Genomic DNA, 56,915 nt, shown 5'->3' on the forward strand with positions numbered 1-56,915 from the left:
TATATAAATTACTATAATAACAGACGTATTAAGCAAAAATTGGCCGGCATGAGTCCAGTTCAATACCGTATCCATACCTGCCAATTAGCTGCATAATATAAAACTCTAACTTTCGGGGGTCACATCACAGCCTGTCCCTTCTAAGTAAGTTATTAATCTAATATCGGAATGAGCCCTACATCTTCTAACACATTGCGGGCATGTGAATAAATGCCATCGTATAAGTTGCTGTATCCTAATACGACACCTTTTAAAGAGTTGCGGTAATAAACCGTACCGCCGCTGTCCCCGGAGATAACATCCATGCCGCTTGTTCCTCTGAAGTTATAGTGGTAAATACCATTGGAGTAGAAGTCAACACGTTTACTTTGTAATGTACCGCATGTTGTACCTGTTGAAGCTCCGGATTTACATACCATTTGTCCAATTGATTCTCCTGACCATGTTTCAAGGGAAGTTAATAGATAAACACTCCCATATACCCGGCTGCTTACATCTCTACGATTTGCAATATAAACACCTGTGGCATCGACTTCACCGCCAAGTTGATGGTATGAATTAGAAATATAACCCATATAAGAGCCGCCCTGATAGAAAGAGTCGCCAGAATTACCGCAGTGTGCCGCTGTTACAGCATAGTGTTTTCCCGTATTATTTCGTGCTAAATAAGCCATGGAACATTGTCCTTTTGGTCCAGAAATACTCAATCCGCCCTGTAGAGGATCATGATAGCTGGAACGAGACGCAAGCTCAACTTTTCCCCCTTCAATAAATGAAAGATTCTCGACTTCAGCTGTTTGCTTAATGCTTTTCTTTGCTTCTTCATTTAAGCTTGTCACACTGACGATCACGCTTTGGTTTTCAAAATCTGTAGAAACCGATGTAATTTCAATTCCTTGTTTTAAAAGTTGGTTATGTTTAGTTGAAATTTTATCTGCAATTTTATTTAGATCTTTTTCTGAATATGTGACATTATAAAATTCAATGCCGTTTGGATAAGGGTATTCTTGTTTAATGTCTGCTATCAATTTTGCAACTTGTTGATCATTTAACGGTTTTTTTACACCAACCATTACTTTACCATTTTCCTGCTGGTCTATGTAAATGCCGCCAAACCCAATTTTGTCTAGGTTTTTATCTAACTTTTCTTTTATTTTGGGTAGATGTTTTTCTTGGATATTGCCGCGGCGTTCTATTTCTTGCTCTTCAGCTTCTGTTAAAACAACGCCGTATTTCTCAACCGCTGATTCATTTTGTACTTCTGAAAGTACTTTTTGTACATGTTCAGGTTGATGGTTTAAACCAAATTCTTTTCTAAACTGAACATTTTCCATGCTTTTAATAAACGTTTTAGCATCATGTTTTTCTTTAGTTGATTCTTTCGGTGCTGCCGTACTGTGCTGTTCAAAAAGAAATAAACTGCATAATGTAACAGCAATGGCTAACAGACCGGCTATTTTAATAAATTTCACCAAATCATCCTTTCTTATCATTTATTATTCCATATTTATGGTAGCATACTAGCTTGCTAGAAAGAATACATTGTTGTACAAAAAACATATAAAGTTTTCATGGGTTTTTTATATGTCTCTAATACTCGTATACATAGTGAGAGGCGGCACGGTGTCCACAAAGCATAAAAGACCAAGCAGTTTTTTCACTTCAGCATATAGTAAACAGGTGATTTAGGAGTGGAGCATAATGAAGAAGTTTTTCTTTACCCATTTAAGAGGTGAAAACGAAGTACCACCTGTAAACTCAACTGCTTTTGGTAATGCAAAATTTATTTCGAACAGCAAGAAAACAAAAATAAAGTTTCGACTGGAAGTAAATAATATGAAAGATTTTATTCAAGCGCATATTCATTTTGGTGAAAAAGGAGAAAATGGACCAATTCTTGTTTTTTTATTTCGTGCGGATGCTGTATCACTTCCTGGTGAGGAGAGAATGATAGCTTGTAAAGGTGTGATAACAGGAATTCTTACAAACGATGATATGATTGACAATGAGAAAGGTGTGGATCGGATTTCAGATTTAATTAAGCTGATGAAAACAGGGAAAGCTTATGTAAATGTTCATACGGAAAAAATCTCGGTGGTGAGATTAGAGGACAAATTAAAAGAGTTTTTTCGTTTGAATAGGATCATTAAAGTGAGATAAGGTGACTCATTAGGAGTTATTCCCTTTGAGTCAATCCTTATTTTAACAGGAGGAATTAGAGATTTTGAAAACCGTTTACACAACCGATTTTTTTGTTGTCTTTATAAAAGACTCTTGGTACGCGATTTGAAATCATGCAGGGGATTTCATAATTGATTGTGTCAAGCTGTTTAGCAAGGTCATCAATGGAAATGCGTTCATTTTGTTGAGAACCTATGAGCGTAACTTTTGTACCGATATTCATTTTTTTTGGAAGACGAATCATCATCTGATCCATACATATTCTCCCCACGATAGGAACTCGTTCTCCTTCAACAATTACTTCTCCTTGAGCGCCAATTTTTCTCAGCCAGCCATCCGCATAACCAATTGGAATTGTGCCAATCCATTCCGTTTCTGAGGCTTCATATGCTGCACCGTAGCTTATCGTGTCTCCTTTTTGTACCTGCTTCACATGTGTTAAACAGCTGTGAAGTGAAAAAGCTTCATGAAGTTGAAATGGTGGAGCGAGTTCTGGTGATGGTTGAAGACCGTACATAGAAATACCAAGACGAATAAACTGATAGCTTTTTTCTGGAAGTTGAATGGCTGCTGCACTGTTGCTTGTATGAATAATATGTGGGGTGCTGTCTAATTCTTTAAGCAGCTGAAGTACTTGTTGAAAGCGATCATGTTGTCTGTAAAAAAGTGAACTGTTTGGTTCGTCAGCGGTAGCAAAGTGGGTGAATACACCTTCAAGAGTTAGCCACTTTGAATGTTTTATCTCTTTAACAATTTCTTTTAATTCTGTAAAAGTAGTGGTGCCTAGTCGTCCCATCCCTGTGTCAACTTTTAAATGCAGTTTAACGGGCATAGAAATATGTTCTTTTGTTTCATCCAGCCACTCTAATTGAAAAATGGTTAACTCAATGTTGTATTCTGCGGCAATCTGAACATCTTTAGGATGAACCCAGCCAAGTACATGAATTGGGACTGTAAATCCAGCTTTCCTTAATAAAAGCGCTTCATCAAGAAGAGCAACAGCTAAGCGTGCTGCACCAGCCTCAAGTGCTGCTTTTGCAGTTTGAAGGGCTCCGTGTCCATATGCATTTGCTTTTACAATAGCAATAATGCCTGTTTCATTTGGCAAATGGTTTTGAAATGCGTTGATATTTGCTTTGATTGCGTCAAGATTAATTTCTGCCCATGTATCACGGTAAAAATGATGATCCACGATGATTTCCCCCTTTTTGTGAAAATTGCTGGTATTATTTTAAAGCTTATAGAGTGCACTTGAGAATTTGCTGTCAAAATCACTACGGTTTTGGCAATTAAGTTGAAGATATATAATATATATCCGCTTCATTAAACGTTTTTATAGGTGTGGAAAATAGGATAAGATAAATACAAGGTTAATAAAGTAGGTTTATTTTACCACAATCATGAAAGTTGCCGAAGTGGTAAGGGAACAAAGCATCATCTTTTAGAACAGATAATTTTCTGATCCATGAATATCACAAAAAGGAGAATGATGGATGAAGAAAACTTTACCTATTGTTGTAATTGGCGGAGGGATGAGTGGGGTTATGGCGGCAGCTAAAATAGAAGAGAAAGGTCTGCCTGTAATCATCCTTGAGCAAAACAGCACGATTGGCGGACGGATGGCAACGAATTGTATGGAGGGAGAAAAAGCAGACTACGGTGCACAGTTCTTTACCATTCGCACATTACAATTTCAAAAAGTTGTTGATGTTTGGGAAAGGGCTGGATGGGTGAAACATTGGTTTGGAGATCCTTATAAGCGCTATAAAAGTATTGGTGGCATGAAGGAACTGGTGAAAAACCTTGCTGAAGGAATGACAGTGAAGCTAAATACAAAAGTAGTTAGTATACATATGATAGACGAAAAATATTATAATTTAAAGACAGAAACGAATGAGAATATTGAAGCAAGAGCAGTAATTGTAACAGCACCAGCTCCTCAAATAATAACCCTTTTTCATAATAGTCAGCTTCCAATTATGAAAAAGGTAAAAAATGATTTAAAAGCAATTCAATTCGCTCCTAGTATAGTGGCAGTCGTCAAATTGAGTGAATCTACAAGTCTCCTAGATTCTGGTCATCTTGATCATTCGCTGCCGCAGGGGTTAGAGCGAATCGTAGATCATAGTAAAAAGGGTCTTTCTTCCCAAACGATCGTAAGTATTTATGCAGATGGAAAGTGGTCAAAGCAGCATTGGGATATGGATGATCAGCTTCTATTAGACAAGCTGATTGAGAAGTCCAAAAAATGGATTAACTGCAGCACTATAAAAACAACACACTTAAAAAAGTGGCGCTATTCCGAAGCGTTGTCTGTTATTCGAAAACCATTTTTAAATATGGAGCTTTCTGTTCCATTTTTTGCTGCAGGTGATGCTTTTTTACATAAAGAGGATTTGGCAGGCAGAACAAGGATTGAAAGTGCAGTCCTATCAGGAATAGCTTCAGGAGAAGCTGTGATAGAATGTTTGAAAAATAAAGGTTAGAGGGTTTATTGTCAAAAATTATCTGGTTAAAGGGAAAAGCAATGAGAAAAGAGTTGAAAATTTTCTATTAACATGTTTTATTAGAGATAAATAGGGAAATTTATAAGAAAATGTTCCGGTTATATTTGATCATTTTCTTTTTTCTACATTTTCTTCAACCATTCTTCTTCAAAATTGCTTCAAAATGTTCTTATAACCGCGACAAATGGATGATGAAAAATATGTTGAACTATGTTAAGATTTGTTGGGTTAATCACCTGTTTATTTTGTTTACAAAATAAAACAAAACATACACTGAATCTCTCTCAAAAACATAGAAACTTTTCTTCAGTAAGAATAGTTTAATGAATAAGCGATGTGTTGATTTTTATTTTTTGAAAACGGCACTTTAATATTAACTTTTGCAGATAGATAATGTGTAAAAGCATATAAAATAAAAGATAAAATCCTATTGCGAGTAAGGAGTACGATAACATGTGTGGATTTATTGGATGTATACATGATAATCCTCAAGCGCTAAATGATTCGTTAAAGGCGCAGTTTGAACGCATGAATAATATTATTACACATAGAGGACCAGACGATGAAGGCTACTATTATGACGAGCACATTAACTTTGGTTTTCGTCGTTTAAGCATTATTGATCTTGAGAATGGACATCAGCCATTATCTTATGAAAATGAACGTTACTGGATTATTTTTAATGGGGAAGTTTATAATCATGTCGAGATTCGAGAGCAGTTAAAAAATAAAGGTTACAAGTTTGTAACTGAGTGTGATACAGAAGCTATTTTAGCCCTATACAGCGATATAGGTGAAAAAGCAGTAGAAAAACTGCGCGGTATGTTTGGGTTTGTTATTTGGGATAAAGAGAAACAAGAGCTATTTGGCGCGCGTGACCCGTTTGGAATTAAACCGTTCTTTTATCATGAACAGGGCAATCAAACATTTTTTGCTTCGGAAAAGAAAAGTATTTTGCTTTCTTTAGAAAATGATGTGTTACATCATGAGGCGCTTCAGCATTATTTAACCTATCAGTATGTGCCAGAGCCTGAGACAATGTCTGTGGATATTAAAAAGCTTGAGCCCGGTCACTGCTTTAAAAAGAAGATTGGTCAAAAGCTTGAAATTAAAAAATACTGGCAGGCTGAGTTTAAGCCGGTTAACAGTACAGAACAAGAACTTGTGAAAGAAATTCGTGATGTATTGTTTGATTCTGTAAAAATGCACATGCGCAGTGATGTGCCTGTAGGTTCATTCTTATCAGGCGGTATTGATTCATCTGCTATTGTTTCAATTGCGAAAGAGTTTAATCCAAATATTAAAACATTTTCTGTTGGATTTGAACGTGAAGGCTTCTCAGAGGTGGATGTGGCAAAAGAAACGGCAGATAAATTAAATGTAGAGAACATTAATTATCTGATTACTCCTGAAGAATATATGAATGAACTGCCTAAAATTATTTGGCATATGGATGATCCGCTTGCAGATCCCGCTGCTATTCCGTTATACTTTGTAGCTCGAGAAGCAGCGAAGCACGTAACAGTTGTTTTATCTGGTGAAGGTGCGGATGAGCTGTTTGGTGGTTATAATATTTACCATGAGCCAAATTCCCTTAAAATGTTCGAAAATATTCCTAATGTTGGTAAAAAGCTTTTGAAAGCAGTTGCTCAAAATATGCCTCAAGGAATGAAAGGGAAAAGTTTTATTGAGCGCGGCTGTACACCGATGGAAGAACGTTATATTGGTAATGCAAAAATGTTTACAGAGGAAGAAAAACGAAATATTTTAAAAGCATATAAAGAAGGCTTGGATTATGCAAAGCTTACGGCACCGCTTTATACAGCAACGAGCGGTTATGAACCAGTTAACCGGATGCAGTATATTGATATTCACACATGGCTTCGCGGTGATATTTTATTAAAAGCTGATAAAATGACAATGGCTCATTCTTTAGAGCTGCGTGTGCCATTTTTAGATAAAGAGGTATTTCGTGTGGCATCAAAAATTTCACCGTCTATGAAGATTGCAAATGGTACAACAAAGCATATTCTTCGTAAAGCAATAGAAGGAATTGTGCCGGATCATGTTTTAAATCGAAGAAAGCTTGGTTTTCCTGTACCAATTCGTCATTGGCTGAAAAATGAAATGTATGATTGGGCCATTAAACTTATTAATGACAGTCAAACAGATCATCTTCTTCATAAAGGAGAAATCATTAAACTTCTTGATGAACATTGTAAAGGTACAGCAGACAATAGTCGGAAAATCTGGACAGTGCTGATCTTTATGATTTGGCATCAAATTTATATGGAAGATGTATACGACTTTAGCCATAATAAAGAAAAAGAACTTATTCTGCAGTAATATTTTCACCCAAAGGCAATTTGCCTTTGGGTGTTTACCTTTTTTATGAGAATGAAGTATACGTAACCGCTTGTCTTCCCATCTGTTCCCATGCTTTAATAAAAGCTTCTTTAGGCGCCTTTCTATTCTTTTGACCTGTAAGGGGATCATTGAAATAAATATAGTCATGGTCATATCCTGTCACAAGTACCGAATGCTCCTTATAGGTGACACTAAGTGTGCCAGAGGGAGTTTCCCATTTCTCAAAATAAGATGCTGGAAGTTGACGATATTGTGTATTTGTAATAATCCACACAGGTTTTCCTGCTGACAGGTGACTGTATAGAGAGTTGAAATCTTTTCCAGTTAAATCAATGATTTGACCTGGTAAATATTCAATTGCCAACTTTCGGATGGGACCGTGATAAACACCGAGGCCGGGATTATTTTTATTGTACATATCACCGACAAAGCCATCATATGGATTACCGAAGTAGACTTGTCCATTTTGTTTTTTGTATGGTGTGGGGTCTTTTTTTATTTCTTTGGCTAATATCATTTTATCGGTGTTAACACCGGCATGGTTTAACAGCATAGCAAGGCTTGTTACTTCACAGCCTCGAGGCAGTTCGGGAAGCTGGGAAATAATCCGTACATCAAGCTTTACGCTGTCTTTAATAACTCTTTCGTTTACGAATGTTTCTCTAAGCGCGGCTTTTATGGTGTTATTAGCGAATACAGTTTCTGTGTTTTCAAAAATAACAGTGTTCCATAATTTTTCTTTTAAGTCTGAAACGTTTAATTTTGTATAATCACCGTCTTTTACATACAAAATACTACATGAACTAAGTATGAAAAATAACAGAAAATGTGCAAATGAAATTTTTCTGTATTTTCTTTTCATTGATTTTTGCAGTGTCAGCATAAACGTGACACCCATTAAGAAAAAAGAAACAGCTGCAAAAATAATTAACATGTGTTGGTACACCCTTTTATTTTTTAAAAGTTAAAAAAGATACGTTAATCATATCATGGGACTGAAGGAGTGTCCTTCATGATTTTAGTTTTTGTTTCATTTTTTTATCTATCCGTAACAAATAAAGGTCGAGGTTCAGTAAAGTGGCATGTATATCAACGTAATATTTAATTAATAAGCGTTATTAATAGTGAATATAATGAATCAATCATTTTAATAGCTATACTGGTTCTTATAAATATTTCTAAAATCATATACAATTCTAAATTTTTTTAATAAAATAAAAATAAATGAACATTCATACATTTTCCAAGTAGAAGCCGTTTGATTCTTTGTGGAGGTGACCGCTTATGAATTTTGAGTTAACGAGTGAACAGCAGATGATTAAGGATATGGTTAGAGATTTTGCTCAAAATGAAATCGCTCCAAAAGCAGAAGCGTTAGATCGAACCGCTAAATTCCCAATTGATATTTTTGATAAAATGGGTAAATTAGGGATATTAGGAATTCCGTTTCCAGAAAAGTACGGTGGTTCTGGCGGGGATACAATCTCATATGCCATTGCTGTTGAAGAAATAGGAAGAGCATGTGGAGGGACAGGACTTAGCTATGCAGCAACTGTATCTTTAGGTGCAAGTCCATTTTATTATTTTGGTACAGAAAAACAAAAGGAGAACTATTTAATTCCGTTAGCTTCTGGTAAAACATTAGGAGCATTTGGCTTAACAGAACCAAATGCCGGATCAGATGCAGGCGGAACAGAAACGAAAGCTGTTCTCGATGGGGATGAATATGTAATCAATGGAGAAAAATGCTGGATAACCAATGCCTCGTACTCTAATACGGTAATTGTAACCGCTGTCACTGGTAAAGATGTTCGAGGAAAAAATATTATTTCAGCATTAATAGTCCCGACAAATACTCCAGGATTTACGATCAACAGCAATTATGACAAAATGGGTGTTCGTGCTTCTAATACGTGTGAATTAGTTTTAGAAAATGTGCGGGTTCCTAAAGAGAACTTATTAGGTGATCCCCATAAAGGATTTAAGCAGTTTCTTTATACATTGGATGGAGGTCGTATTTCAATTGCGGCGCTTTCAGTAGGGATTGCGCAAGCTGCACTTGATAAAGCGTTACATTATGCGAAAGAGCGGAAGCAGTTCGGTCAATCTATTTCGAAATTTCAAGCGATTCAATTTAAGCTAGCTGATATGGCGATGCATGTAGAACTTGCTCGTAATATCGTTTATAAGGCAGCATGGTTAAAAGAGCAAAAAAGACCGTTCTCAAAAGAAGCTTCAATGGCAAAACTATTTGCTTCAGAAACGGCAACAAATGTAAGTAATCAAGCGATTCAAATTCATGGCGGATACGGTTATATGCGTGAATATGCCGTTGAACGGCATTTACGTGATGCAAAGCTTATGGAAATTGGTGAAGGAACTTCAGAAATTCAACGTCTCGTTATCGCCCGTCAATTAGGGTGTTAACTAATAAAAATCTTCTACTGTTCATACAAACTGAAACCGCAAAACGACTTATTTATCTTTTTGCCTCTCTATTTTTTAAAAAGTATTTTCCATCTCATTTATCCTTTTAGCCTAACCTTCAAGCATTACAAAATTATTTATAAAGTGAAGCCTCACATTCATAAACATTTTTCATTACCTCATTAAATGAAATGATTTATTTAGCGAATAAATTCACAGTAACTTGTTTAATTTGAAGTAATGTTCATTAAAAAAGGAGGTATCTATGTTTAAGAAAATTCTAATTGCCAATCGTGGGGAGATTGCGGTCCGTGTTATTAAAACATGCAGAAAAATGGGTATTAAAACTGTGGCTGTTTATTCGGAAGCAGATGCTGAAGCCCTTCATGTAAAAAACGCGGATGAAGCTTTTTTAATTGGTAAATCACGTGTAAATGAAAGCTATTTAAATATAGATAAGATCATTGAAAAGGCAAAAGAGTCGGGGATAGACGCCATTCATCCTGGCTATGGACTTCTTTCTGAGAATGCTGGTTTTGCCGATCGCTGCGCGAAAGAAGGAATTGTTTTTATTGGACCACCTGCAGACGTTATTGCAAAAATGGGCAGTAAAATTGAAGCCCGAAAAGCGATGAAAGAAGCCGGAATACCGGTTGTGCCAGGCATTACGTATCCTCTCAAAGACGCTCTAGAAGCATCTGAAATAGCGAAACGAATTGGTTACCCTGTTATGTTAAAAGCTTCAAGCGGGGGCGGCGGAATTGGAATGCAGATTGTTTATAATAATGAAGAATTAAAAAAGGCGTACGATGGTAATCAAAAAAGAGCAGTAGATTACTTCGGTGATGGGGCGATATATATTGAGAAATATATCCCGCATTCAAGACATATTGAAGTGCAGGTTTTAGCTGATTCAAAAGGAAATACGGTTTATTTATGGGAACGAGAATGTTCAATTCAACGGCGTCATCAAAAGGTAATTGAGGAAGCTCCTTCTCCATTTTTAGATGAAGAAACGAGAAAAAAGATGGGTGAAGCAGCTGTAAAAGCGGCAAAGAAAATTAACTATCAAAACGTGGGAACAATTGAATTTTTAGTTGATGAAAATAAAAATTTCTATTTTTTAGAAATGAATACAAGGCTGCAGGTCGAACATCCGGTGACAGAAGAAATTACCGGCTTTGATTTAGTTGAACTGCAAATCTACGCTGCCTTAGGTGAAGAATTATCTTTTAGTCAAGTGGACATTCGGAAGTCCGGTCACGCTATTGAAGCAAGAATTTATGCAGAAGATCCCTTTACTTTTTTTCCTTCACCAGGAAAAATTACAAAGCTTAACACCCCTTTCTATAAGTGGACTCGTCATGAGTTAGGAGTATTAGAAGGTTTTAAGGTTACCCCTTTTTATGATCCGATGATTGCAAAGCTTATTGTAAAAGGGGAAAATCGGAACGAAGCAGTTAGCCGTCTTCAAAAAGCGTTGGCAGAATACAATGTGGAAGGTATTAAAACAAATATCGCAATGCTGCAAAAGATCGCAGCTCATGAAGCGTATAAAGGTGGCGACACAACCACGGATTTTATTCGAAAATATATTCAAAATAAAATACAAACAAAATCATTTCCTAAATGAAAAAAGGATGAACAAGATTTGGAGGGGGCGTAATGAGTCAAGTTGTTTCAAATATGGCAGGTAATCTATGGAAGTTATTGGTTGGAGTAGGTGATGAAGTAGCAGAAGGACAGGATGTTGCCATTTTAGAATCAATGAAAATGGAAATACCAATTGCCTCAGAAGTAAGCGGAAAAGTGAAAGCAATTGTAACAGGAGAGGGAGAGTTTGTAAATGAAGGAGATGTGATTTTAGAGATTGAGTAGTGCCCATTGAAAGGAGCTGGTTGCCATCGATTGGCCGCAATCCATCTGTATAAAAGAAGTTGGCCCTCGCGATGGACTTCAAAATGAAAAGAAATATCTATCAACCGAAGATAAAGTTTCATGGATTAATAGTTTGGCTTTAACAGGCCTTACTTATATTGAAATTAGCTCATTTGTAAATCCAAAATGGGTTCCTGCTCTTCACGATGCATTAGAGGTTGCAAAAAAAATTGACCGAAAACCAGGTGTAACGTATGCCGCGCTTGTCCCTAATCAAAAGGGACTTGAAAAAGCACTTCAAGCGAATATCGATGAAACTGCTGTATTTATGTCCGCCAGTGAATCTCATAATAAAAAAAATATTAATAAATCCATTGCTGAAACGTTTCCTATTCTAAAAGAAGTTGTTCATGATACCCTTGCCGCAGGAAAAACAGTGCGCGGCTATCTATCTGCTGTATTTAGCTGCCCATATGAAGGAAAGATTTCTATAGATAAGGTGCTGTTTATCTCAGAAAAAATGCTTGAGATGGGAATAAGTGAGCTGTCGCTTGGAGATACGATCGGTACAGCAAATCCAACTCAAGTAGAAGAAGTGTTAGAAGCGTTTCTAAAGTATTTTCCTAAAGATAAACTTGCCATGCATTTTCATAATACTTACGGAATGGCACTGGCTAATATTTTGATTTCTCTTGAAATGGGAATTACAACTTTTGATGCTTCTTTAGGTGGACTTGGCGGCTGTCCTTATGCCCCGGGGGCTTCGGGAAATATTGCAACAGATGATTTAAATCATATGATGAATGAAATGGGGATTTCAACAGGCATTAATCAAGAAAAGTTACTCGCAGCCTCGTGTTTTATTGAAGAAAAGATTGGGCGAACATTGCCAAGTCACGCTTTAAAAGCAGAAAAAAGTAAAAAACGATTAAGTAAATAAAGAAAGGATGACTATGTTATTGACAAGCAGTTGCTCGTTTCAAAGGGTCATTCTGGTATTGTAGTTTTAACCTTAAACCGTCCTCAGTCTGCTAATGCTTTTTCTACTGCAATGCTTCATGAACTTCATGAAACCTTGTATGAGATCAAGTACGATCGAAACGTAAGATGTGTAATTGTAACAGGGGCAGGTGAAAAAGTATTTTGCGCCGGAGCAGACTTAAAAGAAAGAAGAGAAATGAACGATTATGAAGTAAGGCAAGCTGTATCACTTATTCGCACTGCAATGAATGAAGTCGAGGATCTCCCACAGCCTGTTTTAGCTGCAATAAATGGTGCTGCGCTTGGCGGAGGACTTGAACTTGCATTAGCATGTGATATTCGAATTGCTTCAACGTATGCTAGGTTTGGTTTAACGGAAACATCACTTGGCATTATTCCGGGAGCAGGCGGAACACAGCGTCTGCCAAGATTAATAGGCAAAGGAATGGCAAAAGAATTAGTTTTTTCTGCAAGAAAAATTGAGGCTGATGAAGCTGAAAAAATTGGACTTGTTGAATATATGGTGTCACATAATGAACTTATGAAAAAAACAATGGAACTTGCTGAAAGAATTGTACAAAATGCGCCGCTTGCTCTTAAACAGGCAAAGCTTGCAATTAATAAAGGCGTTGAAGTGGATTTAAATACAGGGCTTTCGATTGAACAATCAGCATATGAAGCTGTCATTCCAACAAAAGACCGACTTGAAGGACTGCGGGCTTTTAAAGAAAAAAGACGTCCTATTTATAAAGGTGAGTGATTGAATTTTCAATAGGGAGTGAGTAACGATGTCACCACAAGAAAAGTCGCCAGCGCAATCACTAAAGGAGCGGGAAGAAAACATTAAACAAGGCGGTGAAAAGAAATATCATCAAAAAAATAACGAGCAAAAAAAGCTATTTGTACGCGACCGGTTAAAACATTTATTGGATGATGATCTTGAAATAGAAGATGGTCTCTTTGCGAATAGCGAAGCACAAGGTCTCCCCGCGGACGGTGTTATAACGGGGATAGGAAAAATGAATGGGCAAACCGTTTGTGTCATGGCAAATGATTCAACAGTAAAAGCCGGTTCTTGGGGAGCGCGAACAGTTGAAAAGATTATTCGGATTCAAGAAAAAGCTGAAACATTGAATATACCACTTCTTTATTTAGTTGATTCAGCCGGGGCGAGAATTACAGATCAAGTTGAAATGTTTCCAGGTCGGCGCGGGGCCGGCAGAATTTTTTATAATCAAGTGAAATTATCTGGGAAAATTCCGCAAATTTGTTTGTTGTTTGGCCCTTCTGCCGCAGGTGGCGCATATATTCCGGCTTTTTGCGATATTGTCATTATGGTGGACGGCAGTGCATCTATGTATTTAGGATCCCCACGTATGGCAGAGATGGTCATTGGTGAAAAAGTTACGTTGGAAGAAATGGGCGGTGCGAAAATGCACTGCACTGTCTCGGGTTGCGGTGATGTATTAGCTCAATCAGAAGAAGAAGCAATTGAAATGGCGCGAAATTATCTTTCTTACTTACCTGCTAACTTTACAAAAAAACCTCCTCTAAGAGAAGTTGTTCAACCAAAACAGTTTGAGAAAACACTGCAAGAAATCATCCCAGATAATCAAAATTCTCCGTTTAATATGATGGATTTAATTGAAAGAATTATTGATCAAGAAACATTTTTTGAGATTAAGAAACGATTTGCTCCTGAAATTATTACAGGTTTTGCCCGGATGAACGGCCATACCCTTGGAATTATCGCAAATCAGCCGCGGATGAAAGGCGGCGTATTATTTCATGATTCAGCTGATAAAGCCGCAAAATTTATTACATTATGTGATGCATTTAATGTACCGCTTTTGTTTCTTGCTGATATTCCAGGATTTATGATTGGCACAAAAGTAGAAAGAGCTGGAATTATTCGGCATGGCGCAAAAATGATTGCTGCGATGTCAGAAGCAACCGTTCCGAAGATTTCTGTTATTGTTCGAAAAGCTTATGGTGCTGGTCTTTATGCAATGGCAGGTCCAGCTTTTGAGCCGGATTGTTGTCTTGCATTACCAACAGCACAAATTGCTGTAATGGGTCCGGAAGCGGCGGTTAATGCGGTTTATGCGAATAAAATTGCTGAGCTTCCCGAAGAAGAAAGATCCGCTTTTATTAAACAAAAACGTGAAGAATATAAAAAAAATATTGATATCTACCGCCTAGCCTCTGAAATGATTATTGACGACATTGTTTCACCAAACGCCCTCCGTGAAGAATTAATCACCCGTTTTTCTGCATATATGTCAAAGTATATGACATTTTCAAATCGAAAACATCCCATTTACCCTGTTTAATCAACTTCATCAAAAATAAGGAGAGGATTGCAGTGAATATCATCGTTATTATGAAACGAACATTTGATACAGAAGAGAAAATTGCTGTTTCTAATGGGAAAATTAGCGAAGATGGTGTGGAATATATTATTAATCCATACGACGAATATGCGGTTGAAGAGGCGATTACTTTGCGAGATAAGCATGGTGGAGAAGTTATTGTCATAACAGTAGGAGAAGAGGAAGCAGAAAAAGAGCTGCGAACCGCTCTTGCAATGGGGGCAGATAAAGCGGTTTTAATTAATATTGAAGATATTGAAGAGAAGGATCAATACACAACGTCTACGGTATTAGCCGCTTATTTAAAAGAAAAAGAATATGACCTTATTTTAGGAGGTAATGTAGCTGTTGACGGCGGATCTGGTCAAGTTGGTCCTAGATTAGCAGAAGAGCTTGGTATTAATCATGTTTCAACCATTACGAAAATTGACATTGACGGCAGTAAGGTTACGATTGAACGCGATGTAGAAGGGGATGTGGAAGTAGTAGAAGCAGGACTTCCGCTTCTTGTGACGGCACAGCAAGGATTAAATGAACCGCGTTATCCATCATTACCCGGAATTATGAAAGCAAAGAAAAAACCGCTGGATGTTCTTGAATTAGAGGATCTTGCTTTAGATGAAGAGGATGTGGAAGCGAAAACAAGGAGAGTGGATCTGTTTCTGCCTCCTGAAAAACAGGGAGGGAAGATTCTAGAAGGTGAGCTTGAGGATCAAGTGAAAGAGCTGTTTACATTATTGCGCTCAGAAGCAAAAGTAATCTAAAGGGGGAAGAAATATGGCGCGAAAAGTATTAGTGTTAACGGAGATGCGTGATGGACAATTACGTCACGTTTCTTTTGAAGCAATTGCTGCTGCAAAAGAAATAGCTTCTGGTGGAGAAGTTGTTTCACTGTTATGCGGTGATAAGGTAAAGGATTATGCTGAAACATTGCTTTATTATGGGGCAGATCGCGCAGTTGTTGTCGAGCACAGAGCCCTTAAAAATTATTCTCCTAGTGCTTACTTGCAGGCAGTTATGGCAGCAGTAGATGCCGAAAAACCAAATGGATTCATTATCGGTCACACTGCAATGGGAAAAGATCTCTCACCAAGACTTGCTTCAAAGTTAAAATCAGGATTAATTTCCGATGCAGTTATTGTGGAAGCGGTAGGAGAAGAAGTATTGTTTACAAGACCAATTTATTCTGGAAAAGCATTTGAGAAGAAAGTCATTAAAGATGGTCTTCTACTGGCAACAATTCGGCCTAACAACATTGAAGCCTTGAAAAGAGATGAAAGCCGTTCAGGAGATATAGTCACACTTGATGTGGATATAAAAGATATACGAACAATTGTAAAGGAAATTGTTCGTAAGTCAGCAGGTGGTGTTGATTTATCTGAAGCAAAAGTGATTGTTGCCGGAGGACGCGGAGTAAAAAGTACAGAAGGCTTTAAACCGTTAGAAGAGCTTGCTGATGTACTTGGCGGTGCGGTGGGAGCTTCGCGAGGTGCTTGTGATGCGGGCTACTGTGATTACTCGCTTCAAATTGGGCAGACAGGAAAAGTTGTAACACCTGACTTATATATTGCCTGCGGTATTTCTGGAGCAATTCAACATCTTGCAGGTATGTCTAACTCAAAAGTAATTGTAGCAATTAATAAAGACCCTGAAGCAAATATTTTTAATGTGGCTGATTACGGAATTGTCGGTGATTTATTTGAAGTTGTTCCGCTTCTAACGCAAGTGTTAAAAGAAGAGCTTGTTAAAGGATAGAGAATTAATGTTAAAAAGGGCTTGAACCCTAGGGTTCAAGCCCTTTTTAAGTTGTCATTCAATAAATATTATTTAACTGTTTTATTAATAAATTCACTTACATCTTCTGTGGTAGATAAACGTTCTTCGCTAAAAACCATTTTTGTTTCAGGATCAAACACAATTGCTCTAAAAGACTCATCATCATTATTGTAATAAAGTTCTACTGCATCCCCGAAATCTTCAGGTGGTCTTAATTTATCAAAGATTTCACTTTTTGATTTCCCACTTTTCACATTTTCAATTTTCTTTAGCATTTCTTTATTCATCACTATGTTCTCCTTTCATCCTATAAAATCGTTATACTAGTTAGCGTGTACAAATTTTGTCATTATAACACTTTAGGAATATTTTAAATAGATTAAAGATTCTTTTATAACCATTTTAATTTTCAATAAATCGTTTAAAATAAAATAACAGGAAGGGGAGAAGGAATAATGACTTTACTAAATGAAACGATAAAAAGAATTGAAAGCTTAGATACAGAAATAATGGAAAAGGCAAGAGAGCGTGTCAACAATTTAATTAAGCCGCCCGGAAGTTTAGGAGAATTAGAAGAACTCCTTATTCAGCTTGCCGGGATAACGAAAGGTCCATTTCCAAAAGTCGATCAAAAAGCTGTGATTGTAATGGCAGCCGATCATGGTGTGTATGAAGAAGGAATTGCCGCATACCCACAAGAGGTAACCGCGGTTCAAACAGCGCTTTTCGCAAAAGGAGTGACAGGTGTGTGTGCCTTTGCTAAACAAGCGGGTGCTGATGTTATTCCAGTTGATATTGGTGTGAAAGAAAATGTACTTGTACCGGGTGTTGTTAATAAAAAAATTAAATATGGTACAAACAATATAACAAAGGGACCGGCAATGACAAAAGAGGAAGCGATTCGAGCGATTGAAGTTGGTATTGAGATTGCCGTTGAGCAAGTGAAAAAAGGAAAAAATCTTCTCGCAACAGGGGAGATGGGAATCGGCAATACAACAGCGAGCGCTGCAGTTGTGTCAGTTATCGCAAATATTGATCCGCTTGAAGTCACTGGTCAAGGTGCAAATTATCCACAGGAAAAGCTTGTACATAAAGCAAATGTGATAAGAAAGGCAGTTGAACTCAATAAACCGAATCGAGAAGATGGCATTGATATCCTTGCCAAGGTGGGAGGTTTAGAGATTGGCGGAATGGCAGGTGTCATGCTTGCTGGTGCTGCCTATCGTGTTCCTGTTGTAGTGGACGGATTCATTTCAACAGCCGCAGCACTTATTGCCTGCAAGATTGAACCAAAAGTAAAACACTTTTTAATTTCTTCACATTTATCAGAAGAAAAGGGGGCAGCAACAGCCGCAGAGCTTCTTGGCTTAAAACCAATGATTCATTTAGGGCTCCGTCTTGGAGAAGGAAGTGGTGCAGTGTTAGCGTTTCATCTTATTGAAGCGGCTTCTTATATGAATAATGAAATGATTACATTTGAAGAGGCTGGGATTCCGATTTAACAAAAAATATAAAATTTTTATAAGAATAAATGGAAATTGTTTATCTTTAACATGAATTTCTTCAAATTTGCACAAAATATTTTTTGTAGAAAGAAGAAATGGAGTTAAGATCATGTTAAAAAAACAATCGGTTGTTGTGATGTTAAGTGTTTCTCTCTTATTAACGGCGATTATGAGTGAATCAGTTGGAGCCAGTAGTGCAGCTGAAAAAAGGTTTCCAATTAGCTTTATGGTAGAAATGCTGCCGTGGGAAGTAGTGGATCAGCTCCTTCCTAGAAAAGCGGTTTTTCAAGTGGTGGATTTAGAAACGGGATTGCAGTTTACAGTACAAAGACGTGCGGGAAGTAAACATGCTGATGTTCAGCCGTTAACTAAAAAAGATACGGATACTATGAAAAAAATTTATAACGGAAAATGGAGCTGGAAACGAAGAGCAATTTTAGTTTTGGCTGACGATCAGTTAATTGCTGCTTCGATGCACGGCATGCCGCACGGAGCAGGAGCACTTCGCAACGGTTTTCCAGGCCATTTTTGTATTCATTTTCTTAACAGTACGACACATGGTTCAAAATACCCTGACTTGTCACATCAAATGATGATCTTAAAAGCGGCAGGAAAGCTTGATGATTATTTACAAACAGTTAGCCCGTATGAATTAATTGATATGTATCTTGCAGCGGTTAATCAATCAGATCCTTATTTCATAAACGCAGTCACCCATCATACTAAAAGTTTGAAGAAAATGTTAGTAAAACTCAAAGATATTGAAGCTGTTAAAAGGGAATCGGATTTTGGAAATGAGGAGCTTTCATATCTTGCCGTTGACATTCCTGTAAAAGTAGAAATCTTTCAGAAAGGAAAGCGAGGCAAAGAAACAAAAGTACTTCATTTTGTCATAAGAAGAGATAGCATTACTGATCCTTGGAAAATTGAATGTGAATCTCTTTTAAAACAAATATAAGTTTGTGAAAAAAAGGGAATAATGAATAGAACCTTCATTGTAAAAAAGGATGAAGGTTCTTTTTTTATGATTCCACTCTGCAAAATAAGCGCATACAATAAAACAGCTAATTTATCTTTAGCGGAGTTTTATATGCAGGTGGGGGTTTATATGAAAAACATACACATAAAAACAATTATTGAAAAAATTAATGGTAAAATTCAGCCGCAGTTAAGCGACTTTATTATAGAGAACGTAACACCATACTGGCGCAATATTAGACAGAATACACTTTTTTTTGACTGCTTTAAATATCCCATCGATTGGTCAATAATGGGACGGACTTGTGTAATTGTGACAGAAGAGGAGCGAATTGTTGAAAAGGCATTATCTAAAGGAATTCCGGTTATTAAAGTAGACAATATTCGTACTGCATACTGGGAATTTGTTCAGTATTATCGGCAGTTATTTACAATTCCGGTTATTGGCGTAACAGGAACTTGTGGAAAGACAACAACAAAAGATATGATTACCCATATTTTAGCAAAACAATATAAAGTACTTTCAACTTATAAAAGCAACAATGCTGACGAAATGAATTTGCCTTATTTGTTGGGAATTAACGATGAAACAGAGGCTGCGGTTCTTGAAATGGGTGTTACTTATCCAGGGGATTTAAAAGAGAATTGCAAGTATTTTAAGCCGCAAATGGGTGTAATTACAAACATTGGTGTTTATCATTTACAAGGATGCCGAACTGTTGAAAATTATATTAAAGCAAAAGCTGAAATCATTGAAGGAGTAAATCCTAGCGGTACGCTTATTGTTAATGGAGATGATGAAACGATTCAAAATCTTGATTTACAGAAGTTCAAAGGAAAGCTTATTTTCTTTGGTACAGGGGAAAAAAATCATTATCGTGCGATTAACATTTCTTATGTAAAAGATGGAATGGATTTTACGCTCATTTATGAAAATAACATGTATCATTTTTTTGTTCCAGGATATGGAAATCATAATGTTTATAATGCCATGGCTGCTGTTGCTGCAGCTCATGAAGCAGGAATTGCAATTAAAGAAGCGGGAAAACGCCTTGAAGACTTCAGACATCTTCCAGAACACTTGCAGTTTAAAGAAGGAGCAAATGGTGTCACAATTATTGATGATACATGGAATTGTGCTCCGCCATCTGTTATAGCCGCATTAGAAGTATTAAAAAGTACTGCAACGTTTAAAAGAACGGTTGCTGTAATTGGAGAAATGCCGCAGCTGTTAGATCTTAGTGATAATGAGTACAAAAAAATCGGGCAAAAAGCTGCTTCATTAAAAATTGATACACTTGTTACAGTTGGAGATAAGGCTAAAATAATTGGCAAATGTGCGGTGGAAAAAGGAATGAATCAAAGCAGGGTCATTGCTTGTCATAATGCTGAACAATTATATAAAACACTAGTTCCTTATTTAAATGAAACATCTGTTATTCTCTTTAAAATAACAAATCGAACGATGAAAAACAAGCTTATCAAACAATGTATAAAAAAATGCTGCAAAAGAAATAAGTAGAAGTACTTTTTCTTATAGATTTTATATGTATATTAAGAAAGTGAAAGCTTTGAAATAAGAATAATGTGAATAAAAATTATATAACTCTTCAGCTTCTCGACAATAGAAGAGACTGAAGAGTTGTTAATAAGTATGGGCTGTTAAATGAATGTTCACTTTGCTTCCTCCTTTTATTGGCCAATCAGTTTCTTTCGTTTTTTCACAAGCTGTTTAAACCAAGCTTTATCTTTTGTATCGAGAGCTAAATCAATAAGTGCGTTAATTTCCTGAACTTGACGAACGATATGGGGAGGAAGTTGATCAATAAAACGATAAATAACCGGAAAACCGGCTTTTCGTCTTTTTACAAATGTTTTTTCTGTAATTGGTTTAGGGTGCCCCCAGCGAATTCCGTTTAATAAAAATTCCTGCCGGTAGTAAAATCGCTGTTCTTTATAGATTTCGCAAATATAGATCACTTTTTTAAAGTGATTTAAATTATGGCGTCCCACTCCAAAACCCCCTTTATTATAATATATGCGGACAAGGGTTAAGTGGTGTATGAAGAGAATAAGAAAAGTGAGATCGGGCGCTTGATTGATCTCACTTTTTCAGGCAGTTAATGTCTTGCTGCTCGTTGTTAGTTAATGGGCATTAAACTGTCAATTTCTTGCATTATCTGTTGTGTGATGGTATTTATTTCAGAAAAGTCCATCGCATCAATATAATAGCTTTCTAATTGGTCATGAAGGTTTTTTGCCTCTGCCAGATAGGCAGTACCCTCCTTCATTTTTTCGGAGTAGCGTTTTTTAATATTATTTAGCGTTTCGGCGTATTTTTCATCTGTCCCCGATGTAATAGTGCGAACATACATATCTACAATTTCATCACTGTTGTGCTCAGGGAAATATTCATGTGGTGCCGTGCTGTCAAAAATAGCAACGCTTAACTCTGGAAGAATAACCATATCAAGGCTGTTAGGATCAAAACCGCAGTGGTATACTTCTGCATTAAAGCCTTTATTTTGGGCCGCTTTAGCAATTTTTTTTAACATTGTTGATTTCCCTGATCCAGGCCGTCCTTTAATAAAGTAGCGTTTTGATAGATGACTTGTTAAATTTTGAATATAATCAACAGGCCCCGTTGGAGTGGCAGCTCCTAAAAAGCGGTGGACAATTGTTGATGTTTTAGTTAGTGTGCGAGCTCCGAAAAATTGTTCAATTAGTTCATTTGTTAATTTATTTGCTTCTTCAAAATTCATATTTTTAATGTAAATTTCTTCCCATTCATCATGAATGGCTAATGCTTCTGAAAAACTGTTATAAGCATTTTGGTAGGAAGAGGAAATTTGTGCGTTTAAGTCGCGGATTACTTCTGTATTTTCGGATAGTTTCGCTGAATTCCAAGCAGTTCCTAAATTAATGTATTGTTCTACAGCACCAGGAGCTTTTGGTTCAATAATATGTGGAGCTGTTCCATCAACGATACCGACTTTAAGAGATGGAATAATGACTCCGTCGATCGAATCGTTATCAGAAGAACAGTGAATCATTTCGATGTTATACCCTTTATTGATCATTTTTGTGCCAATTTTTCTCATTAGAGAAGATTTCCCTGTACCAGGACCGCCTTTTAAAATATAAATACGATTTAGATTTTGCAGGACAGAATCATATAGACTATAAAAACCCTTTGCTGTATTCCCACCTGCAAAAAAATGTTTAATCGTTCCCTTCATCTTGTCACCTCTTTAGAAAATAATCATTCAAAATCAGTGTATGTAAATTTTCTTCCATAGGTGTATGCCTATTATTAAAAACTAGATAAAGAAACGATTGAAAAGCAGACAAAAAGATGTCCTTTCTAAAAAAAAAATGTTGTCTTAATGAAGTGTCTTACCAGATACCGAGACTTTGTAGTGTAATAATAAGCAATCCTAGTATCCATACATAGCCTGCAAATACTTTTAGTGAATGTTTTTTAACATAATGAATCATCCATTTAACAGCGAGATAGCCAAACAGTGCAGAAGAAACAGAAGCAAAAAAGAGAGAAAGAAAAGTAATATGATGATGGGTGTTTTTCACAAGGTCAATTGATTGTAAAGAAACTGCACCAAATATGGCTGGAATGGATAGTAAGAAAGAAAAATAAGCAGCTGTTTCTTTATCAATTTTTCGAATTAAAGCACCAACAATTGTCATACCTGAGCGTGAAATAGCTGGGAAAATAGCAGCTGCTTGAAAAACTCCAATCATAAACGCGTCGCTAACGCGAATATCCTCTAATTTTTTTTCTCCTTTTTTAATCATATCTGCGTACCAGAGAAATGTTCCGGTAATTAAAAACTCCCAGCCGATTGTTACTCCGGTTGTAGAAATTTCTTCAAAATAATCTTTTAAAGATAATCCAATTACAATAGAAGGGATCGTGCCAATAATCAGTAAAAAAGTTAGTTTATTAAATGGATTTTTTAACAATTTTATAAGGATTCCCCGATAAAAAAATAAAAGTGCTAATAATGTGCCAAGATGAAGCATTGTATCTAAAAAAAGCCCAGCTTCTTCAAGACCAAATAAATGTCTACCAATATAGAGGTGTCCTGTGCTGCTAATTGGTAAAAACTCTGTTAAACCTTGAATAAATCCTAGAATAACTGCTTCTAACCAATTCATAAAAAACGCTCCTTCTTTGCAAATTTTCATAGCTAGTACTATACATACAAGATGAGAAGGATGAACATGCCAATATAATTGATTGATAGATAGAATATAATAGGGTAAATAAGTTGAAGAGAGGAAATAGGAATGGAATCATTTATTTATTCATTAGCAGCCTTATTAAAAGAACTTTCTTATGCTGGCATTGTTTTAGCGCTTACGTTTGAGTTTGTTCCGGGTGAAATTATTTTACCTTTAGTAGGTTATTGGGTGTATGAAGGGGAAATGAATTTATGGCTCGCGTGTTTAGCAGGAACAATTGGTGGAGTCACGGGCCCTTTAACACTTTATTTTTTAGGGAAATATTTAGGAAGATCCTTCTTTGTTAAGTATGGAAAATATATCTTTATTAGTGAAGGGCAGTTAAGAAGAGCGGAAATTTTTTTTGAAAAGCATGGTTCAATAGTCGCGTTTACAGCACGCTTTCTTCCCGGAATTCGAACGCTAATTTCAATTCCATGCGGCTTGACAAATATGAACGTTTTGTTGTTTTCGATTTATACTTTTTTAGCAATGGCGCCAATTACGTTTTTTTATATTTATTTGGGTTTTCGTTTAGGGCCGAACTGGAGCGAAGTTGCTGTTATTGCTGATCATTATATGCCCCTTGCTATTGTTGGTATTTTTTTATTACTCCTTATCTATTTATGGATGAAAAAACGAGTCGAGCGTACGAATTATATATCTATTCAGCAATTTCTAAATTTGAAAAAGAAATAAAAGGGGTCAAGCAGTAGATGAAAAGCAGAACGCTGCAATTCACACCACCGCAAACATTAGCATTAGGCTTTTTATGTTTAATTATAGGAGGGGGTCTGGTGCTTAAGATGCCCATCTCTGTTGAAAAAAACATCTCATGGATTGATGCTTTTTTTACTGCTGCTTCAGCTACAACGGTAACGGGGTTAACAGTTGTCGATACACAATCGACATTTACTGTTTTTGGTGAAATTATTATCTTGCTGCTTATTCAAATTGGCGGTATTGGCTTTATGTCAATGGCAATGTTAATTGTAATGATGCTTGGCAAACGAATTGGTTTAAGGCAGCGGCTTTTAGTTCAGGAAGCGTTCAATCAAACATCCATCGGTGGTGTGATTCGTCTCGTAAAAAGAGTATTAGTTGTGACACTTTTTATTGAATTGCTCGGTATTATGATTTTATCAATTAGATGGGTTCCAGAAATGGGTATAAAAACAGGCATTTATTATAGTACCTTTCATGTAATTGCTGCTTATAACAATGCAGGATTTGCGCTTTGGAAAGATAATTTAATGCCATTTGTCGGTGATCCTATTGTAAATATTGTGATTTCAATGCTAATTATAGTGGGGGGTATTGGATTTACTTTACAGCAAGTCGTTTCGCAAACCATCTCTTCATTCAAAAATCATGTTTGTTGGAACGGGGAGCTTAATAGCTGTAGGATTCTTTTTCTTTTATTATCTTGAACATGCTAATTTAAAAACAATTGGTGCGTTATCTGCAGGCGATAAACTATTGGCCTCATTTTTTCAAGTTGTAACGACTCGAACGGCTGGTTTTAATACAGTGGATATTGCCAGTTTAAATGAAGCAACATTATTTGTAATGATGATTATGATGTTTATTGGTGCTGGAAGTGTTTCAACAGGTGGAGGAATTAAAGTAACGACTTTTATTGTTATTTTGTTGGCTGTTTTATCTTTTTTTAGAAGAAATGAATTTGTGACGGTTTTTAAGCGCACAATAAAAAATTCAACGATTAACCGTGCATTTGCCATTGCGATTGCTGGTCAATTCTTAATATTCCTTGCTGTGTTTATATTAATGATTACTGAAAAAGCTTCTTTTATTGAAATATTATTTGAAGTTGTTTCAGCATTTGGAACAGTCGGTCTATCAATGGGAATTACGAACAGTCTGACAACAATTAGAAAATTTGTTATTATAGTTATCATGTTTACAGGGCTTATTGGTCCTTTAACATTAATTTTCACGCTTTCAAATCCAAAGCAGAAGAAAATCCGATATCCTGATGGAGATGTTTTTACAGGTTAAACGGTTAGTAAAAAAATAAATTTGACTTTCATAAGAGGTTTTTGATACTATTTTCTCAAATGACTATAATGATATGTAACGGTGAAGGATTTATAGTAACTAAGAACAGTCTTTTAAAGCGAACCGGGGGTGGTGGAAGCCTGGTAAAGAACCTTAGTGAAACGGCAGTCTTGAGTTACTTTTTTACAAAGTGGATGTGAAGAGTCACATCAACTAGGGTGGAACCGCGGGTAAAAAGCTCTCGTCCCTAGGCGTTTTTTTCGCCTAGGGACGAGAGCTTTTTTTTCAAAAGATAAGAAAGTATAAATTTGGATGTCTAGCTTCAGCGCCTACCCCCTCGAGTCAAATGTTCTTACGACGTAAAGGAAAAAAGCACCTTTTCGTCGTAAGAACATTTGCTTGTCGGGGGTGAGCAAGGCGCTTACGCTTTTCTTATATTCAAAAAACAAACGAAAAGGAGCGAATAACATGAGTGTATCAATGGATCAAGTTGTTGCCCATGCAAAACATAGAGGATTTGTATTTCCTGGTTCTGAAATTTACGGAGGTCTTGCGAATACTTGGGATTACGGACCGCTTGGAACAGAGCTAAAGAACAATATTAAGCAGGCATGGTGGAAAAAGTTTGTGCAGGAATCTCCATATAATGTCGGTCTTGATGCCGCTATTTTAATGAATCCTAAAACATGGGAAGCATCTGGACATATCGGTAACTTTAATGATCCGATGATCGATTGTAAAAATTGTAAAGCAAGACATCGTGCTGACAAATTAATTGAAGAAGCGGCAGCTGAAAATGGTGAAGAAATTATCGTGGATGGTCTTCCGTTTGAAAAAATGCAGGAACTTATTAAAGAGTATAATATTACTTGTCCTGAATGTGAAAGCAAAGACTTCACTGATATTCGTCAATTTAATTTAATGTTTAAAACATTCCAAGGTGTTACAGAATCAAGTACAAATGAAATTTTCCTTCGTCCTGAAACAGCACAAGGGATTTTTGTGAACTTTAAAAATGTACAGCGTACAATGCGTAAGAAAGTACCATTTGGGATTGCACAAATCGGTAAAAGCTTTCGTAATGAAATTACACCTGGTAACTTTACGTTCCGGACACGTGAATTTGAACAAATGGAATTAGAATTTTTCTGTAAACCTGGTGAAGAATTAAAATGGTTTGATTATTGGAAAGAAACAGCAGAGAAGTGGCTTCTTTCATTAGGAATTACAAAAGAAAATATTCGGATGCGTGATCATAATGAAGATGAGCTTTCTCACTACAGCAACGCAACAACAGACTTTGAATATAAATTCCCATTCGGTTGGGGGGAACTTTGGGGCATCGCGTCTCGTACAGACTATGATTTAAAACAGCACATGGAGCATTCTGGTGAAGATTTTCAGTACATGGATCAGCAAACAAATGAACGCTATATTCCATATTGTATTGAACCTTCTTTGGGTGCAGACCGCGTGACACTTGCCTTTTTAATTGATGCATATAAAGAAGAAGAACTTGAAGATGGTACATCCCGTACAGTGATGAAGTTTCACCCAGCGCTTGCGCCGTTTAAAGCCGCTATTTTCCCGCTTTCTAAAAAGCTTTCAGAAGAAGCGCAAGAAGTGTTTGCAGATCTAGCAAAGCATTTTAATGTAGATTATGATGAAGCCGGTTCAATCGGTAAACGTTATCGCCGTCATGATGAAATTGGAACACCTTTCTGTATTACGTATGATTTTGATTCAAAAGAGGACGGCATGGTTACAGTTCGTGACCGTGACACAATGGAACAAAAACGCGTAGCAATTGCAGATTTAAAAGACTTTATTGCAGAGAAAACTCAATTTTAATAAATCATTTAGTACAAAACACCGTGCATGTATTTCTGCACGGTGTTTTAAAATTATATTTTGTTTAGTATGGTTAATTAATCTTTTCTTCTTACTCCTGTTGGAGGAAAGCCAGGTTTGCGCTCCAATTCATATTGAGCATCAAGCTCTTTTGCAATTTCAAGCTCTTCATCGTCTTTGACGATTTGGCTTCGTGGTACTTGTGGAAGTTTTGCTTTATTTTTATCGCGTGCTTTTTGGTTTTGGGCTCTTCCCATTTAGATTGCTCCTTTCAAATAGGTTATAAAAACAACAAATTCTTTAATAGAATGTGAAGTGAAAAGGGAATTATACAAGCTAATTAAAAAAGCATGCTTATACTTTATTGGAATTGTTGTTACAATAACATAGAACAATAAGCAGGAAAGAAGGAATACATATGATTAAATTATTTACAGATAGTGATCTTGACGGCTTAGGCTGTGGCTTAATAGCGAAAATAGCTTTTAAAGATAAGGCAGATGTTTCTTATTGCTCATATCGCAATTTAAATCAACGTGTCACAGGGTTTCTTCATAACCCAGAAAATAATGATGTACGTATTTACATTACAGATCTTTCAGTAAATGAAGAGGTAGAAAAGAAACTTGCAGAACGCTTTAAAAAGGGAAAGCTTGTTCAAATGGTTGACCATCATGTAACAGCTCTTCATTTCAATAATCATGAATGGGGATTTGTGAAGACAGAATATGAGTCAGGTAAGAAAACATCAGCGACCTCTTTATTCTATGAGTTTTTATTAGAAAAAAAATTAATCGAACCGAATAAAGCTTTAGAGGAGTTTATTGAGCTTGTGCGCCAGTATGATACATGGGAATGGGATGAAAATAATAACGTTGCAGCGAAGCGTTTAAATGATTTATTTTTTATTATTGGTATTGAACAGTTTGAAAAAGATATGTTATCACGCATTCAGGAAAATCCACAGTCATTTTCATTAAACGAAACAGAAAACATGATTTTAGATATGGAAGAAAAGAAAATTGAGCGTTATATTAATATGAAAAATCGCCAAATGGTACAGGCATTTATCGATGAGTACTGTGTAGGGATTGTCCATGCTGAAAATTATCATTCTGAGCTTGGCAATGCCCTCGGCAAAAAGAATCCTCATCTTGATTTAATTGCCATTATTAATGCAGGTAATAAAAAGATGGGTTTTCGAACAATCTATGATCATGTCGATGTGTCTGCATTTGCTCAAAAGTTTGGTGGTGGCGGTCATCCGAAAGCTTCAGGTTGTTCGTTAACATCGGAAACGTTTAAAAAGTTTGTGGTTAACGTATTTGATCTTGAACCGAGACGACCTGATGCTGAACAAAATCAATATAATGTAACAGATTCAGAATTTGGTGTCTGGTATGAAAACCGAAAAGGTGAAATTTCACATATTAGAAAGACGGACAATGAGAAATGGGAAATCCTTCATGACGGAAAGGTTCTTAATAAACCATTTTCAACATTTGAAGATGCTGAGCATTTCTTAAAACGTTATTATGTATCATGGCTTCAATATGATCATCAATTTATTGAATACCTTACAAAAACCTACAAAGTAAAAGAAGAAAAATTAAAAAATAAATTCACGGAAGAAATGAAAAGAATTATAAAAAAGTAGAGCAGGGATCCCTGCTCTACTTTTTTATAAGATAAGTATAAGTTTTGTGTCTAGCTCCAGCGCCTATCCCCTCGAGTCAAATAACCTTACGCCGTAAAGGCAAAAGCGCCTTTTCGTCGTAAGAACATTTGCTTGTCGGGGGTGAGCAAGGCGCTTGCGCTTTTCTTATAATTAATCATCCCCATCAATAAGATCAAAGACTCCGCCTAAAATACTTCCTTCACCTTTAGATTGTCCTCCTGCTTGGGGAGCTGCTGCAAATATACGGCTTGCCAGACGACTAAATGGAAGAGATTGTACCCACACACTTCCAGGACCTTGCAATGTAGCAAAAAATAATCCTTCGCCTCCAAACAGCATTGTTTTGACTCCTTTTACCATTTCAATGCTATAATTTACATCTTGGGTCATCGCAACGAGACAGCCTGTATCAAGGCGCAGTACTTCACCAGGCTGAAGGTCTTTACGAATAATCGTACCTCCTGCATGCACAAATGCCATGCCATCGCCTTCAAGTTTTTGCATAATAAAGCCTTCACCGCCAAAGAAACCAGCCCGAAGTTTACGTTGAAACTCTACGCCAACTGTTACACCTTTGGCTGCACAAAGAAACGCATCTTTTTGACAAATGATTTTTCCGTTGAGTTCACTTAAATTAAGTGGAATAATCTTTCCAGGGTATGGAGACGCAAAAGAAACATGACTTTTCCCTTGACCTGTATGAGTAAAGGCGGTCATAAATAAGCTTTCGCCCGTAATAAGTCGTTTTCCAGCACCAAATAATTTTCCCATGACTCCTTTTTGAGCGGAGCCGTCCCCAAAAATGGTTTCCATTTGAATGCCTTCTTCCATCATCATTAAGCTCCCAGCTTCAGCTATGACAGTTTCCTGAGGGTCAAGTTCGATTTCAACAAACTGCATGTCATCGCCGTGAAGTTTATAATCGACTTCATGATTTACCACCTGTCATTCCCCCTAAGGTTAATTATAAGCAGCAGTGTGTCTGCCTGTTATGTAGCGATCATTCTGTTAGTATTAGTATAAAGGAAATAGTTGGATTTTAATAGAGGGTAATCGGGGGATAAAATAAAAAAACAGCCCCTTTCTTGTTTAGAAAGGGGCTGTTTTTTTATTTAACATGTATACAATGTATAGAGAAATTCTTCTGATATCATAAATAAATATTCGTCATAATTAATAAGAGTATAATCTATAGACTGTGTAACCGTAAAGCTTTCGTAGTTTACATAGTGTTCGTTTAGCTGCATGTTCATGATGATTCCTCCTACAAGCTTTTTTCTAGTATAATGGCAAAGGGAAAGAGAATCAATATTATTTTCTGAATAGTGAAACATTTATTATTGGATTTTATGCCAAAATAAGGGGTAATAACGTAAGTTGTTTCAAAACTCTTTTTAAATCTTTGCTTGTTTGTATGTTTTTTTGAAAAACACAAACACTATTTAAAAAGGAGTGATTACATGACAGGTGATTTAATTCGTTTATTAAGTATGTTTTTTGCCCCTATGGGTGGGGAAGAAAACAGCACCTCACAAAGCGAGAACGATTTCGTTGATTCGCAGATGTTTTTATCTGGTCTTCTCATTGGTATTCTAAGTTGTGTTGGCTTATTTATTTATATAAAACAGCGCGGCAGTAGATGGGGAAATATTCTTCGATTTATACTGAAAATTGCAAGATAATAGAAGTCTGCTTTTATAAATTTGAATGTTTCTTTACATAATGATAATGAATGGTTTCATTTAAGCCCTGCTCCAGCGAGAAATGAGGCTGCCAATTAAGAGTGTAAATGGCTCTTCTATTATTTAATCTACTGTCGGTTATATCTCCTTCTTTTTTAGCTTTATAGCTTGTTTTAATGGTTTTATGAGTAAGTTTATGAAGGTGAGCTGTTAATTCATTAATGGTTGTTTTCGTATTGCTGCTTATATTTAGAATACTTTTTTCAACGCTTGAAAGGGCGGCGATATTTGCAGCCGCCACATCTTTTACAAAAATAAAATCTCGACTTTGATTGCCGTCCCCATAAATGGTGAGTGTTTCATCATGCAGAAGTTTATTAATAAAAACTGCAATCACTCCGCCTTCTCCAGCAGTATCCTGCCTCATACCGTATACATTCGCATAACGTAAAATGGTATAAGAAAGGTCATATTGTTCAGAAAAAAGCTTTATATAATCTTCAGCACTTAACTTAGAGAGTCCATAAAAAGATAAAGGGCTTTTCGTATCACCTTCCTCAATTGCTGCTTGCTTTGGTTCTCCATAAACAGCAGCAGAAGAGGCGAAAACAATTTTTTTTACGCCGTATTTGCAGCAGTTTTCAAGTACATTAATCGTACCAAGAATATTAATTTTGCCATCAATTTTTGGATTGCTGACAGAATAAGAAACACTTGTTTGAGCAGCTAGATGAATAACAGCATCGGGTAATTCTACTTTGAAAATTTCCTTGAGGTTTTGATCGCAAATATCTATTTGATAAGCTTTAATAGAAGAATCAGCATACTTAGACTTATTTTTATCAATAATGATTGGTTGATACCCTTTTTGCTGCAAAATATCCACTGTATGTGACCCGATAAATCCTGCTCCTCCAGTAACAAAAACTTTCATAGATTTCCCCCCCCTTGTATTGAAAATTAAGTACATTTTATGAAAGGTGAGAATGGAATATTCTTTACCAAAATGCAATATGATTCAAATAACACTGAAACAAGAAGGGAGTTCATGGATTGGATGAACAGAGAGAGGATGTTGGAGCGCTCGTTATTTCATTAGATTTTGAACTCCATTGGGGACTGCGTGACTTATATAGGGCTGATGATCCTTATATAAAAAGAATTCTTCATGCGAGAGAGGTGATCCCGAAGCTTCTTGATCTATTTGAAAAGCATGAAATTGCGGCCACATGGGCCGTGGTTGGTTTTTTATTCGCTAAATCACGAGCTGAACTTGCTATGTATTCTCCAAAAGAAAGGCCAAATTATATTCATTCACACCTTAATCCTTACCGTGAAATAGTTGGAGACACAGAGTGTGAGGATCCTCTGAACTTTGCTTCAAGCTTAATTAAGCAAATTCAACAGTGAAAGCGACAAGAAATTGCTACCCACACTTTTTCTCACTATTATTGTCTAGAGAAAGGGCAAACTTCTCAATCATTTGTGGCTGATTTAGAAAGTGCTGTTGCTATTGCAAACCAATATGGAATCTCTATCCGTTCTATTGTATTTCCGAGAAATCAATATAACCCTGAATATAAGCACCTACTTTTAGAGAGGGGGATTATCTGCTATCGGGGCAATGAGCAGCATTCAATGTATAGAGTAAATATTGACAACTATAATGCTCCTTATAAGCGAATATTTCGTTTAATAGACAGCTATGTAAATTTAAGTGGACATCACCTTATTTCATGGCAGAATATTATCGAACATTCAGGACTTTGCAATGTCCCATCAAGCCGTTTTTATAGACCGCCTGTCAAAGGACTTTCTTTGTTAAACCATTATCGACAAAAACGAATTATAAAATCTATCTATGCTGCTGCGAAGTCAAAAAAAATTTTTCATTTATGGTGGCATCCGCATAATTTTGGGAGCGATAGTGAAGCAAGGTTAAGTGAACTAGAGGAAATCTTTTACCATTTTAAAAGGTGTAAAAAGGAATATGGGATGAAGTCTATTAATATGATAGAAACAGCTCAATTAGGGCGTTCTAAATGGGAACATTCTAAGCAGACTTCCTTTGTAAAGGAGCGTTAACGCCATATGGATTTTGACCTTTCTGATGTGATAAATATTCTTAAGCAGCGAATTGTACTGCTTCTAAGTATCATTATTCCATCGGTGTTCATTACAGGTTGGATTAGTTTTGCTATACTTCCTCCTCAATATGAAGCGGTTACAACGCTGTTAGTTCAAACACAGAATCCTTCTACCCAAATTAACTACAATGATTTAATTACAAATGAAAAGTTAATTGCTACATATGGAGAAATTATTAAAAGTAAACGGATTGCACGAGAAGTGATTGATAAATTAAATTTAAAAGTAACAGAAGATGAACTGCTAAAAAAAGTAACAGCCTCAGGAGTGAAAGAATCTCTAGTTACAGAGATTAAAGTTAAATATACAAATCAAGCAAAAGCTGCAGCCATTGCAAACGGTTTTGCTGATTCTTTCCAAAAAAATCTCCCTTTAATTATGAAAGTGGAAAATGTATCCATTCTTGATCAAGCGATTGTTAATCAAAATTCTAAACCAGTTAGCCCTAATCCGTATATGAATATGTTTATTGTCTTTCTATTAGCTTTAAATATTAGCATTGTTATTTCAATTTTATTAGAAGTGATTGATAAGACGATTAAAACGGAAGAATCAGTCGAGGAAATGCTTGGACTTCCAGTTTTAGGAACAATTCCAAAAGGACCATCTAAGAAGCTTGAAATTCGACTAAGGGGGTAATGATGATGAAGCGGACGACATTGTATTGTCTTGAAGAACCCCAGTCACCAACTGCTGAAGACGATCCGCGTATTGCAAATATTGGTAAATGGATGCGTAAAGCTCGTTTTGATGAACTTCCCCAGCTATTTAATGTTTTAAAAGGAGAAATGAGTTTAATTGGTCCTAGACCTGAGCGTCCATATTTTGTAGAAAAGTTTAAAAAAACAAATCCAAATTACACGTATCGTTTTATGGTTAAGCCAGGAATGACTGGGCTTGCACAAATTATGGGCAAATACACGTCAACGCCTGAAGATAAGCTGAGGTTTGATTTAATGTATGTACAAAATTATTCGCTGCTGCTTGATATAAAGATTCTATTTCGAACATTCTATATTTTATTTAAGCGTGAAAGTTCCAATGGGGTAAAGAAGAAAGAAAAAATCATAAAACAAGAATAAAGTGTTTAGTCTGAACAGATAACAGTCTGTAAGCATTTTATGTGTTTCTTTCCTGTTTAGAGATGATGTTGAGAAGAAAGTAGGAAAAAAATGAGCAGCTTTTTAAAGTGGATGGTAGGATTAGGGGTTTTATTCATTCTTGCTATCGCTGGATTTTACAAAAGCTTTCATCCAACTGAACATTTTAAGGAGGAGCAGGTCCCTGTACTGGCATCACCACATATGTTATCAGAAACAATAAAATCAAAGAAAATGCCAGTTTTTCTTCAATCAAATTTAAAAGTAAAAAAAGAAAGTTTTAATCTTTTACTGCTCGGTATTGATGCAAGAAACTCGGAAAGATCTCGAACAGATGTCATGATGATTTTAAATATTAATCCAATACAGAAAAAAGTTGTAGTGATTGCCATACCTCGGGATACAAGAGTTTATGTAGAGAATATAGGTTATACAAAAATTAATCATGCCCATATTTTAGGGGAATCGGCAGTATGATGGATCCGCTCTTAAACAAAAAGCTTTATTATTGGCTTGCTGATGAAAAAGAAGTACGCAAAATTAGTGAAGAAATTTTAAATGAATAATTTAAAACATCTTCCTTACATTTTTGGGGATAATATGCCTGAAAAAAAAATGGAGGTGTTTTTTATTATGGGAAAAAGTCGAAGCAATGAGCGAAAAGCGCAAACAAATGAAAGAGCTCGTAAGCAAAAACAGCAGGAAAAAATTCAAGCAGCTTTTAATAATCCTGAAACGGAATTTTCGAGTGAGTTTAGTTTAGCAGAACAAAACCGTAAAAGTGAATTAGAACGCAATAAGTAAAAACTTATAATTAGAACCGCCTATGGCAGCATAAAAGGCGGTTTTTAGATTTTGATATTTTATAAAGGGATGGTGTTCAAGTGGAAAAATATGTTAATAAATGATTAGAAAATAATGTTATTTCAGTTGTTTCATATTTGGTAATTAAGTAGCTGGAAGCTGTTGGTAAACGAATTTTATTTGTTACTAATTCTAGTATTCTTCCTTCCAACACTTCTCGCTTTACGGTAGAGCGAGGCAGAAAAGAGACACCTAATCCTTCTTCAATAAATCGTTTCGTTACATGTACTTGAGAAACAGCCATTGTTCGAATGCGCGGATATTTATTGCGCAGTTCAATAAGTAAGTCATCCCAATATTCGGGGTGATTATCTGTAATAATATTATTTTGATGAATTAATTGTTCAAAATCGAGCGGTACTGCTTGCTCTAAGTCATTTCCATCATGCGGGACTGCTAAAATAACAGGATCATCATACAATTTTTTTACCGAAAGGGAAGGTTTGAAAAGATTCATTCGCGATAATCCAATGTCAGCATCTCCTTTTTGGATGCAGTCTCCAATTTGCTTTGATTCTAGTACGTTTACTGAAACTTGGATGTCAGGGTATTTCTTTATAAATTCACGTATTAATGAAGGCAAAATAGATACAGCTATAAGCGGTGAGACTGCAAGTGTTAAATGCCGTTTATAACCTTGACGCCAACTTTCAATATCGAGAATTCCCTTTTCTAGGTGGATGAGCATTTTCTTTGCATACGGTAAAAAGCGATTCCCTGCAGGAGTTAAAAAGATATTGCGCCCTTTTCTTTCAAAGAGCGACATTCCGATCGCGTTTTCTAAATTTTTAATATGAACGGTTACTGTCGGCTGGGCGAGAAAAAGTTTTTCAGCCGTGCGGTGAAAATTTTCATATTGAGCTGCTGTTACAAACGTTTTTAACCAGCGAATATCCAATACTTTCACTCCAATTGATTATGAATGTTTATTAAAATAACTATTATTATTTATTATTCATAATTAACGATAAGATGTAAACTAATAAGTAAAGAAAAGATTCGAAGGGAGTTTACGTGATGCTAAAGGTAACGGGGCTAGAAGGTGTTGTTGCAGGAGAAACAGAAATTAGCTTAGTGGACGGAGAAAAAGGTCATCTTGTCTACCGAGGTCATTGGGCAAAAGATTTAGCAGTTCATCATACATTTGAGGAAGTTGCTTATTTATTGCTCTATGGTACGATGCCAACAGGTGAAGAACTGTTAAGATTCAAGAAAGCGCTCACAGGAAAAAGGGAGCTTCCTGAACATGCAAAAGCAGTACTTGATGCACTGCCAAACGATATGGAAATGATGAGTGTACTGCGTACAGTCGTATCAGCAATGGGAACTTCTTCATATGGATGGGAACCTACTATTGAACAAGCAATGACAGTTACAGCTGTTATTCCTACCATTATTACATATCGTTATCATCAATTAAATAATAGAGAGCCTGTAAAGCCAAATCTTGAGTATGATCATGTTGCAAACTATCTTTACATGCTTACAGGAAAAGAACCTAGTGAAGCTCATATCAAAGCATTAAGCGCCTATATGATTCTTACGATGGAACATGGAATGAATGCTTCGACATTTTCAGGACGTGTGGTTCTTTCTACACAATCAGATTTAATATCAGCCGTAACAGGTGCAATTGGAGCTATGAAAGGTCCGCTTCATGGTGGAGCTCCTTCAGAAGTTATTGCACTGTTAGACGCCATTAATACAAAAGAAAATGCAGAGCCATGGATTCGTAAAGAGCTTGAAGCAGGTAGACGGTTAATGGGCTTTGGGCATCGCGTTTATAAAACCTATGATCCGCGTTCTGTTGCATTAAAAACAGTGGCTCAAGAATTATCTGGAAAAGATCCATGGTTAGATTTAGCTCTTTATGTAGAAGAAACAGCGATTCGGCTGCTTGATGAGTATAAGCCAGGACGCAAGTTATATTCGAATGTTGAGTTTTATGCTGCTGCTGTACTTCGAGCAGTTGAAATGCCATCAGAGCTTTATACACCGACATTTACAGCAAGCCGTATTATTGGTTGGACAGCGCATATTTTAGAACAATCAAAAAACAATCGTATTTTCCGTCCAAAAGCTGCTTATGTTGGAAAAATACCGAATAAATAATAAGGAAATGGTTCATTCCTAATTAGGATGAACCATTCTTTTTTATTGTTATTTTAAGAAATGGACATTTGAAAATACGAATGAATATGTTATAGTTTAATTGATTGTTCGTATTTAAAAAGTGGGAGGGTCATTATCCATTATGACAGCACAAATTATTAAGGGAAAAGAAGTTGCGCAGGAAATTCGCACCGCATTAAAAGAAGAAGTTTCTGGATTAAAAGAAAATGGACTTGTTCCAGGTTTAGCGGTAATTATTGTTGGAGAAAATCCAGCCTCTTTATCATATGTACGTGCAAAGCATAAAGCTTGCGGTGAAATTGGCATTTATTCTGAAATTATTGAGAAGGATGCTTCGATCACAGAAGAAGATCTTCTAAGTGAAATTGATGCTTTAAATGAAAATCCGGATATCCATGGCATCCTAGTTCAGCTGCCGCTGCCAAAGCATATTAATGAAAAAGCAGTTATTAATAAAATTAGTGCTTTAAAAGATGTAGATGGTTTTCACCCAGTGAATGTCGGTAACATGTTAATTGGGGATGACTGTTATTTACCGTGTACACCGGATGGAATTATTGAATTAATTAAACGCTCTGGTGAAGATATTTCAGGAAAGCATGCCGTTGTTGTTGGGAGAAGCAACATTGTTGGTAAGCCTGTTGCCATGCTTTTACTTCAGGAAAATGCGACGGTTACAGTAGCACATTCTAGAACAAAAAATATGAGAGAAATTACAAAACAAGCTGATATTTTAGTGGCGGCAGTTGGAAAGCCAAATTTAATTGGCGCAGAAGATATAAAACCAGGTGCGATTGTCATTGATGTAGGTGTTAATCGTCTTGAAAGTGGAAAGCTTGCTGGGGATGTTGACTTTGAAAGTGTTAAAGAAGTAGCAAGTTATATTACACCAGTTCCTGGTGGGGTCGGTCCGATGACCATTACTATGCTTTTAAGAAATACAGTAGAAGCTGCTAAAAAAATCTCTAAGTGATCATACAAAAAGCGTCTGAAGAAAAAATTCAGACGCTTTTTTATATGATTTTTACTTCATTCAACACGGCTCTATTTTACTGGAGATTTTTTAAGGTAAATTGATATAGTTACGCAATTGTTTTATTTGAAAACATACAATAACATGGAGACTTAGTGAAGGTGAGGGGACAATTATTTTATTAAAGACAAAACAAGAAATTGAAATGATGAAGCAGGCAGGACAGCTGTTGGCCTCCTGTCATAAAGAAATTGCAAAAAGAATTACACCAGGAATCTCAACATTGGAAATTGATCAATTTGTCGAGGAATATTTACATAAAAACGGGGCCATACCAGAACAAAAGGGATATAAAGGTTATCCATATGCAACATGTGCATCTGTGAATGATGTGATTTGTCATGGGTTTCCAACGAAAAAACCTCTTCAAGATGGCGATATTGTTACAATTGATATGGTTGTTAACTTAAAGGGAGCACTTGCAGATTCAGCATGGAGCTATGCTGTTGGAAACATTTCTAGTAAAGCTAGACGCCTTTTAGAAGTAACAAAAAAGTCTCTCTATAAAGGAATCGAGCAAGCCGTTATTGGAAATCGAATCGGTGATATTGGTCATGCCATTCAAATTTATGCAGAAAAACATCATTTTTCGGTTGTAAGAGAATTTGTTGGGCATGGTATTGGGCGTGTCATTCATGAACCGCCCCAAATTCCTCATTTTGGAGCAGCAGGAACAGGTCTTTGTCTAAAGGAGGGAATGGTTATTACAATTGAGCCGATGTTAAATGAAGGTTGGTATTTTTCTGTTATCGATTCTGATGGTTGGACAGCAAGAACAGCTGATGGTACATTATCAGCTCAATACGAACATACAATTGCAATTACAAAACAGGGTCCGCTCATTTTAACAGATCAGGATGGCAAAAGGTGAATCACATTTTAAAAATCTTTATAAATTAATATATTTATAAAATTGAAAATGAGGATGCGATCTACGAAAGAGCAGGAATATTTTAAGAAGAAACATACTATATCAAAAAGCTGCCCAAGATTATTTATGTAATGTTGGACAGCTTTTGTAATTAAATAGCCGCTCGATTATTGTTATGAACAACTAAAAGCGCATGAATAGCACCTGGAATCCATCCGATAATAGTAAGAACAACATTTAATAACGTTTTCCCCATGCTTCCTGACATAAAAACAGCTAGGGGAGGCAGAAGGATTGCGAGAATATATTTAAGCATTGTTTTCACTCCTTATATTTTTTGTAATTAGTTTTTTCATTCCCTGGCGGTCTCTTTTTTTAAACATTTCTTTTTTAAAGAACATGCTTGAATTATTTTTTCCTATTTATTCTAAAAAAGTAGTCATTTAGAATCGAATATGCTGATTGAGTACAAAAAAATTGATGGGAAAGCGAATAGAATATATGACGGTAGTTTAAATACAGTACATATCTCTCAAGCCAAGACACTTAAAATTGATGGAGGTTTATTATGAAGCACGAATTAACCGTTTTAGGAAAATCTTTAGGAATAACATTACCAGATTATATACTTAACGAAATAGGGGTACGTGTTGGCGAGAATATTTATTTAGAAGTGGATAAGAAAACAGGTGATTTCTTAATAAAGAAAAAAGGAGAACATGATCAACCTGTTATTGAAAAGAAAAAAGACAGTTTAGCAGATTTGTTGAATTATACGTTAAAAGCTCTTGAGGATAAAGAGAAATAAAAAAGCCAAGCAGTAGAAATGGGAATAACGAACGATTTACCCATTTCATGCTTGGCTTTTTTTACAAAAAAATGTTCTGATTATTGTAAAACTTACAGACACATTTCTTTAAAATAATGGTAAAGTAATAGTGAAGATAGAGGAATACGAAGCACACAATTACTTTTCAATATTTGTTAATTTTTATTCCAAATGTGAATTAGGTTTTTGAAAGTCCTTTTTAAACTTGTTTTGGAGAAAAATAAGAAAATTGTATTTTCACATTATAGTGATACTTCTTATGTAAGTGTTTGTGTTTTTTTTCACATATGAAGTGCTGTTTTTAGACAGAAAATATTGATTAAGATGTGTCTTTCGTAGGGAAAGATAGGAATAATGTAAGGGGTTGAGAGGGATGAATTACATGGATATGGCGCTGCATACTGACAAATATCAAATTAATATGCAGTATGCTCATTGGAAAAATGGCACACATAATAATCGCAGAGTGTTTGAAGTGTATTTTCGACGAATTCCATTTGGAAATGGCTATGCGGTGTTTGCAGGACTAGAAAGAGTGGTACATTATATTAACAATTTAAAATTTACGGATGATGATATTGCTTACTTAGCAGAACAAGAAGAAAATTATGATCAAGCATTTTTAGAAGAACTTCATAATTTTAAATTCAATGGTAACGTTTATTCTGTAAAAGAAGGAGCGCTTGTATTTCCAAATGAGCCTTTAATGGTTATTGAAGCAAGAGTATTTGAAGCACAGCTCATTGAAACAGCAGTTTTAAACTTTATGAACTATCAAACACTTATTGCTACAAAAGCAGCGCGAATTCGTCAAGTGGCCCCAGAGGATATTTTAATGGAGTTTGGAACGAGGCGTGCGCAGGAAGCAGATGCAGCAGTATGGGGAGCGCGTGCAGCTTACATTGCTGGTTTTAATGCCACATCCAATATGGCGGCAGGAAAAGCATTTGGTATTCCTACAAAAGGAACACATGCACATGCATGGGTGCAGGATCATTCTTCTGAAATTGAAGCATTTCGTCAATTTGCCTTTGCGCTTCCAGACAACGTTACTTTACTTGTTGATACCTATGATACACTTCGTTCGGGGGTTCCAAACGCGATTAAAGTCGCAAAAGAGTTAAAAGAAATCAATAAAACTGTTCAAGCAATTCGTCTTGATTCAGGCGATCTGTCATATTTATCACGTGAAGCGAGAAAGCTGCTTGATGAAGCGGGATTAGAGGATGTAAAAATTGTTGCTTCAAACGATCTTGATGAACATACCATTTTAAACTTGAAAAACCAAGGTGCCAAGATTGACAGTTGGGGAATTGGAACACAGCTTATTACGGCATCTGACCAACCAGCACTTGGCGGGGTTTATAAAATGGTTGCAAAAGAAGAAAATGGTCAGTGGCTTCCAACGATTAAAATTAGCGGAAACCCAGAAAAAATTACAACACCAGGCTATAAAACACTGTACCGCATGATTAACAAAGGAACAAATAAAGCTGTTGGTGATTATGTTTCATTAATTGACGAACAAGTGGAAAATCAAGAAAAAATTAAGTTGTTTCACCCTGTTCATACGTGGCTTCATAAAAATATTTCAAATTTTGATGCTGTTAAAATGCTTGAGCCGGTATTTGAAAATGGTCAACAAGTTTATGAACTTCCGAATCTTGATGAAGTCCGCCGTTATCATGACGAGCAATTAAACATGTTTTGGCCGGAATACTTACGACTTTTAAATCCAGAAGTCTATCATGTAAACTTAAGTCAACAAGTATATGATATGAAAATTGACATCATTCAAAAAGAAATGCAAAAAATTGAGAAAGATTAAATTTAGAGAGGAGCAACTAAACATGCAAAAGGAAATTATTGAAGTACTTGGTGTTAAGCCGTCAATCAACCCACAAGAAGAAATTCGAAAAAGAGTCGACTTTTTAAAAGACTATGTTGTAAAAACAAACACAAAAGGATATGTACTTGGAATTAGCGGTGGTCAAGATTCAACTCTTGCCGGAAAGCTTGCTCAAATGGCGGTTAATGAATTAAACGAACAAAAAGGTACAAACGAGTACCAGTTTTTTGCAGTACGTCTTCCATATGGTGTTCAGGCAGATGAAGAGGATTGTCAGATTGCTCTTCAATTTATTCAGCCAACAAAAATTATCACAGTAGATATTAAGCCAGCTGTCGATGCAGCGGTGGAATCTTTCCGAGAAGCATCAGGGGAAGTCATGCGTGATTTTGTGAAAGGAAATACAAAAGCGCGTGAACGAATGAAAGCTCAATACGATCTTGCGGCACAATTTGGTATGCTTGTAATTGGAACTGATCATGCTGCAGAAGCGGTAACTGGTTTCTTTACAAAATATGGTGATGGCGCATGTGACGTTGCTCCACTGTATGGTTTAAACAAACGTCAAGGAAGAGCCATGCTGAAAGAGTTAGATGGTCCTGAACAAATTATGACAAAAGCTCCAACTGCAGACTTAGAAGATGACCGTCCACAGCTTCCTGACGAAGCGGCGTTGGGTGTCACCTATGAACAAATTGATGACTTTTTAGAAGGAAAAGCAATTGAAGAAGACGCACAAAAAGCAATTGAAGCTCATTATATGAAAACAGAACATAAACGCCGTGGTCCTGTCACAGTGTTTGATAGCTGGTACAAATAAGGAAAAGAGGATGACTTTATAAGGTCGTCCTCTTTTTAATCATTATACTTTTAATTGTTGTTTTATATGTAATGAATGCTGCGTGAAGATTTTTTCTGCTTCTTGTTCTGCTAGATGAATTAATTCCTCTTTAAGAGATGAATCTACTTCATGATGGTTTCTTAAAGAAATCTTACAATCTTCTATTCTATCAGAAGAAAACATGCATTCCACTTCAGCAAATGCAGGTGATTGCTCATGATAGACCGTGAACGTAGTAACGAGGTTTCGACCTAAAGCAAACATTTGGACATTTTGAACTTTCATCGAGAAATCCTCCTTTTTATAAAAAAAGAAATCGCCCACAAAAAAGACTGAATATTTTATAAATTATTACAATTAATATACCAAATAACTCCTTTTTGTGCAATAACAATGAGAGATCTGTCTAGATTTGCGAATGGTAAAAGCAGATGTATTTGTAATACCCGTTGTGATAAAGTTAGAGAGGATTGTTAATAATCATAATGGGGGTGTTTAGAAGTGAAACGAATTAGTGTATTTTGCGGTTCAAGTATGGGAGCTAGCGCTGAATATGAGAAAGAAGCTCGTGCACTTGGAAAGCTTCTTGCTGAAAAAGGAATTGGTGTTGTATATGGGGGCGCAAGTGTTGGATTAATGGGCGCTGTTGCGGATGGAGCAATGGAAGCTGGTGGTGAAGTAATTGGAATCATGCCAAAGCTTTTAGCGAAACGTGAAGTAACACATAACAATTTAACAGATTTACATATTGTAAACACCATGCATGAACGAAAAGCTATGATGGCACACCTTTCTGATGGTTTCATTTCACTTCCTGGTGGAGCGGGAACGATGGAAGAGTTTTTTGAGGTGTTTACATGGGCAATGATTGGTGAACATAAAAAGCCATGTGGGTTGTTAAATATCAATGATTACTATACACCGCTTCTTACCTTTTTTGATCATATGGTGGAAGAAAAATTTTTAAAAGAGGAAAGCCGCAAAATTGTTATAGTTGAAAGTGATGCAGCAGTCATGCTTGAGAAGTTTATAAAAATTGAAAACGAACAAGCATTATAAGAGACAATAACTTTGATCTAACTGTTTAATCAATCTTTGTTTCGTCAAAGTCAACCTAGGGTCTACAAATTAAGCTGAAGGTATATAGAAGAGACGAACTTTGGATAAATAAACCAAGGTCGTCTCTTCTATTAAATTGCTAATTCAACAGCATACTATTATATTATTTTACCAATTTGTGTTATGTTTATAGTAAATCTAAACTAGCAGCATATAGCATTCATTTAACAGCTAAAGGGGATTTTTATATGGAAAGTGTGCTTAAAGAGTTTTTTGACGACTACCAAGCAGGGGGATTTGATGAATTTTATTTATCAATTGGATTAACACTAGAATTCACAGTTGATGATGTTATGATGATTGAACAATTTTTAAAAACAAAAGGCAAAGAATTGTCTCTTTATCATGGCGGTATTCTTGGTTTTTATCTTGGAGAAATTATTATTCATAATAGTGAATTTGCGATATGGAGGCCATTAAACAAACCTCAAGCGATTACAGATATTCAAGTTCAAATTGGGCAAAAAGATAACAAGTTAATGATTAATCCGTTCCATTGTATTCGGTCATTTATAGATGATGAAACAAAGAGTATTATTGATTGGTATGCAATGGTAATTAGACAGGGACCGGGAATCTTACATTAGGCTGATTTAAAGGGAAGATGGTTGAAGAAGGAAAATTAAATTTATAAACTATTAAATTTACAGCGGCTTTTATTTAAAAAGTCCGCTGTTTTTTTATGATTTTTTATCAAATGGTAATGTATAAAACTACTATTTGAAACAAATTACTATTAAACGTAAAATAGTAGATAAGCACTGATCTTATCGTAAACGAGGCATAAGATGAAAAAATTAAATCTTCAAACAAAAATGATTCTTTTAATTACAAGTTTGTTAGTATTGATGCTTGTTTTTCTAGGCTTGCTGTTTAACAAAATGTTATCAAGCAGTCTAGAAGACCAAATTGGTAAACGAGCATTAAATGTTGCACAAAGTATAGCGAGAATGCCGGCTGTTCAAGATGCATTTAAAGCAGATGATCCATCAGCAATTATTCAACCAATTGTAGAGGGAATTCGTAAAGAAACAAATGCTCAATTTATTGTGGTTGGCAATCGCGAAGGAATACGTTATTCACACCCTCTAAAAGAGAGAATTGGTCAGAAGATGGTGGGTGGTGACAGTCAGCTTGCATTAGAGAAGGGTGAGTCATATGTTTCAAAAGCGGTTGGAAGTTTAGGGCCGTCGATTCGCGGTAAAGTACCGGTTATAAATGAATCTGGAGAAGTTATCGGTATTGTTTCTGTCGGTTTTCTGCTTGAGAATGTTCAAGAGATTATTTATGATTACCAATGGAAAATTTATTTATTTATCTTTACTGTGCTGCTAATTGGTGTTATTGCAGCAGTAAAGATTGCAAATGGGTTTAAAAAAGCAATTTTTGGATTAGAACCAAAAGAAATTGCAAGTCTTCTTCTTGAACGGAACGCGATTTTAGAATCAATACGAGAAGGAATTATCGCTATTAATGAAAAGGGTTACATAACCATGATAAATACAGAGGCTTGTAGGATTATTGATATTCCATCTCATGAAAAAGTCGTGGGTAGGAAAATAGTAGATGTGTTTCCTGCTACAAAAATGGTAAATGTGCTGCAAACAGGGGAAAGTGATTTTGATAAAGAATTGTTAATCGGTAAAAAAGAAGTTATCGTAAATCGTACTCCAATTGTTAATAATGGCAAAATTAATGGAGTTGTCGCAAGCTTTCGCAGAAAAGATGAAATCGATCAGCTTTCAAAGGAATTGTCACAAGTGCAAAGCTATGCGGAATCATTACGAGCTCAAACCCACGAATATTCAAATAAGCTTTACACCATTTCCGGGTTGGTTCAGCTCGGCTCCTATGGAGAAGCAATTGAGCTTATTAATAAAGAAACCTCTGATTATCAAGAGATCGTCCAATTTTTAATGGTCAAAGTACCAGATACGGTAGTTGCAGCACTTTTTCTTGGGAAGTATAATCGCGCTCATGAGTTAAAAATTGAGATGGAAATCGATCCTGAAAGCAGTATGAAAAATATTCCTGAACAAATTAGTAGAGAAAAGCTTGTGACGATTTTAGGTAATTTACTTGATAATGCGTTTGAATCAGTACTTGAAACCGCACAGAAAGAAAAAGTCGTTCAAGTGTTTATGACTGATTTGGGACAAGATCTAATTTTTGAAATAGAAGATTCTGGTTCAGGTGTTTCGGATGAAGATTTTTCCCTTATTTTTCAAAGAGGATACAGCACAAAGCAGAAAGAAGGAAGAGGAGTAGGCTTATTTCTTGTTGATCATGCTGTTCGCCTTCTTGGCGGCTATATTACAGTGTCAACAAGCAGCTTAGGCGGGGCCTTATTTACTGTAGTGATTCCGAAAGAAAGGAAAGAGGAAGATGTCAGTTATTGAAGTGCTTATTGTAGAAGATGATCAGCGTATTGCTGAGATTAATCGCAGATTCACTGAAAAAATCCCAGGTTATCAAGTATCAGGAATTGCTTCTAATTTTGAAGAAGGTAAAGAATTACTTGAAATTTTACAGCCTGATCTTGTATTGTTAGACGTCTATTTTCCAGATGGAAATGGAATTGATCTTTTATGGCATATCCGTCAGCATTACCGGACAACCGATGTTATGATGATTACGGCAGCGAAAGAAGCAGGCTCTGTACAGGAAGCAATTCGCGGCGGGGCCATTGATTATATCATTAAACCAATTATTTTTGAACGCTTTAAAAATACGCTCCAGCGTTATCAAGATTACCGCAGTAAGATTGAAGGGAGAGAGGCACTGGACCAAAAAGAAGTGGATGGATTGTTTTATGCTGTAAGAGAAAGCGTCACAGAAGTTAAAAATATTCCTAAAGGCATTGATCCACTAACATTAGAAAAAATTGAAAAGGTATTAACAAAATATATAGAAGAGGGGAAAACAGCTGAAGATCTTGGCCAAATTGTTGGGGTTAGTCGGACAACAGCAAGACGCTATTTAGAATATCTTGTCTCAACAGGAGCAGTTCGAGCAGATCTCTCTTATGGTGCAGTTGGCAGACCGGAAAGACGTTATTTTACTCTTCACTCATAAAAAAAATAGAGCAGCATTCGCTGCTCTATTTTTAAATAATTTATTATTGTTTTAATCTGCTCCTGAAATAATCAAATCATCTTCAAGTTCAGCTAACATCATATCTGGTTTTACAACATCACCTTTTTTAACATGCAGTTTAGCAACTTTTCCACTAACACCGATCTTTACTTCTTCAATTCCCTCAGTTGTTTTGATAAATAGAAGGTTTTCCCATTCATACACATAGGCGCCAGGTTCAATAAGGATATGCTCAATTACTCCATAAAAAGGACTTGTTATTTTTTCAATCACCATCTTCAATGACCTCTTTCTTTATTAGATGTATCTAATTTACTATTATTCAACCGATAATGTTATTAACTTTCTTCTTTGCAGTTCTTCTCCTAATAAAGTGATAAAATCTAAATCAAGCTGTAGGTTCATTGCTTTATGAAAAGCGTCTATTAACAATGAATTGTTTACGCTTTTAATCATCTTATAGGTTCCTTCTTTCATAATCTTTTCGACAAATATTATGCAGATGCTTCTTCTTTTTCTTGCTCACGGTCTTTTTTAGTGAACTTTCCTTTAATAAAAGGAACAAAAAGCGACAATGCTGCAAGGATAAAAAGTGAAATGGTAATTGTACTTTCAAAAAAGACACCGTACTTTCCATTTGATATCGTTAAAGCTTGTCTGAATGACTGCTCCATCATGCCGCCTAAAATAAATGCAAGGATAAATGGGGAAGCAGGAAAAGAAAAAATCCTCATTAAATAGCCGATAATTCCAAATGCGACAAGCATATATAAATCAAACGTACTAAAACTTACTCCATATACACCGACTAAACAGAAAATAATAATTAATGAAATTAACAGCTGTTTTGGAATATATAAAATTTTAGCGATAAGCGGGATTAACGGTAAATTTAAAACGAGTAAAAAGAGATTGCCAATATACATACTTGCAATAACGCCCCAAAAGACATCAGGGTGATCCTGAAGCATAAGCGGACCAGGTTGAACACCGACGACAAGAAGTGCGCCGAGTAAGACAGCGGTCGTCCCAGAACCAGGTATACCAAGTGTTAATAACGGTACGAATGCACCGCTTGTTGCGGCATTATTTGATGATTCAGGTGCTGCAAGTCCTTTAATGTTTCCTTTTCCAAATGAGGAGGGGTCTTTGGAAATTCGTTTTTCCGTTAAATAAGACATAAAAGAGGCAATGGTAGCACCTGCTCCTGGAAGCACACCTAAAATAAAACCAAGAACAGAGTGACGAGCAATTGGACCGGAAATTTCTTTTGCTTCCTGTTTTGTAATTTTTAAACTGCCTACTTTTGAATTGCCGCCAAGCATGCTGTTATTGCGGGAAAGAATTAATGAACAAACTTCCGCTAACGCAAAAAGACCGAGGGCGATAATTAAAAAGTCGATTCCTTCTAAAAGATTAGGTGTCCCAAATGTGAAACGCTGTGTTCCTGTTTGCTGATCAATGCCGACTGTTGCAACCATTAATCCAAGTGTTGCCGTAATAAGCGCTTTTACAGTAGAGCCGTCTGATAAACTGGCAATCGCTGTAAGACCGAGAAGCATTAAGGAAAAATACTCAGTTGGACCAAATGTAATTGCAACATTCGCCATAAGTGGTGCAACAAGCATTAAACCAACAACACTAATTGTTCCTCCTGCAAAAGAGGAAATCGCAGCAATTGCAAGCGCCTTTCCTGCTTTTCCTTGTTTAGCAAGTGGATAGCCGTCAAAGGACGTTGCTACGGTTCCAGCTACACCAGGTGCATTTAGTAAAATCGAAGAAGTTGAGCCTCCAAAAACAGCCCCATAATAAACACCCGCCATTAAAATAAGAGCAGAAACAGGGTCCATTCCGTAGCTGAGCGGAATCATAATTGCAATGGCGCTAATCGGACCGAGACCAGGCAGCATTCCGATTAATGTACCGGCAAATACACCAATAAATACAAACAATATATTTTCCCAGCTGAGGGCAACTTGAAAGCCGTATAGTACGCTTTGTAACGCATCCATTATATGTCCACCTTTCTTAAAACGGCAAGATGCCTTGTGGTAAGTAAATGTTTAATAAATAGTTAAAAGAAATATAAAGTACAAGTGTAAAAATAACGGATACAGAAATCGTTATTTTCCAGTTTTGATATCCTAGTATTCTTGTTGTTACGATGAGGAATACCATTGTATCAAGGACAAATCCAATTGGTTCAAGAAGCACAATATAAGCAAGAATAAGGCCTAATGTAATAAGAAGAATTTTTATTTCCTTTTTATCCAAAGCAGGCTTATCTTGTTGATTAGTAGTTTTTTTTTCAATAAATAATAAAATCGACAAAATTAACAGCAAAAATCCGAGCCCTTTTGGGAGAACATCTGAGTCAACAATTGCATAAGGGAATGCTGGCAGTTGGAAGCTTAATAGTAAATATCCAAGTGCTAAAGCCATTAATACAACAGATATCTTTTTTTGTGTATTGTTAACCATAAATACCTTCACCACCTTGTTAAAGTAAGAGGATGGAGAACCCATCCTCTCGTTTTTATTACAAGCCGATTTCTTCCATCAGCTCATCCATAATCTTATATTCAGAATCTAAAAATGATTTAAACTCTTCACTTGACATAAAATTATCCGTCCAACCAAAGTTATCACGCTGTTCTTTCCATGTTTCAGTTTCCATCATGTCTTTAATTGCTTGTTCATAGTACTTTACTGCTGCAGGGTCCATGTCAGCTGGTCCCATGAAGCCGCGCCAAACGATAAACTCATCATCAATTCCTTGTTCTTTTAATGTTGGAAATTCAGAAATTGTTTCACCTTCAAGACGTTCTGGAGCAGTGATCGCAAGTACTTTTACCTTTCCAGCACGAGCTTGTTCAACTGCTTCGGCAAGTCCTGTCGAATACACATCGACTTTACCGCCAAGAAGCATCGTCATACCGCCGCCATCTTGGGCTGATACGTATTTCAGTTGTTTAACATCAACACCACCTGCTTTTACCGCTTTAACAAACTGCATGTGATCCATGCTTCCTGGCGCAGATACACCAGCAACCGAAACCGACTTTGGATCTTCTTTTAATGCATCCACTAAGTCATTCATTGTGTCATAAGGTGAGTCTGCTTTTACAACGAAAGCGGCATAATCTGCGATAACACCAGCAATTGGTGTGAAATCTTCATGTCCTAAATCAGATTGACCGTTTAGCGGTACAAATAAAATTGGTGGAGAGGTAACAAAAAGAGTATGGTTGTCACCTTTTTTACTGTCTACATATGCCCAACCTACTGCACCGCCGCCGCCTGGTTTATTAACAACTGCCATGCGCTTATCAATAATTTTTTCTTCTTCAAGAACTTTTGCAACTGTTCTGGCTGTTGTATCCCAACCACCGCCAGCGCCTGCTGGAGCAATTACTTCAATCGGCTTCTCAGGTTTCCAGCTATCCGAATTTGTTTGTTCACTGCTGCCATCAGCTGCTGAATTGCTTGCTGATTGTGATGTTTCTGAAGTACCGCCGCAGGCAGCTAAAATCATAGATAATACAAGAAGCATTAAAAATAATAGATTCTGTTTCCAAATTTTCATGAATCATTCCCCTTTGTTGTAAGCGTTTTCTGAATCTGTTTTAACTATAAACTGATCTCGTAATAATGTTAATATTCTGTAAATAATGAATGATAAGGTTTTTAAGGACATTTTGTTCATTTTGTTTATGGATTAATATTTCTCTAAAATTCTAATAGGTTTTAAATTCCACTTATAAAGTGTTACACTATTAATAGAAAGAACAATTTCAATATGTCTTATATGAGGTGTTAGTACGTATTACTTAGTAATTGAAACCGTCTTCTAGTAATAAAGTCAGATTATCGTGTCTCTTGATTAATCCGCAACATGAGGGAGGGTTAAAGGTGGCAGAAGAATGGTCTGAGGAAGAAAATAAAATATTCGTTAATATCATCGCTAACTACCGCACTGTTATTGCAGGGAAAGATAAGGAAACAAAAGAAGTGCTCACATGGAAAGTAGCAAAAAAGCTTCATAGAAAATATGAATTATTAGAAAAACGCAACGTACAGGCAGTTTATGAGCATTTATCATATATTGATGATCTAGTAGCTGGAGTGGGAATGCAGCAAGATTATCAACAAAAAGAAGAACAATATTTTAATATGTATCCGAGAAAACAAACTAGTGGTAAAATAGTTAATTTTAATAATTAATTTATGAAAGTGAGTCATATAAAACCACCCAGCTTCCTATAATGGAAGCTGGGTGGTTTTGAGATTTATTTAGCTAGAAAAATTTCTTCAATATCATCAAGCATTAAGTTTGCTGCAATAACACCGCCTGCAGTGTTCCAAATTGCATCGCTTACTTTGTGTGCATTGCCGTTCTTTACAGCTTCTAAGTTTTTCCATAGGGGATCTTTTGTCCATTCTTCTTCTGCTTTTGTTGCTTCACCTTCACCGTCTTCATATGTGAAGTAGAAAAGAACGTCTCCATCCATTTCAGGGATGCGTTCTTTTGTTACACCTTTAATCGCAAATTCCTCAACATCTTGCAATTCAGGACGTGCAAAGCCAAGTTCATCTAAAATAATACCTGAGAAAGAGTCTTTTTGATAAATACGTGTGTCACCAGCCATGAAACGCACCATAGAGATCTCATTATTTAACTGATCGCCAAGTTTACCTTTTAATTCCTCAATACGGTTATCATAGTTGACTAGAACTTCTTGGCCTTCTTCTTCCTTGTTTACTGCTTTTGCAATAAACTTAAAGTTTTCCTGCCAATCACCGCGAAGAGTTTCTTCAAATACAGTTGGGGCAATAGCATTTAACTGCTCATAAATTTGTTCTTGACGCATTTTGTTTCCGATAATAAGGTCAGGTTTTAGCGCTGCAACAGCTTCTAAGTTTACTTCACTTTCTGTACCAACAACTTCTACGCCTTCCATATCAGCAGCAATGTGATCATACCAAGGATCGCCTAGCCATGATTGTACAGCTCCAACAGGTGTTATATCTAATGAAAGAAGTGCTTCTGTTCCATGATTTGTTAAAATAACAACACGCTCAGGAGTACCAGTAATTTCCGTTGAGCCCATCACATGTTCTACAGTATAAGTTTCAGGTTGTTCTGTTTTTGCGCCAGCATCATCTTTTTCTGAAGTTACCTCTTCTTCTGTTTGTGAACCACAGCCAACAAGAGCAAGCAGAAGAGTGAAAACAAGGGCAAATGTCATCCATATACGTTGCTTTGTAAACATAATTTTTCCTCCATTATTATGTAATTGATAATGAGTTTCATTAACAGTTATTATATTAAATGTATAAAAACAAAATGTCAATAAGGAAATGAAAATAATTCTCACTATCATTGACATTGATTCTCATTTAGAATAAAATGAAAACAACATCTATATTAATGAAAAAAGTTAGGAAAGGTTATGGGGAATGAAAAAGGTTTTAGCAACGAATGCGGGAAAAACAGGCGGCATTTTTATTGGAATAATCTTTGTTCTTTTATTAATGTTTGCCAGTATTATCTTTGGTTTTACAAATATTACGTTAAATATGGTAATTGAATCCTATACAAACTTTAATGGATCAAATGAACATATTATTATTCAAGAAACAAGAATTCCAAGAGCAGTTATTGCAGCAGCAGTGGGGGGAAGCCTTGCTGTCTCAGGTGCAATTATGCAAGGGTTAACACGAAATCCGCTTGCTTCACCCAGTTTATTTGGCGTCAACGCAGGCGCAAGCTTTTTTATCGTGATTGCAGTAACGTTTTTTTCGCTTTCATCATTATCAGCGTTTAAATGGTTTGCTTTTGGGGGAGCAGCACTTGCTTCTGTTATTGTTTACCTTCTCGGTTCTTTAGGAAGAGATGGATTAACTCCTACCAAATTAACGCTGGCGGGCGCAGCTATTGCGGCATTGTTTTTCTCAATGACCCAAGGGATGCTTGTTTTAAATGAAAAAGCGCTTGAAGAAGTATTATTTTGGTTAGCCGGTTCTGTTGAAGGCCGAAGCTTAGAAATGCTCTTTTCAATGCTTCCATATCTTCTGACTGGTTGGGTAGCAGCTCTTTTAATTGCTGCAAAAATGAATATTTTAACAGCAGGTGAGGATGTTGCAAGAGGTTTAGGGCAGCGAACAGTATTGGTGAAAATTGCCTCTGGCATTATTGTTGTTCTTCTAGCTGGAAGTTCCGTTGCAATTGCCGGACCAATTGGATTTGTCGGGCTTGTTATTCCAAATATTGTCCGCGGAATGATTGGCGTTGATTATCGATGGGTAATTCCATATTGCTGGCTGATGGGGGCAATTCTCTTACTTCTGGCAGATATTACAGCGCGATATGTAATCATGCCTCAGGAAGCGCCGGTTGGAGTGATGACGGCGGTTGTTGGTGCTCCGTTCTTTATTTATCTTGCAAGAAAAGGGGTACAGCAATCATGAGCAAACTTCAGTCGTTTCGCACAAAGTATATTTCATTTCTATTTGATCGCAAATCATTGTTTATTATTAGTGGATCATTTCTTTTTACCTTAATAGTATTTATTTTAAGCATTGGAATTGGGGATATGCAAATTGGTCCGATTGAAGTTGTGAAAACATTATTCGGTTATGGAACAGAGATGAATACATTAGTTGTTCACTCCTTTCGGCTGCCGCGAATTGTACTCGCCCTTATTGCCGGAAGTGCCTTAGCTGTTTCAGGAGCTATTCTTCAGGCAATTATTCGAAATCCGCTTGCCTCTCCAGATCTTATTGGGATTACGTGGGGAGGAGCCTTTGCGACTATAAGCTTCTTTGCGATTTTTAGTGATCGAAGCAACGCACTAACGGTCAGCATTCAGTGGCTGCCGCTTGCGTCATTTATTGGGGCACTTATTATTGCGATTATCGTCTATATTTTGTCTTGGAAAAATGGTATTTCGCCAACACGTCTTATTCTTATTGGAGTTGGAATTTCTGCGGTTATGCAAGCTCTCTCAATGTTAATGATGATTATCGGACCAATTTATCGTGCTTCGCAAGCAAACATATGGATTACAGGAAGTGTACATGGTGCAAACTGGAACCAGGCCATTATATTAGGTCCTTTAGTTATCTTCTTATTAGGGATAGCACTTATCTATGCAAGAAAGTTAAATATTCAAGAGCTCGGGGAGGATATTTCCAAAGGAGTTGGCAGTATGGTGGAGCGTGATCGTCTTGTGCTCCTCTGTGTAAGTACTGCTTTAGCAGGCGGTGCAGTGGCTTTTGCTGGTGGAATTGGTTTTGTCGGTTTAATGGCACCGCATATAGCACGTAAACTTGTCGGCTCGACATTTGGAGCAATCGTACCAGTTAGTGCACTAATTGGTGGAGCGATTGTTATGACAGCTGATATTTTAGCAAGAACGCTTTTTTCACCGCTTCAAGTACCTGCAGGTGTATTTACTGCAGCTATTGGAGCGCCGTACTTTATTTATTTACTATATCGAAATCGAAAATGAAAATAATGATGGGGGAGAACAGGCATGCAGGCTTTAGAAGCGAAAAATTTAACGTTGGCATATGGAGAGTCAGTTATTATTGATGAATTAGATGTAAGCATCCCAAAAGGGAAAGTGACGGTTTTTATTGGAAGTAATGGATGCGGAAAATCAACATTGCTTCGTTCGATGGCACGTTTATTAAAGCCTCAAAACGGTGCAGTTTTGTTAGACGGTCAAGCGATTGCTTCACTTCCAACGAGGGAAGTGGCAAAAAAGCTTGCAATTTTGCCGCAAACACCAACCGCTCCTGAAGGTTTAACAGTTATGCAGCTGGTCAAACAGGGACGTTATCCGTATCAGAGTTGGTTAAAGCAGTGGTCTAAAAAAGACGAGGAAGCTGTAAAAAATGCGCTAGCTGTTACAAATATGTCAGAATTCGCTGAGCGTACTGTTGATTCGCTATCAGGTGGACAGCGCCAGCGAGCGTGGATTGCAATGACATTAGCTCAAGATACAGATACTATCTTATTAGATGAGCCGACAACATATTTGGATCTCTCCCATCAAATTGATATTTTAGATTTACTTTTTGATTTAAATCAAAAGGAAAAACGTACCATTGTGATGGTCCTTCATGATTTAAATCTTGCCTGCCGCTACGCGGATCATATTGTTGCAGTGCATGATAAAAAAATATATGCACATGGAAAACCAGAAGATATTATTACACCGAAGCTTGTTAAGCATGTTTTTGGTCTTCGCTGTCAAATTGGCAGGGATCCGATTTTTGGTACACCTCTTTGTATTCCATACGGAAAGGGGAGAAACATCAATCATGACAACCGCCATCTTCTCTACGCTCAATCGTAAAGAGCTTACTTATTTAGAGACAAATTTTCGTTATTCTAACCAACATTCTGCAGAGATGATATCTGCCGTAAAATTATTAGATGAAGAGCTTTTACTTTCTAATTTAAATTCACTTTCAGCACAATTATCAGCTCGATCTCTTATAACTGCTGCTTCTCAATTTTCAAAGCATTACGCTTTTTTACTAACAACAGTTAGTTTGTATGCAATGACAATGTGGAATAAAGGAATGGACTTATCGTTAGAAAATATATTGCTTGAATTCCCTAATTCTAATAATAAAAGTTTTCCAACGATAAATATAAATGATTTAAAAGCTTTAACTTCATCTGAATGTAATCGACAAACATGGCGGGATGCTGTAATTAAACATGTTTTTTTCGAAAATTTATCAAAAGTATGGAAAAGCTTAAATGCAGTTTCAAAAGTTCCTATGCCAATTTTATGGGAAAATACAGCTGTTTATATCTTCTGGCTGTATGAAACAAAAATGAAAGAAGAAGTAGCAGATCGAGAAACAAGGCTGCAAATAAGGGAAGATTTTCACTATCTCATTAAGGAAGCTTCAGGAGAATTATTTGGAGAAACAGAAAATCCCCTTACAAAATTTTATACAAAAAAGTGTACCTTATCGTGCAGTGAAGATCCGGTACGTGTCCGCAAAACTTGCTGTTTATATTACCAGCTGACTGATAAAGAAAACAGAGGATATTGTAAAACATGTCCAAAACAACAATAAGAGGATGGCTTTAAAGTCATCCTCTTATATTTAGCACTCTACAGTTTCTCTAACATGTAAAGGAGGAGGAACTAACCAGCCTTTTTCTTTATTGAGTTTTAGTGCTTTAGCTCCTAATTGTGCTTTTTGCATATGAAATTGACCAAACATCATTGCAACGTCTTCACGAACACATTGTCCGATAATCTGACTGCATGCAACAAGTCCAGCCGCGATATCTTTTGAAAGAGAAGCGGTAATTTCCGGATCACTAAAACGAGCGCCAACAGGGATACTTTCAATTCGCGCATTCGGTCTTTCAGGTGGTGTTGGAGGCAGGCCGATGCCATTTTCCTTCAACAATGTTTCAATTTCTTGGATTTCACTTTTGCCAGCTTCAATCACATTTACTAAAAGCTTTTGTAAATCCTCATCCCCAGCATGGTTAAGCAGTGTTTGATAGCCTGCAATCATTCCTTTTGCAGTGGAAAGAAACGACCATGTTCCAAAAACTTCTCCGTAGTGCATTGGTTCATCTTTTGGATTACCGCTTAAAATTCCCATTAATATCCCCTTAGTAAATTCATGATTTGTGCCACCTTTCATATGAATGCACGTTACTATCATTTGCATTTATAAATGCAAATATAATGAACAATATTTGTAAAGAGAGGGGATCTTTTATTTATTACTGGTGTTATTTTATAAAGCGGAAGTATTTTATAAAATTTTTTACATAAAAAAATATCATCAGTAGATACTAATAATGTTGGTTTTTGACTGGCACCCAGCGGCTTGACGCCATACCGCTCGCCGGCAACGAGTGGGCCGGGGATAAATAAGCTTTTCTGCATAAGGCAGAGAAGCTTATTTTTTTGTTTATTTTATTAGAAAATAAGGAATAGTCAGTAAATAGGGGTTAAAAGCAGATGAAATATTTGTTATGGTTAAAATAGTGGTATTTTGTTCCAACATTTATACTGAATCATCCTAGAATCGACTTGAAAAAATCGAAAAGGAGAGGAAAGTATGGAGCTTGATCAGCTTGATTTGTTGCACACCGAACAGGAGCAAATGAAAAGTGAAGAAACGAAACCTTACTTAACGGCGCTAATAGGCTGGAGTTTGCCGGCAATTGAAGCTTGCGCCAAATTAAATAAGCCGTTTGTTGTAGTAGGACCACCAGATTTTGAAAGCTATGCTCAAAAGCACAATATTAAATTTGTTGGTTGGCATTTTGATCAACTGAATGAAGGGTCCGATCAACTTTATAAACAGTTAAAAGCACTGGGTGCAGAAGTTGCGGTACCACTTTATGAAGAGTGTGTCGAATGGGCAGGGGCATTAAATTCCCGTTTTCGCGAGGAACCTCGTGTCTTTAATCGTTCTTTATTGTTACGTGATAAAGGAATGATGAAGCGAAAAGCGCAAATTGCTGGGATTAAAGTTGGTGTGTTTGAAGAAGCAAGAGATAAGGAGGATGTCAAACGCTTTTTAAAGCGCG

Annotated in this window: 62 protein-coding genes, 1 pseudogene and 1 other annotated feature (1 of these 64 running past the window's edge); of the genes and pseudogenes, 42 read left to right on the forward strand and 21 right to left on the reverse strand. The window is 36.4% G+C overall.

Annotated features, from left to right (window positions below; all coding sequences use genetic code 11):
* Nucleotides 1–3: 3 nt before the first annotated feature.
* Nucleotides 4–96 (forward strand): IS3 family transposase, encoded by a 93-nt coding sequence (locus DS031_RS18760; protein ID WP_425451997.1) that lies wholly within the window; start codon nt 4–6, stop codon nt 94–96.
* A gap of 56 nt (nt 97–152) precedes the next feature.
* On the opposite strand, the gene DS031_RS18765 is transcribed toward DS031_RS18760, so the two are convergent.
* Complete coding sequence (locus DS031_RS18765; protein WP_113807588.1) at nt 153–1,472, reverse strand: S1 family peptidase; 1,320 nt, start codon at nt 1,470–1,472, stop codon at nt 153–155.
* A 229-nt stretch (nt 1,473–1,701) separates the two neighbouring features.
* Here DS031_RS18765 and DS031_RS18770 point away from each other — a divergent pair, with 229 nt between their 5' ends.
* Nucleotides 1,702–2,160 carry a CHRD domain-containing protein gene (locus tag DS031_RS18770; protein WP_113807589.1) on the forward strand — a complete coding sequence of 153 codons (459 nt, stop codon included), beginning with the start codon at nt 1,702–1,704 and terminating at the stop codon, nt 2,158–2,160.
* Nucleotides 2,161–2,215: 55 nt separating this feature from the next.
* On the opposite strand, the gene alr is transcribed toward DS031_RS18770, so the two are convergent.
* On the reverse strand, nt 2,216–3,373 hold the full coding sequence (gene alr, locus DS031_RS18775) for an alanine racemase (RefSeq protein ID WP_113807590.1): 1,158 nt from the start codon (nt 3,371–3,373) through the stop codon (nt 2,216–2,218).
* A 301-nt stretch (nt 3,374–3,674) separates the two neighbouring features.
* On the opposite strand from alr, the gene DS031_RS18780 reads away from it, so the two are divergent.
* Nucleotides 3,675–4,667, forward strand: a complete 993-nt coding sequence (locus DS031_RS18780) for an NAD(P)/FAD-dependent oxidoreductase (RefSeq protein ID WP_113807591.1) — start codon at nt 3,675–3,677, stop codon at nt 4,665–4,667.
* Nucleotides 4,668–5,141: 474 nt separating this feature from the next.
* Nucleotides 5,142–7,034, forward strand: coding sequence for an asparagine synthase (glutamine-hydrolyzing) (gene asnB, locus DS031_RS18785; protein ID WP_113807592.1), 1,893 nt, complete (start codon nt 5,142–5,144; stop codon nt 7,032–7,034).
* 43 nt (nt 7,035–7,077) lie between these two features.
* On the opposite strand, the gene DS031_RS18790 is transcribed toward asnB, so the two are convergent.
* Nucleotides 7,078–7,989, reverse strand: a complete 912-nt coding sequence (locus DS031_RS18790) for a C39 family peptidase (RefSeq protein ID WP_245947545.1) — start codon at nt 7,987–7,989, stop codon at nt 7,078–7,080.
* A 350-nt stretch (nt 7,990–8,339) separates the two neighbouring features.
* Here DS031_RS18790 and DS031_RS18795 point away from each other — a divergent pair, with 350 nt between their 5' ends.
* From DS031_RS18795 to DS031_RS18830, 8 genes are all read left to right on the forward strand, one after another.
* On the forward strand, nt 8,340–9,482 hold the full coding sequence (locus DS031_RS18795) for an acyl-CoA dehydrogenase (RefSeq protein WP_113807593.1): 1,143 nt from the start codon (nt 8,340–8,342) through the stop codon (nt 9,480–9,482).
* A 265-nt stretch (nt 9,483–9,747) separates the two neighbouring features.
* On the forward strand, nt 9,748–11,115 hold the full coding sequence (locus DS031_RS18800; RefSeq protein WP_113807594.1) for an acetyl-CoA carboxylase biotin carboxylase subunit: 1,368 nt from the start codon (nt 9,748–9,750) through the stop codon (nt 11,113–11,115).
* A 32-nt stretch (nt 11,116–11,147) separates the two neighbouring features.
* Nucleotides 11,148–11,360, forward strand: a complete 213-nt coding sequence (locus DS031_RS18805; protein WP_113807595.1) for an acetyl-CoA carboxylase biotin carboxyl carrier protein subunit — start codon at nt 11,148–11,150, stop codon at nt 11,358–11,360.
* 25 nt (nt 11,361–11,385) lie between these two features.
* Nucleotides 11,386–12,300 (forward strand): hydroxymethylglutaryl-CoA lyase, encoded by a 915-nt coding sequence (locus DS031_RS18810; protein WP_113807596.1) that lies wholly within the window; start codon nt 11,386–11,388, stop codon nt 12,298–12,300.
* 18 nt (nt 12,301–12,318) lie between these two features.
* Complete coding sequence (locus DS031_RS18815; RefSeq protein ID WP_113807597.1) at nt 12,319–13,101, forward strand: enoyl-CoA hydratase; 783 nt, start codon at nt 12,319–12,321, stop codon at nt 13,099–13,101.
* 28 nt (nt 13,102–13,129) lie between these two features.
* Nucleotides 13,130–14,674 carry an acyl-CoA carboxylase subunit beta gene (locus tag DS031_RS18820; RefSeq protein WP_113807598.1) on the forward strand — a complete coding sequence of 515 codons (1,545 nt, stop codon included), beginning with the start codon at nt 13,130–13,132 and terminating at the stop codon, nt 14,672–14,674.
* Nucleotides 14,675–14,706: 32 nt separating this feature from the next.
* Nucleotides 14,707–15,477 carry an electron transfer flavoprotein subunit beta/FixA family protein gene (locus DS031_RS18825; protein ID WP_113807599.1) on the forward strand — a complete coding sequence of 257 codons (771 nt, stop codon included), beginning with the start codon at nt 14,707–14,709 and terminating at the stop codon, nt 15,475–15,477.
* A gap of 13 nt (nt 15,478–15,490) precedes the next feature.
* Nucleotides 15,491–16,468 (forward strand): electron transfer flavoprotein subunit alpha/FixB family protein, encoded by a 978-nt coding sequence (locus DS031_RS18830; RefSeq protein WP_113807600.1) that lies wholly within the window; start codon nt 15,491–15,493, stop codon nt 16,466–16,468.
* Nucleotides 16,469–16,536: 68 nt separating this feature from the next.
* Here DS031_RS18830 and DS031_RS18835 read toward each other — a convergent pair whose 3' ends face one another.
* Nucleotides 16,537–16,776, reverse strand: a complete 240-nt coding sequence (locus DS031_RS18835) for a hypothetical protein (protein ID WP_113807601.1) — start codon at nt 16,774–16,776, stop codon at nt 16,537–16,539.
* 168 nt (nt 16,777–16,944) lie between these two features.
* Here DS031_RS18835 and cobT point away from each other — a divergent pair, with 168 nt between their 5' ends.
* The 3 genes from cobT (at nt 16,945) to DS031_RS18850 (ending at nt 20,494) form a co-directional block, all read left to right on the forward strand.
* Nucleotides 16,945–17,991 carry a nicotinate-nucleotide--dimethylbenzimidazole phosphoribosyltransferase gene (cobT, locus tag DS031_RS18840; RefSeq protein ID WP_113807602.1) on the forward strand — a complete coding sequence of 349 codons (1,047 nt, stop codon included), beginning with the start codon at nt 16,945–16,947 and terminating at the stop codon, nt 17,989–17,991.
* Between the two features lie 112 nt (nt 17,992–18,103).
* Nucleotides 18,104–18,952: a hypothetical protein gene (locus tag DS031_RS18845; protein WP_245947547.1), complete on the forward strand. Its 849-nt coding sequence runs from the start codon at nt 18,104–18,106 to the stop codon at nt 18,950–18,952.
* A 150-nt stretch (nt 18,953–19,102) separates the two neighbouring features.
* On the forward strand, nt 19,103–20,494 hold the full coding sequence (locus tag DS031_RS18850) for a UDP-N-acetylmuramoyl-tripeptide--D-alanyl-D-alanine ligase (RefSeq protein WP_181833245.1): 1,392 nt from the start codon (nt 19,103–19,105) through the stop codon (nt 20,492–20,494).
* Between the two features lie 170 nt (nt 20,495–20,664).
* On the opposite strand, the gene DS031_RS18855 is transcribed toward DS031_RS18850, so the two are convergent.
* The 3 genes from DS031_RS18855 to DS031_RS18865 form a co-directional block, all read right to left on the reverse strand.
* A complete protein-coding gene (locus tag DS031_RS18855; RefSeq protein ID WP_181833246.1) occupies nt 20,665–20,985 on the reverse strand; it encodes an IDEAL domain-containing protein in 321 nt (106 codons plus the stop codon).
* Nucleotides 20,986–21,113: 128 nt separating this feature from the next.
* A complete protein-coding gene (locus DS031_RS18860) occupies nt 21,114–22,211 on the reverse strand; it encodes a PRK06851 family protein (RefSeq protein ID WP_113807605.1) in 1,098 nt (365 codons plus the stop codon).
* Between the two features lie 157 nt (nt 22,212–22,368).
* On the reverse strand, nt 22,369–23,148 hold the full coding sequence (locus DS031_RS18865) for an undecaprenyl-diphosphate phosphatase (RefSeq protein WP_113807606.1): 780 nt from the start codon (nt 23,146–23,148) through the stop codon (nt 22,369–22,371).
* A gap of 132 nt (nt 23,149–23,280) precedes the next feature.
* Between DS031_RS18865 and DS031_RS18870 the strand changes: the two genes are divergently transcribed.
* From DS031_RS18870 to DS031_RS18880, 3 genes and pseudogenes are all read left to right on the forward strand, one after another.
* On the forward strand, nt 23,281–23,913 hold the full coding sequence (locus tag DS031_RS18870) for a DedA family protein (protein ID WP_113807607.1): 633 nt from the start codon (nt 23,281–23,283) through the stop codon (nt 23,911–23,913).
* A gap of 17 nt (nt 23,914–23,930) precedes the next feature.
* Nucleotides 23,931–25,233 (forward strand): annotated as a pseudogene (locus DS031_RS18875) (TrkH family potassium uptake protein).
* A 72-nt stretch (nt 25,234–25,305) separates the two neighbouring features.
* Nucleotides 25,306–25,485 (forward strand) — a binding site (T-box leader).
* Between the two features lie 216 nt (nt 25,486–25,701).
* Nucleotides 25,702–27,084, forward strand: coding sequence for a glycine--tRNA ligase (locus DS031_RS18880; protein ID WP_113807608.1), 1,383 nt, complete (start codon nt 25,702–25,704; stop codon nt 27,082–27,084).
* 77 nt (nt 27,085–27,161) lie between these two features.
* Here the strand turns inward: DS031_RS18880 and DS031_RS18885 are convergent, their stop codons facing one another.
* Nucleotides 27,162–27,341: a YfhD family protein gene (locus DS031_RS18885; protein ID WP_113807609.1), complete on the reverse strand. Its 180-nt coding sequence runs from the start codon at nt 27,339–27,341 to the stop codon at nt 27,162–27,164.
* 161 nt (nt 27,342–27,502) lie between these two features.
* On the opposite strand from DS031_RS18885, the gene DS031_RS18890 reads away from it, so the two are divergent.
* The gene (locus tag DS031_RS18890; RefSeq protein WP_113807610.1) at nt 27,503–28,741 is read left to right on the forward strand and encodes a DHH family phosphoesterase; all 1,239 of its coding nucleotides are present in this window, start codon (nt 27,503–27,505) and stop codon (nt 28,739–28,741) included.
* A 171-nt stretch (nt 28,742–28,912) separates the two neighbouring features.
* Here the strand turns inward: DS031_RS18890 and DS031_RS18895 are convergent, their stop codons facing one another.
* Nucleotides 28,913–29,704 (reverse strand): TIGR00266 family protein, encoded by a 792-nt coding sequence (locus DS031_RS18895; protein ID WP_113807611.1) that lies wholly within the window; start codon nt 29,702–29,704, stop codon nt 28,913–28,915.
* A 170-nt stretch (nt 29,705–29,874) separates the two neighbouring features.
* Nucleotides 29,875–30,015 carry a hypothetical protein gene (locus DS031_RS23865; protein WP_181833247.1) on the reverse strand — a complete coding sequence of 47 codons (141 nt, stop codon included), beginning with the start codon at nt 30,013–30,015 and terminating at the stop codon, nt 29,875–29,877.
* A gap of 207 nt (nt 30,016–30,222) precedes the next feature.
* On the opposite strand from DS031_RS23865, the gene DS031_RS18900 reads away from it, so the two are divergent.
* Nucleotides 30,223–30,444 (forward strand): hypothetical protein, encoded by a 222-nt coding sequence (locus DS031_RS18900; RefSeq protein WP_113807612.1) that lies wholly within the window; start codon nt 30,223–30,225, stop codon nt 30,442–30,444.
* Between the two features lie 13 nt (nt 30,445–30,457).
* On the opposite strand, the gene DS031_RS18905 is transcribed toward DS031_RS18900, so the two are convergent.
* Nucleotides 30,458–31,378: an NAD-dependent epimerase/dehydratase family protein gene (locus DS031_RS18905; protein WP_113807613.1), complete on the reverse strand. Its 921-nt coding sequence runs from the start codon at nt 31,376–31,378 to the stop codon at nt 30,458–30,460.
* Nucleotides 31,379–31,497: 119 nt separating this feature from the next.
* Here DS031_RS18905 and DS031_RS18910 point away from each other — a divergent pair, with 119 nt between their 5' ends.
* The 6 genes from DS031_RS18910 (at nt 31,498) to DS031_RS23870 (ending at nt 34,496) form a co-directional block, all read left to right on the forward strand.
* The gene (locus DS031_RS18910) at nt 31,498–31,854 is read left to right on the forward strand and encodes a polysaccharide deacetylase family protein (RefSeq protein ID WP_113807614.1); all 357 of its coding nucleotides are present in this window, start codon (nt 31,498–31,500) and stop codon (nt 31,852–31,854) included.
* A gap of 228 nt (nt 31,855–32,082) precedes the next feature.
* The gene (locus tag DS031_RS18915; protein WP_181833248.1) at nt 32,083–32,529 is read left to right on the forward strand and encodes a polysaccharide deacetylase family protein; all 447 of its coding nucleotides are present in this window, start codon (nt 32,083–32,085) and stop codon (nt 32,527–32,529) included.
* Nucleotides 32,530–32,535: 6 nt separating this feature from the next.
* Nucleotides 32,536–33,231, forward strand: a complete 696-nt coding sequence (locus DS031_RS18920; RefSeq protein ID WP_113807616.1) for a YveK family protein — start codon at nt 32,536–32,538, stop codon at nt 33,229–33,231.
* Nucleotides 33,232–33,236: 5 nt separating this feature from the next.
* Nucleotides 33,237–33,674, forward strand: a complete 438-nt coding sequence (locus DS031_RS18925) for a sugar transferase (RefSeq protein WP_220182101.1) — start codon at nt 33,237–33,239, stop codon at nt 33,672–33,674.
* A gap of 90 nt (nt 33,675–33,764) precedes the next feature.
* On the forward strand, nt 33,765–34,169 hold the full coding sequence (locus DS031_RS18930) for an LCP family protein (protein ID WP_113807618.1): 405 nt from the start codon (nt 33,765–33,767) through the stop codon (nt 34,167–34,169).
* Between the two features lie 156 nt (nt 34,170–34,325).
* Complete coding sequence (locus DS031_RS23870; RefSeq protein ID WP_181833249.1) at nt 34,326–34,496, forward strand: hypothetical protein; 171 nt, start codon at nt 34,326–34,328, stop codon at nt 34,494–34,496.
* 76 nt (nt 34,497–34,572) lie between these two features.
* Here the strand turns inward: DS031_RS23870 and DS031_RS18940 are convergent, their stop codons facing one another.
* A complete protein-coding gene (locus DS031_RS18940) occupies nt 34,573–35,454 on the reverse strand; it encodes a LysR family transcriptional regulator (protein WP_113807620.1) in 882 nt (293 codons plus the stop codon).
* Nucleotides 35,455–35,573: 119 nt separating this feature from the next.
* Here DS031_RS18940 and DS031_RS18945 point away from each other — a divergent pair, with 119 nt between their 5' ends.
* The 3 genes from DS031_RS18945 to map all read left to right on the forward strand — a co-directional run bounded on the left by DS031_RS18945 (nt 35,574) and on the right by map (nt 38,593).
* Nucleotides 35,574–36,668 (forward strand): citrate synthase/methylcitrate synthase, encoded by a 1,095-nt coding sequence (locus tag DS031_RS18945; RefSeq protein ID WP_113807621.1) that lies wholly within the window; start codon nt 35,574–35,576, stop codon nt 36,666–36,668.
* Nucleotides 36,669–36,810: 142 nt separating this feature from the next.
* A complete protein-coding gene (gene folD / locus DS031_RS18950; protein WP_113807622.1) occupies nt 36,811–37,662 on the forward strand; it encodes a bifunctional methylenetetrahydrofolate dehydrogenase/methenyltetrahydrofolate cyclohydrolase FolD in 852 nt (283 codons plus the stop codon).
* Between the two features lie 172 nt (nt 37,663–37,834).
* On the forward strand, nt 37,835–38,593 hold the full coding sequence (gene map, locus DS031_RS18955) for a type I methionyl aminopeptidase (protein ID WP_113807623.1): 759 nt from the start codon (nt 37,835–37,837) through the stop codon (nt 38,591–38,593).
* Between the two features lie 151 nt (nt 38,594–38,744).
* Here map and DS031_RS18960 read toward each other — a convergent pair whose 3' ends face one another.
* Nucleotides 38,745–38,909 (reverse strand): YqaE/Pmp3 family membrane protein, encoded by a 165-nt coding sequence (locus DS031_RS18960; RefSeq protein ID WP_113807624.1) that lies wholly within the window; start codon nt 38,907–38,909, stop codon nt 38,745–38,747.
* 252 nt (nt 38,910–39,161) lie between these two features.
* Between DS031_RS18960 and DS031_RS18965 the strand changes: the two genes are divergently transcribed.
* The 3 genes from DS031_RS18965 to nadE all read left to right on the forward strand — a co-directional run bounded on the left by DS031_RS18965 (nt 39,162) and on the right by nadE (nt 42,091).
* Nucleotides 39,162–39,401: an AbrB/MazE/SpoVT family DNA-binding domain-containing protein gene (locus DS031_RS18965; protein ID WP_113807625.1), complete on the forward strand. Its 240-nt coding sequence runs from the start codon at nt 39,162–39,164 to the stop codon at nt 39,399–39,401.
* Nucleotides 39,402–39,795: 394 nt separating this feature from the next.
* Nucleotides 39,796–41,250, forward strand: coding sequence for a nicotinate phosphoribosyltransferase (locus DS031_RS18970; protein WP_113807626.1), 1,455 nt, complete (start codon nt 39,796–39,798; stop codon nt 41,248–41,250).
* Nucleotides 41,251–41,272: 22 nt separating this feature from the next.
* Nucleotides 41,273–42,091, forward strand: a complete 819-nt coding sequence (gene nadE, locus DS031_RS18975; protein WP_113807627.1) for an ammonia-dependent NAD(+) synthetase — start codon at nt 41,273–41,275, stop codon at nt 42,089–42,091.
* A 42-nt stretch (nt 42,092–42,133) separates the two neighbouring features.
* Here nadE and DS031_RS18980 read toward each other — a convergent pair whose 3' ends face one another.
* Nucleotides 42,134–42,397, reverse strand: a complete 264-nt coding sequence (locus DS031_RS18980) for a hypothetical protein (RefSeq protein WP_113807628.1) — start codon at nt 42,395–42,397, stop codon at nt 42,134–42,136.
* Nucleotides 42,398–42,613: 216 nt separating this feature from the next.
* Here DS031_RS18980 and DS031_RS18985 point away from each other — a divergent pair, with 216 nt between their 5' ends.
* The 4 genes from DS031_RS18985 (at nt 42,614) to DS031_RS19000 (ending at nt 46,306) form a co-directional block, all read left to right on the forward strand.
* On the forward strand, nt 42,614–43,171 hold the full coding sequence (locus DS031_RS18985; protein WP_113807629.1) for an LOG family protein: 558 nt from the start codon (nt 42,614–42,616) through the stop codon (nt 43,169–43,171).
* 248 nt (nt 43,172–43,419) lie between these two features.
* Nucleotides 43,420–43,818 (forward strand): hypothetical protein, encoded by a 399-nt coding sequence (locus DS031_RS18990; RefSeq protein ID WP_113807630.1) that lies wholly within the window; start codon nt 43,420–43,422, stop codon nt 43,816–43,818.
* 201 nt (nt 43,819–44,019) lie between these two features.
* A complete protein-coding gene (locus tag DS031_RS18995; RefSeq protein ID WP_113807631.1) occupies nt 44,020–45,630 on the forward strand; it encodes an ATP-binding protein in 1,611 nt (536 codons plus the stop codon).
* Entirely contained in the window at nt 45,617–46,306 is a 690-nt protein-coding gene (locus DS031_RS19000) for a response regulator (protein WP_113807632.1), read from the forward strand. The genes DS031_RS18995 and DS031_RS19000 overlap by 14 nt, the downstream gene beginning before the upstream one ends.
* Nucleotides 46,307–46,357: 51 nt before the next feature.
* Here the strand turns inward: DS031_RS19000 and DS031_RS19005 are convergent, their stop codons facing one another.
* Genes DS031_RS19005 through DS031_RS19025 form a run of 5 tightly spaced genes read right to left on the reverse strand, consistent with a single transcriptional unit; the run spans nt 46,358 to nt 49,913 of the window.
* On the reverse strand, nt 46,358–46,603 hold the full coding sequence (locus tag DS031_RS19005; RefSeq protein ID WP_113807633.1) for a biotin/lipoyl-containing protein: 246 nt from the start codon (nt 46,601–46,603) through the stop codon (nt 46,358–46,360).
* A 42-nt stretch (nt 46,604–46,645) separates the two neighbouring features.
* Nucleotides 46,646–46,783 (reverse strand): sporulation histidine kinase inhibitor Sda, encoded by a 138-nt coding sequence (sda, locus tag DS031_RS19010; protein WP_245947549.1) that lies wholly within the window; start codon nt 46,781–46,783, stop codon nt 46,646–46,648.
* A gap of 38 nt (nt 46,784–46,821) precedes the next feature.
* A complete protein-coding gene (locus tag DS031_RS19015; RefSeq protein WP_113807634.1) occupies nt 46,822–48,339 on the reverse strand; it encodes a tripartite tricarboxylate transporter permease in 1,518 nt (505 codons plus the stop codon).
* Between the two features lie 16 nt (nt 48,340–48,355).
* Nucleotides 48,356–48,808 carry a tripartite tricarboxylate transporter TctB family protein gene (locus DS031_RS19020; protein WP_113807635.1) on the reverse strand — a complete coding sequence of 151 codons (453 nt, stop codon included), beginning with the start codon at nt 48,806–48,808 and terminating at the stop codon, nt 48,356–48,358.
* Between the two features lie 58 nt (nt 48,809–48,866).
* Nucleotides 48,867–49,913, reverse strand: coding sequence for a tripartite tricarboxylate transporter substrate binding protein (locus DS031_RS19025; protein WP_113807637.1), 1,047 nt, complete (start codon nt 49,911–49,913; stop codon nt 48,867–48,869).
* Nucleotides 49,914–50,239: 326 nt separating this feature from the next.
* Between DS031_RS19025 and DS031_RS19030 the strand changes: the two genes are divergently transcribed.
* Nucleotides 50,240–50,551 (forward strand): hypothetical protein, encoded by a 312-nt coding sequence (locus DS031_RS19030; protein ID WP_113807639.1) that lies wholly within the window; start codon nt 50,240–50,242, stop codon nt 50,549–50,551.
* A gap of 65 nt (nt 50,552–50,616) precedes the next feature.
* On the opposite strand, the gene DS031_RS19035 is transcribed toward DS031_RS19030, so the two are convergent.
* Nucleotides 50,617–51,600 (reverse strand): ABC transporter substrate-binding protein, encoded by a 984-nt coding sequence (locus tag DS031_RS19035; RefSeq protein ID WP_113807641.1) that lies wholly within the window; start codon nt 51,598–51,600, stop codon nt 50,617–50,619.
* Nucleotides 51,601–51,787: 187 nt separating this feature from the next.
* On the opposite strand from DS031_RS19035, the gene DS031_RS19040 reads away from it, so the two are divergent.
* The 4 genes from DS031_RS19040 to DS031_RS19055 are packed head-to-tail and all read left to right on the forward strand — an operon-like array spanning nt 51,788 to nt 55,432.
* Complete coding sequence (locus DS031_RS19040) at nt 51,788–52,798, forward strand: FecCD family ABC transporter permease (RefSeq protein WP_113807643.1); 1,011 nt, start codon at nt 51,788–51,790, stop codon at nt 52,796–52,798.
* The gene (locus DS031_RS19045) at nt 52,795–53,841 is read left to right on the forward strand and encodes a FecCD family ABC transporter permease (protein WP_113807645.1); all 1,047 of its coding nucleotides are present in this window, start codon (nt 52,795–52,797) and stop codon (nt 53,839–53,841) included. The genes DS031_RS19040 and DS031_RS19045 overlap by 4 nt, the downstream gene beginning before the upstream one ends.
* A 24-nt stretch (nt 53,842–53,865) precedes the next feature.
* The gene (locus tag DS031_RS19050; RefSeq protein ID WP_113807647.1) at nt 53,866–54,693 is read left to right on the forward strand and encodes an ABC transporter ATP-binding protein; all 828 of its coding nucleotides are present in this window, start codon (nt 53,866–53,868) and stop codon (nt 54,691–54,693) included.
* On the forward strand, nt 54,659–55,432 hold the full coding sequence (locus tag DS031_RS19055; RefSeq protein WP_181833250.1) for an IucA/IucC family C-terminal-domain containing protein: 774 nt from the start codon (nt 54,659–54,661) through the stop codon (nt 55,430–55,432). Before DS031_RS19050 ends, DS031_RS19055 begins: the two co-directional genes overlap by 35 nt.
* Before the next feature lie 30 nt (nt 55,433–55,462).
* On the opposite strand, the gene DS031_RS19060 is transcribed toward DS031_RS19055, so the two are convergent.
* Nucleotides 55,463–55,975: a DUF3231 family protein gene (locus tag DS031_RS19060; protein ID WP_113807651.1), complete on the reverse strand. Its 513-nt coding sequence runs from the start codon at nt 55,973–55,975 to the stop codon at nt 55,463–55,465.
* Between the two features lie 465 nt (nt 55,976–56,440).
* Between DS031_RS19060 and DS031_RS19065 the strand changes: the two genes are divergently transcribed.
* Nucleotides 56,441–56,915, forward strand: the start of a protein-coding gene (locus DS031_RS19065; RefSeq protein WP_220182102.1) for an ATP-grasp domain-containing protein. Its footprint extends 797 nt past the window's final position; only the first 475 of its 1,272 coding nucleotides appear in the window; it begins with the start codon at nt 56,441–56,443; its stop codon lies off the right edge, out of view.

The sequence above is a fragment of the Bacillus taeanensis genome (assembly GCF_003318295.1).
Taxonomy (GTDB): domain Bacteria; phylum Bacillota; class Bacilli; order Bacillales; family UBA6769; genus Maribacillus; species Maribacillus taeanensis.

Bases quoted from the DNA above. Each gene is read 5' to 3' on its own strand.
- DS031_RS18770 (WP_113807589.1), top strand. From the start codon at position 1,702: ATGAAGAAGTTTTTCTTTACCCATTTAAGAGGTGAAAACGAAGTACCA.
- DS031_RS18780 (WP_113807591.1), top strand. From the start codon at position 3,675: ATGAAGAAAACTTTACCTATTGTTGTAATTGGCGGAGGGATGAGTGGG.
- asnB (WP_113807592.1), top strand. From the start codon at position 5,142: ATGTGTGGATTTATTGGATGTATACATGATAATCCTCAAGCGCTAAAT.
- DS031_RS18790 (WP_245947545.1), bottom strand. From the start codon at position 7,989: ATGTTAATTATTTTTGCAGCTGTTTCTTTTTTCTTAATGGGTGTCACG.
- DS031_RS18795 (WP_113807593.1), top strand. From the start codon at position 8,340: ATGAATTTTGAGTTAACGAGTGAACAGCAGATGATTAAGGATATGGTT.
- DS031_RS18800 (WP_113807594.1), top strand. From the start codon at position 9,748: ATGTTTAAGAAAATTCTAATTGCCAATCGTGGGGAGATTGCGGTCCGT.
- DS031_RS18805 (WP_113807595.1), top strand. From the start codon at position 11,148: ATGAGTCAAGTTGTTTCAAATATGGCAGGTAATCTATGGAAGTTATTG.
- DS031_RS18820 (WP_113807598.1), top strand. From the start codon at position 13,130: ATGTCACCACAAGAAAAGTCGCCAGCGCAATCACTAAAGGAGCGGGAA.
- DS031_RS18830 (WP_113807600.1), top strand. From the start codon at position 15,491: ATGGCGCGAAAAGTATTAGTGTTAACGGAGATGCGTGATGGACAATTA.
- DS031_RS18835 (WP_113807601.1), bottom strand. From the start codon at position 16,776: ATGAATAAAGAAATGCTAAAGAAAATTGAAAATGTGAAAAGTGGGAAA.
- cobT (WP_113807602.1), top strand. From the start codon at position 16,945: ATGACTTTACTAAATGAAACGATAAAAAGAATTGAAAGCTTAGATACA.
- DS031_RS18845 (WP_245947547.1), top strand. From the start codon at position 18,104: ATGTTAAAAAAACAATCGGTTGTTGTGATGTTAAGTGTTTCTCTCTTA.
- DS031_RS18850 (WP_181833245.1), top strand. From the start codon at position 19,103: ATGAAAAACATACACATAAAAACAATTATTGAAAAAATTAATGGTAAA.
- DS031_RS18860 (WP_113807605.1), bottom strand. From the start codon at position 22,211: ATGAAGGGAACGATTAAACATTTTTTTGCAGGTGGGAATACAGCAAAG.
- DS031_RS18865 (WP_113807606.1), bottom strand. From the start codon at position 23,148: ATGAATTGGTTAGAAGCAGTTATTCTAGGATTTATTCAAGGTTTAACA.
- DS031_RS18870 (WP_113807607.1), top strand. From the start codon at position 23,281: ATGGAATCATTTATTTATTCATTAGCAGCCTTATTAAAAGAACTTTCT.
- DS031_RS18880 (WP_113807608.1), top strand. From the start codon at position 25,702: ATGAGTGTATCAATGGATCAAGTTGTTGCCCATGCAAAACATAGAGGA.
- DS031_RS18885 (WP_113807609.1), bottom strand. From the start codon at position 27,341: ATGGGAAGAGCCCAAAACCAAAAAGCACGCGATAAAAATAAAGCAAAA.
- DS031_RS18890 (WP_113807610.1), top strand. From the start codon at position 27,503: ATGATTAAATTATTTACAGATAGTGATCTTGACGGCTTAGGCTGTGGC.
- DS031_RS23865 (WP_181833247.1), bottom strand. From the start codon at position 30,015: ATGAACATGCAGCTAAACGAACACTATGTAAACTACGAAAGCTTTACG.
- DS031_RS18900 (WP_113807612.1), top strand. From the start codon at position 30,223: ATGACAGGTGATTTAATTCGTTTATTAAGTATGTTTTTTGCCCCTATG.
- DS031_RS18905 (WP_113807613.1), bottom strand. From the start codon at position 31,378: ATGAAAGTTTTTGTTACTGGAGGAGCAGGATTTATCGGGTCACATACA.
- DS031_RS18915 (WP_181833248.1), top strand. From the start codon at position 32,083: ATGTATAGAGTAAATATTGACAACTATAATGCTCCTTATAAGCGAATA.
- DS031_RS18920 (WP_113807616.1), top strand. From the start codon at position 32,536: ATGGATTTTGACCTTTCTGATGTGATAAATATTCTTAAGCAGCGAATT.
- DS031_RS18925 (WP_220182101.1), top strand. From the start codon at position 33,237: ATGAAGCGGACGACATTGTATTGTCTTGAAGAACCCCAGTCACCAACT.
- DS031_RS18930 (WP_113807618.1), top strand. From the start codon at position 33,765: ATGAGCAGCTTTTTAAAGTGGATGGTAGGATTAGGGGTTTTATTCATT.
- DS031_RS23870 (WP_181833249.1), top strand. From the start codon at position 34,326: ATGGGAAAAAGTCGAAGCAATGAGCGAAAAGCGCAAACAAATGAAAGA.
- DS031_RS18945 (WP_113807621.1), top strand. From the start codon at position 35,574: ATGCTAAAGGTAACGGGGCTAGAAGGTGTTGTTGCAGGAGAAACAGAA.
- folD (WP_113807622.1), top strand. From the start codon at position 36,811: ATGACAGCACAAATTATTAAGGGAAAAGAAGTTGCGCAGGAAATTCGC.
- DS031_RS18960 (WP_113807624.1), bottom strand. From the start codon at position 38,909: ATGCTTAAATATATTCTCGCAATCCTTCTGCCTCCCCTAGCTGTTTTT.
- DS031_RS18965 (WP_113807625.1), top strand. From the start codon at position 39,162: ATGAAGCACGAATTAACCGTTTTAGGAAAATCTTTAGGAATAACATTA.
- DS031_RS18970 (WP_113807626.1), top strand. From the start codon at position 39,796: ATGAATTACATGGATATGGCGCTGCATACTGACAAATATCAAATTAAT.
- nadE (WP_113807627.1), top strand. From the start codon at position 41,273: ATGCAAAAGGAAATTATTGAAGTACTTGGTGTTAAGCCGTCAATCAAC.
- DS031_RS18980 (WP_113807628.1), bottom strand. From the start codon at position 42,397: ATGAAAGTTCAAAATGTCCAAATGTTTGCTTTAGGTCGAAACCTCGTT.
- DS031_RS18990 (WP_113807630.1), top strand. From the start codon at position 43,420: ATGGAAAGTGTGCTTAAAGAGTTTTTTGACGACTACCAAGCAGGGGGA.
- DS031_RS18995 (WP_113807631.1), top strand. From the start codon at position 44,020: ATGAAAAAATTAAATCTTCAAACAAAAATGATTCTTTTAATTACAAGT.
- DS031_RS19000 (WP_113807632.1), top strand. From the start codon at position 45,617: ATGTCAGTTATTGAAGTGCTTATTGTAGAAGATGATCAGCGTATTGCT.
- DS031_RS19005 (WP_113807633.1), bottom strand. From the start codon at position 46,603: ATGGTGATTGAAAAAATAACAAGTCCTTTTTATGGAGTAATTGAGCAT.
- sda (WP_245947549.1), bottom strand. From the start codon at position 46,783: ATGATTAAAAGCGTAAACAATTCATTGTTAATAGACGCTTTTCATAAA.
- DS031_RS19015 (WP_113807634.1), bottom strand. From the start codon at position 48,339: ATGGATGCGTTACAAAGCGTACTATACGGCTTTCAAGTTGCCCTCAGC.
- DS031_RS19020 (WP_113807635.1), bottom strand. From the start codon at position 48,808: ATGGTTAACAATACACAAAAAAAGATATCTGTTGTATTAATGGCTTTA.
- DS031_RS19025 (WP_113807637.1), bottom strand. From the start codon at position 49,913: ATGAAAATTTGGAAACAGAATCTATTATTTTTAATGCTTCTTGTATTA.
- DS031_RS19035 (WP_113807641.1), bottom strand. From the start codon at position 51,600: ATGTTTACAAAGCAACGTATATGGATGACATTTGCCCTTGTTTTCACT.
- DS031_RS19040 (WP_113807643.1), top strand. From the start codon at position 51,788: ATGAAAAAGGTTTTAGCAACGAATGCGGGAAAAACAGGCGGCATTTTT.
- DS031_RS19045 (WP_113807645.1), top strand. From the start codon at position 52,795: ATGAGCAAACTTCAGTCGTTTCGCACAAAGTATATTTCATTTCTATTT.
- DS031_RS19050 (WP_113807647.1), top strand. From the start codon at position 53,866: ATGCAGGCTTTAGAAGCGAAAAATTTAACGTTGGCATATGGAGAGTCA.
- DS031_RS19055 (WP_181833250.1), top strand. From the start codon at position 54,659: ATGACAACCGCCATCTTCTCTACGCTCAATCGTAAAGAGCTTACTTAT.
- DS031_RS19060 (WP_113807651.1), bottom strand. From the start codon at position 55,975: ATGGGAATTTTAAGCGGTAATCCAAAAGATGAACCAATGCACTACGGA.